This is a genomic window from Vitreoscilla sp. C1 (assembly GCF_002951955.2).
Taxonomy (GTDB): domain Bacteria; phylum Pseudomonadota; class Gammaproteobacteria; order Burkholderiales; family Neisseriaceae; genus Vitreoscilla; species Vitreoscilla stercoraria.
Map to the genome: position 1 here is coordinate 286,338 of NZ_CP019644.2, position 56,354 is coordinate 342,691.

The window sequence follows — 56,354 nt, forward strand, 5'->3', positions numbered from 1 at the left end:
AATTTGGTAAGTTTTGATCAAATCGGCAACAGGTGAAGAGGCACTCGGTGCATCATCATGGTAAAGACGCACGCCTTTGCCTTCAAAAAAGGCAATGCCAAAACCATCGGCATGGCTATCGGTTAAACCACCGCGCAAACGGAAGCCTTCAAACGAAAAAACGATGTCTGTGGGCGTGTTACAATTCATTCCGAGTAATTGACACATGCGGTTTCCTTAGGGTGGTGATGGGTTGGAGCAAGGGTATATGGCTGATTATAACAATGGCTGTGCGCCTATCCAAATCTTGGCACTTGAAGTTGGTCTTACAGGCCGCATCTTATGAGCAGTTAATGATGAATTGAGGAAGTAAACATGAGCAATCAACGAACCCGTTTTATTTTGGATCAACAGCCTGTACGTGGCTTACATGTACAATTAGAGAGTGTTTGGCAGCATATTGTGGGTCAAAAAAACTATCCACAACCGATTTCCAAAGCTTTGGGTGAATTGCTAGCTGCAGGTTCATTGTTGGCTGCCAACTTGAAATTTGATGGTACGTTTATTTTGCAAGTGCAAGGTACGGGTGCGTTGAAATTATTGGTGGTGGAAGCGACCAGTGATAAAACTTGTCGTGGTACGGCGCGTTGGGATGAAAATCAAGAAATTGCAGAAGACGCGAGTTTGACTGATTTATTGGGTGAACAAGGTCAGTTTGTATTGACCTTACAACCACGTCAAGGTGAAATGTGGCAAGGCATTGTGGGCTTGCAAGGCGATAGCATTGCAGCAATGTTGGGCAATTATTTGGCTCAATCTGAGCAGCTAGATAGCCAATTGATTTTGGCAGCCGATGGCAATCGTGCTGTTGGTTTGATGGTACAACGCTTACCAGGTGAAGAGTTAGAGCGTGAAGATTGGAAATACATCGAATCTTTATTGCATACGGTTGGGAATGAAGAATTGCTCACTACCGATGCGCATACTTTGTTATATCGCTTGTTCCATGAACAAGAAGTGCGTGTGTTTGAAGCCGATGAAGTGGAATTTGCTTGCACTTGTTCACATGAAAAAGTTGGTAATATGTTGTTGCTGTTAGGTGGTCAGGAAATTGGTCAAGTATTGCTAGAGCAAGGTAGCGTGGAAATTGCATGTGATTTTTGTCAGCAAAAATATGTGTTTGATGAAGAAGATGTGACGGATTTGTTTGGGGTGAATGTAGTGGAAGCAGTACGTCATGAGCCAAAGCAATAAGCAATGATATTCATACGTCTGCCATATGTGGCAGACGTTTTTTTTGAGAGGGCAAATTTTGAAAATATTGACGACAGGCGGTATGGGCTATATTGGCTCACACACAGTGATTGCTTTGTTGGAATCTGGTCATGAAGTGGTTATTCTAGACAATTTAAGCAATGCCAATATTGAAGTGTTGGCTCGTTTGAAAAAAATTACAGGCCGCGATGTCCCTTTTATTGAAGGCGATGTGCGCAACCGTGAATTGTTGGCACAGACTTTGGCACGTTATGGCTTTGATGCGGTCATTCACTTTGCAGGCTTAAAAGCTGTTGGTGAGAGCGTGGCTGAGCCGATGAAGTATTATGATAACAATGTCAATGGCTCATTGATTTTGATGCAAGAAATGGCCAAAGCGGGCGTATTCCAACTGGTTTTCAGTTCATCGGCAACGGTGTATGGTGACTCTAAAGTCGTGCCTTTGACCGAAAGCGCGGAAGCTGGAAAAACCACCAATCCATATGGCGCGAGTAAGTATATGGTTGAATGTATGATGCGTGACATTGCTCAAGCAGATGAGCGTTGGAGTATGGTGGTTTTACGCTATTTCAATCCTGTGGGTGCACATGAAAGCGGTTTGATTGGTGAAGCACCCAATGGCACTCCAAACAATTTATTGCCATATATTTGCCAAGTAGCGGTCGGTAAGCGTGAGTTTTTATCCGTATTTGGTGGCGATTATCCCACACCAGATGGTACGGGTGTGCGAGATTATATCCATGTGACCGATTTGGCAGATGGTCATGTGAAAGCGGTACAAACCCATCAACATGGTGGTGGTTTCCATATATATAACTTGGGTACCGGTATTGGTTATTCGGTATTGGAAATGGTCAAAGCTTTAGAACAGGCGGCACAAGTGAAAGTAGGATACCAAATTGTGCCTAGACGACCGGGTGATATTGCGGTGTGTTATGCTGATGCAACTTTGGCCAAACAAATTTTAGGCTGGCAAGCGCAGTGTGGTTTGGAAAAAATGATGCAAGATTCTTGGCGTTGGCAAAGCCAAAATCCCAATGGTTATGATGTGTAATGTGATATCCATATTTAAAAAGCCACTTGATGAGTGGCTTTTTATTTAAGCTGCCGCTTTGTAAAAACGCAGCGTCACGCACACACCGTCCTGTAAATTGAATAATTTGGCTTCACCTTGGTGGCGTTGCATCACTTCTTGTACCAAGGTCAAGCCGATGCCTGTACCACGATTGCCACTGCTGCGTGCCAACGAAAAATAGCGGTCAAATACTTTTTCCAAGGCAAATTCATCTACTTGAGGGCCTTGGTTGCTGATGTGCAATAACCAATCCTTGCCCACATTTTCGCCCCAGATTTTCACCACGCCTTCGGTGTGTGAAAAGTCCAAAGCATTGTCCAAAACATTGCCTATGGCTTGCTCTAGCCAAAAGACATCACCTTGTAGTTTGGGTGTTAAAACGCCCTCCATTTGCAAAACAATGTTTTTGCTTTGTGCCATATTTTGGCGCTGTTGTATGACGCTGTGTAAGAGTTGCGGCATATCTATGGTTTCTTGCTTGGTCAGCAATTGGCTTTTTTCCAAACGCATCAACAACAGCATCCGTTCAATCAATAAATGCAATTTGTCTGCTTGAGCGACTAAGTTGCCTGCGAAATATTGTTGGTCTTCCAAAGGCAACGGGTCTTGTAAAATTTCGGCACCTGCACGAATGCCAGCCAAAGGGCTTTTAAGCTCATGGGTCAAGGTACTGACATAATGTTCGACATAAGCTTGATCTTCCAATTGCGTGCGCATATTGGCAATGGCTTCTGTTAAATCGGTCAATTCTTTGGACAGATAAAATTTTGGTCTTTGACTGGTTGGCGCCAATGCCAATGCAAAGCGTCTGACTTGGTTGATATTGTGACTGAGCCACCAAGACAAAAAACCTGCCAAAATCCAACCAATGAACAAATACCACATGGCCAATTGCCACATTTCTTGTTCGGCAGTCATTAGAAATGGCTCAATGCTGGTATTGGGTTTGCCCAAGCTGACCACCCCAATCAATTCACCTTTGTAAATAATAGGTGCCGCGACATACATCACTGACAAACGGCTTTGGTCTTGCGCTGCATCTAGGCTAGAACGTGCACCATAACGACCACGCAGCGTTAAATACACATCGTTCCAACGTGAAAAATCTTCACCTTTGAATTTGCCCAATGAATCATATAAAACAATGCCTTTTTCATCGGTAATATACATGCGTTGCTGTACGGCAGCTTTGTCTATAGACCAAATTTTGCCGCTGATTTCCCGTTCCATGACGGTTTGCATACGTTCGTCAAAGGCTTTGCTTTTGACATGACCGCTGGCGACATCTCGTGCAATCAAGGCTGAAATTACATTGGCATTGTCAGCCAAAATGTCTTCCATGACTTTGCGGGTGTTGGGTTTGATTTGTTCTTGAAACTGTTGCACCAACAACAAGCCGCCACATACCAATAAAATGGTGAATAGCAGCCAAATGCGTAGAAAAATCGGCATCAATGTCTCAATTCGTAACCCAAACCACGATGGGTGACAATGGTTTGGTCGGCATCGACAGTTTTGAGTTTTTGACGCAAAGTCTTGATGTGGGTATCGACAGTGCGCAATAAGCTGTGATCGGGATGAGCCCAAGCGGCCTGCATCAATTGCTCACGACTTAAAACCCAATTGGGACGGCGCAAAAATGCCACTAATAAATTCAATTCATTGCGTGTTAAAGACAAGGCTTGACCATTGAAGCTCACTTGTTGGCGTGCAGCTTGGTAATGCCAAGGATGCAAAGACACATCATCAGGATGTACGGGTACGGCCAATATTTCGGTATGAACAGAATCAGTGGCATGAGTGGTCGGTGAGGTTTGTGTGCGTCGCAAAATGGCCTTGATGCGTGAAATCAATTCACGCGGGCTGAAAGGCTTGGCGCAATAATCATCTGCACCAATTTCTAAGCCGATGATGCGCTCGATTTCTTCGGTACGTGCCGTCAAAAACAGTAAGGGCGTATTGTTGGTTTTGCGTATTTTTCGGCACAGCTCAAAACCATCCATGTCGGGTAAGCCCACATCCAAAATCATGAAATCCACTTGATGTTCCGATAAATATTCCAAAGCCAAACCAGCTTTGGCACACCAAATGACTTCCCAATTTTCACGCTTCAAAGCATAGCTCAAAGGTTCGGCGATGGCGGCATCGTCTTCTACCAATAAAATCGCTGTCATGGTTGCAAACTTCATCCATTTTTGAAAAAAAGTGACTTCGCATAGACTTCTCTATGCAATGGATTGCTACTCTAGCATAGATTTAAATACAGATTCAAAACTTTGCTTTATTTCTGTATTGACAGAAATTTTGAAAAAAATTATGATGGCTCAAACGATAGGAGAGATGACATGGTTTTGACATCGGTGGCTGAGAGATTTGTGTTGCATTGGGGCGAGATGGGCACCAAGTGGGGGGTAAACCGCACCGTGGCACAAATTCATGCTTTGTTGTTTATTGCAGGCCGCCCAATGGCTGCAGATGAGATTTGCGAGACTTTGGGTGTTGCTCGTTCTAATGTCAGCAACAGCATCAAAGAATTGCAAGGTTGGCGTTTGGTGACAGTGGTGCATCAATTGGGTGACCGTCGTGATCATTTTGAAACCCAAGGTGATGTGTGGGAGTTGTTGCGCATTGTGGCTGCAGAACGACAACGCCGTGAGATTGAGCCAACCGAGCGTTTTTTGGCCGAATTGATGGCAACGCCTGAATTTGCCAAACAAGACAAAGCTGTGCAGCAACGCATACACCAAACCCATGATTTGGTGTCTACTTTGACTGCATGGACGAGCCAAATGTTGAAAGTATCGACGGCTACTTTGGTGAGATTGTTGAAATTGGGTAGCAGCATTCAGAAGTTTTTGAAGTAGGTTTGATTGAGGCTGTGTCGTGTAGATGCAGCCTTTTATGGGGTGATTTATTTCTCTTAAAACAGAAATAACAGGAATTTATAAATGAATATTTTGATTTTAGGTGCTCATGGCTTATTGGGAAAGGCTTTTGTAGATTGCCAAACATTCAATGTTAATTGCTTGTCACCATCATCCTCACAATTGAATCTCTTGCGTCCTGAAACGTGGCGACCATGGTTGTGTCAAGCCGATGTCATTGTCAATGCGGTTGGCTTGATGGCGCCAGATGCAGGGCAAATGTGGGCGTTGCAATACCATGCGTTGAAAGCATTTTTGGAACAAGCATGGATTTATGGTCGATTGCGTTATGTTTTGAATGTATCGGCTTGGGGCGCGGATGTGGCATCTGAAACGGCTTTTTTGCGCAGCAAAGGCTTTTGGGATGCTTATTTATTGCAGCAAAACCAAGCGGTAGGCATTGTGCGACCTTCGTTGGTGTTTGCCCAAAAAGGTGTGAGCAGCCGCGGTTTACTGACATTGGCCAAGCAGCGTTGGCGCGTGTTGCCGCAAGTGGCGTGGCGTCCTGTATTGCAACCTGTGGCTTTGCGCGATGTGGTACAAGCGATGCAAACCATGTTGCAACAACATTACCAAGGCTGCGTGAATGCGGTGGGCGGGCAAGTATTGAGTTTGGTCGATTATTTAGCGTATATGCGTTTGTATTATTGGCAGCGTCCTGAAGGGCGCAATTGGGCTGTGGTAGATGCGAGGATGATGAAAATATTGCAAGCAGGGCGGTATTTGCGGCTGCCGAATTTTTTGCAAGCAGATGCGATACGCATGTTGCAAGAAACCCATGTTGCTGAGGGTGAGGCATTTGCACAATTGCTGTTGCGCACGCCTCAATGTCCACAACAATTTTTACAGGACGCTTTACATGAACGGTTTTAAAGCGATGGCTTGGTCGTTGGTGGTGTTGTGGTGGTGCAGTGGTTTGTTGCCGTTGATGTTCGCTCGAGCGGAATCTTTGCAATTATTGGCCGATGTGGGTATTGCACTGGCATGGCAGTGGCCGTTGTTGGTGGCCGCTGCGGTGGTGGATGTGGTTTTAGGAGTCTGGATAGTATGGCGGCCCAGCCGTTTGATGTGGTTGTTGCAAGCGGTGTTGGTAGCATTTTACAGCGTGGTCATTGCCCTGTATTTGCCACAACAATGGTTGCATCCGTTTGGGCCATTGGTCAAAAACTTGCCCATTATGGCGATGTTATGGTGTTTGTGGCAGCATGAAACAAGGATGGTGTGACATGGGTGAATATTATTTGTGGGTGAAGGCTTTGCACATTTTGTCATCGGTGGTGATGGTGGGAACGGGTTTTGGTACGGCATTTTATCTGTTTTGGACCAATCGCAGCGACTCGATTGCCGCGCAAGCTGTGGTCAGCCATTGGGTTGCCAAAGCCGATTGGTGGCTGACCATGCCTGCGGTGATTTTTCAGCCTTTGTCAGGCTTATGGCTGATGCAGGCAGCGGGTTGGGCTTATGATGCTAAATGGTTGTTGTGGACGTTTGGCTTGTATGTTTTGGCGGGTTTGTGTTGGTTGCCTGTGGTGTGGCTGCAATTGCAAATGCGCGATATGGCCAAGCAAGCTTATGCTCAAAAGCAAGACCATTTGCCGCCACGCTATTGGCGTTATGCGCGTTATTGGGAATGGTTGGGTTATCCTGCGTTTACGGCAATGATGGCAGTGTATTTTTTGATGGTATTGAAACCGATGTAATCAACAAGTATGAAGCGTCCTGTAAAAGTTTACAGGACGCTTCATATCGTTACAGAGAAATGTTCAACACAAGCCGAAACGGTCGATGAGTTTGCCCAATTCAATCAAACGTCCGTGGAAAAAATGACCTGCTTGTGGCATGACGATTGTGCTGATGCCTTGCGCTTGTCCCCAAACAAAAGAGTCTTCCAACGCCACCACATCGTCGGCATTGCCATGAATGATGATGGTACGCTCAGGATGTGGCACAGGCGCGGCATGATTTGCATATTTCATCACCGCAGGCGCAAGCAAAATCAAATGGTCGATGTTCAAATGTTGTGCGCTATTGGCGGACACAAAGCCACCGAACGAAAAACCTGCGACGGTCAATTTGGGACAATCAGTGTGTTGCGCTTGGGCAAAATGCGCCACCGCCACCACATCCATGATTTCGCCCACCCCAAAGTCATGCACACCTTCGCTATTGCCCACGCCACGCAAATTGGGCAAATAACAATGCCAGCCTTGGCGACTCAAAGATTTGGCAACGGTTTGAATCACTTTGTTGGTATGGGTGCCGCCTTGGGTTGGGTTGGGGTGGTTGATGACAGCCACGCCGACAGCTTGACCTTGAGCGGGCATGTAAATGGTTTCTAAGCGGCCTGTAGGGCCATTGATCCAAACAATTTCAGGAAGTTTTAACATGGTTTTATTTCAATAACAAACGGGTCACAGGTTGTTGGTTTTGCAAATCAGATTCGACAATTTCTTTCAAATCGTCTTCATTGTGATAAGCATACCAACGCGCTTCAGGGTAAATCACCAGCAACGGACCTTCTTCACAGCGACCCAAGCAACTGCTTTGGGTCACGCGCACTTTGCCGATGCCGTGAATTTGCGCTTTCATGCTTTCGTTTTTAATGACTCCTGCGGCTTGTTTGCCGACATTGTTGTCACCACAAGACTTGCGGCAAGCATCGTTACGGCTATTGGTGCACACAAAAACGTGGCGTTCAAAATAAGACATCTTCCATCCTTTTACAGGACGCTTGCTTTAAGCAGGCGTGAATTGCAAGACTTTGCCATTGTGTTGATGGCGAGATTTCAATGAAGTGAGCATTTGCAAAAACTCCAAACCGTATTGGCTTTCCAGTGCCTCTGCCCGTTTTTTCAATTTGTCCAAATTCATTTCAGGCGCTTGCTTGAAAGCGAACACCGCAATATTGCCATGGGTTTGTGCTGGAACGAGCAAGACTCGGTCTTCAAACACGATGCGCAGTTTTTCGACAAACAAATCAAAACGCTTGTCACCTTGCCACCAGTTTGTGACAAAAATACCGTCGTTGCTTAACGCTGTACGACAATCTTCAAAAAACGGTACATCGACAAATGCATCAATGATTTGTTCACCATCAAAACCATCGACCAAAATCACATCGGTGCCGCCACGCATGGTTTTGATGTAATCAGCGCCATCGGCTTCGATGATTTCGAAGGTGTCGCTTTCTTCAGGAATGTCGAACATGGATTGCGCAATGGCAATCACTTGAGGATGAATGTCGACCACAGTTTGCATGGTTTGCGGGCAATATTCGGCAATCCAACGGGCAAACGAGCCGCCACCCAAGCCGATTTGGGTGATGTGACGGGGCGCATCACGAAACAACAACCACGCCATCATGGCACGGCTATATGACAATACCAATTGGCTTGGGTTGTCCAAATTCATCGAGCTTTGAATGGTCGGACTACCCAAATGCAAAGAGCGAATGTTGTTTTCTTCAGAAATGCCCACTTCAGGCAATTCAAATTGTTGCGCCCGTAAGCGCTGATACGGGTGACGGGTCATGTGTGTGTTTTTTCGATGCAATAAAGCTTGAATTTTAACATAAAGCACAGTTTAAATTGTGGCTGTGCATGGCGTTTTGATGATGGATGCCGTGTGAACACTGCGTTGGTTTTTAGTTTTGTGGTACGGCCACGCGTGGCGGAAATTGATAATGGCTTTGTTGCCAATGGTAAAGCTGTTGGTAATCTTGATTTAAGGCCGCATATTGGCATTGTACCAATTGCAAGCGCAAAGCCAGATTGGGAGAGGCTGGATTGGCGCAAGCTTTGAAACGCAATTGGCGCAAAGCTTGAAAATGGGTGCGAGCGGCTGCATAAGCGGCATCGGTTTTCTGTTGCTCTAAAATAGTGGTTTCAGCGGTGGCATAGACCCGATTCAAACGGGCACGATCTTGCTGCAATCGTGCCAATTCTTGAGATGATTCGCTGATGGTATGGGTTTGGCAAGCGCTCAAACCCAATACACTCAAACAGATTAAAGCGCTTAATCGCATCCTTGTGGTTCCGAAATTTTGCTGCGGCTGTCTAAAATGCTGATGACTTTGCTCGGTGCTTTGAATTCTTCTTTGTCAAAAGCAGTGTCCCCACCATGAGGCAATTCTTGACCACGCTGTAAGCCTTTAAAATCAAACAATTCAGGGTCGGCCAAATGTGACGGTACCACGTTTTGCAAGGCGCTGAACATTGATTCTATGCGTCCTGGAAAACGTTTGTCCCAATCTTCCAACATTTCTTTGACCACTTGGCGTTGTAAATTCGGTTGTGAGCCACACAAATTACACGGAATGATTGGAAACTCGCGAATTTGTGCGAAACGCACCAAATCTTTTTCTTTCACATACGCCAAAGGACGGATAACGATGTGTTCGCCATTGTCCGATACCAATTTAGGTGGCATGGCTTTGAGTTTGCCGCCAAAGAACATGTTCAAGAACATGGTTTCTAAGATGTCATCACGGTGATGACCCAAAGCGATTTTGGTGCAGCCCAATTCTTTGGCGACACGGTACAAAATGCCACGGCGCAAACGGCTGCACAAAGCGCAAGTGGTTTTGCCTTCAGGCACCACGCGCTTGACGACGCTGTAAGTGTCTTCTTCGATGATGTGGTATTCAATGCCCAAGCCTTCTAAGTATTCAGGCAAGATGTGGGTTGGAAAGCCTGGTTGTTTTTGGTCTAAATTGACCGCCACCAATTCAAAATCAATCGGCGCTGATTTTTTCAAGCCCATCAAAATATCGAGCATGGCATAAGAGTCTTTGCCACCTGACAAACACACCATGATTTTATCGCCTTGTTCAATCATGCCAAAGTCGTTAATGGCATCACCAACAGCGTGGCGCAAACGCTTCATCAGTTTATTGGCTTCTAGTTCGGCTTTGGTTTTTTCAGACATAATTCAGACAAGACTTAATAAGTAGATAAAGGGCAAGGATTATACGCTAAAAATAAAGTTGGCATGGAATTAAAGTTTTTAAGTGTTTGTAATTGTTTGGGCAAATGTCTTGATGATGCAAACATCATCTTGTTTTCAAGATTTAGGCATATTTAGGGAAACGAACCAATACACGCAATTGACAGTCGGATAGTCACAATGGCATTGGAAACATGCCAAGTTAATGATTGAAATTGGTTTGAAAAAGGTATGAATATGGCGACTGAACATATGCAACACAATCCCATGTGGACTTTGGCAGTGCCTGCTGTGGGGGCTGCGGTTTTATTGTTGTCTTGGTTGGTATCGGGTTTCCCATTGATGACGTTGTTGTTGAGTTTGGGCTTGGTCGGTGGCGTGGTGGCAGCAGTACACCATGCTGAAGTGATTGCCCACAAAGTTGGTGAGCCATTTGGCACTTTGGTTTTGGCTTTGTCGGTGACGATTATCGAAGTGGCTTTGATTGTGTCGATGATGTTGTCAGGTGGTGACAATGCGATGGGTTTGGCACGCGACACTATTTTTGCGGCGGTGATGATTATTGTGAATGGCATTATTGGTGCCAGTTTGCTCATAGGCGGCCTGAAACACCATACACAAGATTACAGTTTGGAAGGCGTGACCGCTTCGTTGGGAACGATGACGGTGATTGTGGTGATGGCGTTGATTTTGCCCAATTATGCAACTTCTGAAGCTGGAACCGTTTATTCGACCAAACAATTGATTTTTGTGGCGCTGATGACTTTGGTTTTGTTTGCTGCGTTTACTTTTTTTCAAACCATGCGCCACCGCGATTATTTTTTAGTGGTTAGCAAAGAGGGCGATGTTATGTATGTGGATGACATCGAGCCGCCGAGCATGAAAGAAGTATGGACGAGTTTTGGTATGTTGTTGTTGTCTTTGGTGGTGGTGGTTTTGAGTGCGAAAAGCATTTCGCCAACGCTGGAAGCATTTTTGGGCAAAATGGGGGCGCCGTTGGCCACTTTAGGCATTGTGATTGCGGCGATTGTATTAATGCCTGAGTTTGGTGCAGCGATGCGCGCGGCGCGCGCCAATCGTTTGCAAGCGAGTTTGAATTTGGCAATCGGTTCCGCCATTGCCAGCATCGGCTTGACCATTCCTGTGGTGGCGTTGTTGTCGGTGTTTATGGGTTGGCCGCTAGAATTGGGCTTGGATACCAAATCGATTACATTATTGACCTTGTCTTTGTTTGTGGTCACCATTTCCTTGCGTACAGGACGTACCACAATTTTGCCGGGCATTGTGCATTTGTGTATTTTTGTGGCGTATTTGTTTTTCAGTTTTGTACCTTAAACAGGTTAACAAAAAGCGTCCTGTAAATGTTTACAGGACGCTTTGGTTTGGTTTTAAGCCATTTTAATACAGTGTTTTGCCATCAATGTTGGCATATTCTTGGAACAATTCCAAACAAGCTTCACGCTCGTGTTCTTGCAATAATTTGGCCTTGCCTTCAGGCGTGGCGATGCGATAAAACACTTCGTCACGAAAACCGATTTGATCGGTATCTTGAATATTGCAGCCATAATACACTTGTCCAATATTCGCCCACAAAATCGCACCCAAACACATCGGGCAAGGCTCGGCAGTGGTATACAGCTCCGCACCGCTCAAATCGTGCGTCCCCAAATTTTTGCATGCATCCCGAATGGCCATCACTTCGCCATGACAAGTCGGATCGTTTTGCTTTAATACTTCATTGTGACCGCTGCCAATGATTTCACCATTTTTGACAATCACACAGCCAAACGGACCACCGTGACCTGCGTGAATGCCTTGTTGCGCCTCGCTAATGGCTTGTTGCATGTAATCTTTGTTCACTTTGAACCCATCTTTCTCAATTCATTACCAACAGATGATGCCAAACTTGGCAAGTTAGAACAAGTAAACCTTATCGGGGTTTTATTTCAGGACGCTTGTAAACTCGGTTACAATCAATTTCTTTATGTCAACGGTTTAGGCTTCATGGCTCAGTTGGAAACTTGGATAGGACTACGCTATTTGCGCGCGAAAAAGCGCAATGGTTTCGTGTCGTTCATTTCACTCATTTCGGTAGCAGGCATCGCTTTAGGTGTGATGGCTTTGATTGTGGTGTTGTCGGTGATGAATGGCTTTCAAAAAGAAATTCGTGGGCAATTGTTATCGGTTGCACCACATATGGAAATTGGTTATTTCGATGAAGGTGGCGGCAGACCTTGGCAAGATTTGCAAACCATGGTCAAAAACAATCCTGCTGTCGTCGCTTCAGCTCCTTATGTTGCCGACCAAGCGTTGCTTGCCAATTCAGGCGAAATGCGTGGCGTGCAATTGCGAGGGGTTGATCCTGCGCAAGAAAGCGCGGTGGTAGATTACGCCAAGAATGTGGAAGGCGGTCAATTGGCGGATTTGCGTGAGGGCGAATTCAACATTATTTTGGGCAAAGATTTGGCGATGTTGCTGGGCGTGATGGTGGGTGAAAAAGTGACTGTGATTACGCCTGAAGGCAATGTCACGCCTGCAGGTGTCACGCCACGCTTGAAACAATTCAATGTGGTTGGTGTGGTACAAACCAAAATGTTTGAAGTGGATTCGACTTTGGCGATGGTCAATTTACAGGACGCTCAAGTGTTGTATCGCATGGGTGATGCGGTCAGTGGTGTGCGTTTGAAGCTGGCAGATCCTGCTACTGCGCCTGAGCAACTGGACACCATCATTCCTGTTGCGGAACAAAATATGGTGTGGGCGCGCGATTGGACGTATCAAAACCGCAGTTATTTTGAAGCGGTAGAGTTGGAAAAGAAAATGATGACCATCATTTTGAGCTGTATTGTGATTGTGGCCGCGTTCAATTTGGTGTCGTCTTTGGTGATGGCGGTCAATGAAAAACAAGCCGACATTGCTATTTTACGCACTTTGGGTATGTCGCCTGCATCCATTATGAAAATTTTCATGGTGCAAGGGGCGATTGCAGGCTTTTTTGGAACGCTCTTTGGCGTGGTCGGTGGCGTGGTTATTGGTTTGAATATTGGCAAAATGGTGCATTTTTACGAACAACTGACAGGCACCCGTTTGATCAATGCGCAAACTTATTTTATTGATTACTTGCCTAGCGATGTGCGTATGAGCGATGTGTTGATTATTGTGGCGATTTCTTTGTTGATGTCTTTCTTGGCGACTTTATACCCAAGCTGGTCGGCAGCACGCACCCAACCTGCGGAGGCTTTGCGCTATGAATGATGAAACCGTATTGTTGTGTCAAAACGTGGCGCGCACCTATCAAGATGGCAAACTCAAAGTTGATGTGATTCACGAATTGAATTTGCAAGTGCAAGCGGGCGAGAGTGTCAGCATTGTCGGCGCTTCAGGCAGTGGCAAATCGACTTTGTTGCATTTGTTGGGCGGCTTGGATGAGCCTTCTAGCGGCAGTGTGACTTTGATGGGCAAGCAATTGAGCGGCCTGAATCAAAAAGAATTGGGTTTGTTGCGCAATCAGTATTTGGGTTTTGTGTATCAGTTTCACCATTTGCTCAATGAGTTTTCCGCATTGGAAAACGTGATGATGCCACTGCTCATTGGCAAAGTTTCCAAAGCCGAAGCCACTGAGCGTGCGACACAAATGTTGGAAAAAGTCGGTTTGAAAGAACGTTTGTTGCATCGCCCTGCTGAGTTGTCAGGTGGCGAAAGGCAACGTGCGGCGATTGCGCGGGCTTTGGTGACCCGTCCCAAATGTTTGCTTGCCGATGAACCGACAGGCAATTTAGACCGTAAAAATGCGCAAGTGATTTTGGATTTGATGCTGGATTTGCAAAGCGAATTGGGAACGGCTTTGGTGGTGGTGACGCATGATGAAGAATTGGCCAATCGTTTTGACCGTGTTTTGATGATGCGTGAAGGGCAGTTAATGCCGTTTGCCATGCAAAAATAGTCTGTGAAGAGCAATCGTAAGGGGGCAATATGGAGCAAGTAGCACAGTTTCAAGCGCAGTCGACTTATCAAAATTTGCGCAAATACGCGCCAGAAGCGGCAGACATTGTACAGCCGTGGTTGGAGCGTTTGTTTGTGGCATTTCACGATGGCGATTCTTGCATTGTTTTGCCCAAACACGAGCGTTCTCGTTTACAGGACGCTGCTCCCATCGTGGGTGAAGCGCACAAAATGGATGGTGTTTACCAAGCATCTACGCCCTTGGTGGCATTTGCTCAAGGTCAATTGGCTTTGGGGCGGGTGTGGCAATTGGAGGCGGAGATTGCGCAACATTTGCAACGCTTGAGTCGCACTATCATTCCAACACAGTCTTTGGCGGATTTGCTAAACCGTTTGTTTGATGAGCCTAGTAGTTGGCAACAAAAACAAGCTGCGGCTTTGGCATGTTTGAACCAATTGGCGATTATTACAGGCGGCCCGGGCACAGGCAAAACCACCACGGTTGCCAAGCTTTTGTGTTTGTTGTCCGATGGCAAGGTGGAACAGCCACGCATTGCTTTGGCAGCGCCCACAGGTAAAGCGGCGGCACGCATGACCGAGTCTTTGCGTGGTAGTTTGCAACGATTGCAAGACCATGCACTGATTTCTGCGGCTACTGCGCAAAATTTGCTCAATTTAGAAGGCAAAACCTTGCACCGTTTGCTAGGAATGATGCCGCCTAAAATGTTGCCGCGCTACCATGCCAAACACACTTTGCCTTATGACATTATTGTGATTGATGAAACATCGATGTTAGACAGTTCGATGTTGCGCCATTTATTGGCTGCTGTTGATAATGACACCCGCCTGATTTTACTAGGTGATGCCGATCAATTGCCACCTGTGGGCATGGGGGATTTGTTGTCATTATTGCCAGCTAAGACGCAAGTGTTGCCTGAGCAAAAAGCCTTATTGGATGCATGGGGTTTACAGGTCGATTGGGACAGTGCTGACGAGGTGCCTATGTTGGCAGCACAAACTGCCCGTTTGAATATCAGCCACCGTTTCAAAGCCGATAGCGGCATCGGGCAATTGGCAGGAGCTGTGTTGCGGCAAGAGGGTGAGCGTTTGCAAGATTTGTTTGAACAATTTGCCGATATTGAGATGCGTCCTGTACCTGAATACACTCGTATGTTGGCATGGCATTTGTGGCTGGCACAGCAAGAATATTGGCATGCCGTCGACGATGGCAATGCTGCTGCGGTATTTGCGGTTTGGCTCAAGCGCATGGTTTTGACGGTGCGTCGTCATGATGCTGAACAAATCAATTTGGCCTTGCGTGAGATTTTGAAACAGCAAAATCGTTGGGATGAATCGCATGGTTTTTGGTATCACGGTCAAGCGATTATGATTGTCCGTAACCACGCTGAAATGGGCTTGTTCAATGGCGATGTGGGCGTGGTATTGCGCGATGCAAAAGGCCGTTTGCAAGCGTATTTCCCAACTTTCGATGGCATGCGTGAAGTGGCATTAAGCCGTTTGCCGCAACACGAAGATGCTTTTGCAATGACGGTACACAAAAGCCAAGGCTCGGAATTTTCTGAAATATGGTTGTTGCCGCCATTGGGTGCTGCCGAACATGCCGAAGACTACGATTGTGCTTTGCTGTATACGGCCATTACCCGTGCGAAAAACAAATTGGTGTATTGGGGTGAAGTTGCCAGCTTACAGGCCGCTAGTGAGCGTGTGGTACACCGTCAAACCGTTTTGGCTTATTTATTAAGCCGTTCTTCACAACAGAAATCCGTTTTATGAATAAAGAAACAGACAATGTCGCACCTGTGCGCAATTACATCACACCGCAAGGTTGGCAGGCTTTGAAAGATGAGCTTTACCATTTGGTTCACAGAGAGCGTCCTGAAGTGACCAATGTGGTCAATTGGGCGGCCAGTAATGGTGATCGCAGTGAAAATGCCGACTATCAATATGGCAAACGCCGTCTGCGTGAGATAGACCGCCGCATTCGTTTTTTGACCAAACGCTTGGAAATTGCCGAAGTCGTTGATCCCGAAACCCGTGAAGCCACTGATCAAATTTTCTTTGGTGCGACGGTAACAATTTGGCGAGAAAGTGGTGAAGAACAAGTGGTGAAAATTGTCGGTATCGATGAAATTGATACGTCTAAAGGCAAAATTTCTTGGATTTCGCCTTTGGCCAAAGCATTGATTAAGGCGCGTGAAGGCGATGAAGTGCGCTTGCACATGCCTGATGGTTTGGAGTTGGTCGAAGTTGTTGCGGTTGTGTATCACAAAATAGAGTAAATATTTGATTTTATTGGTAAATGGCAAGAAGCAGAATATTGGAATTGCATATGCAATTCCAATTCTTTATTGCAAATTCAAATGCTTATTTGAAATAAGATTTTGTTTGTTGTGTTTGTTATTGTCCGTTTGCATTAACTTGTTATTGTTAATAAGTTTTATTTATTGGGAATCCGTATAGATATATCTCTAAAATATCATTAACTTAGTATGTTTATGAATAAGTTCCATTTATTAGTGTTAATTTTTTTAAAAATGGTATTGTATTTGCTTATATGCCCAACATAATTTTTATTTAATTAGCATTAATAAATTAGTGTTCGGATGGACACACAGCACAATTATCTTTTTTCAACTTGAATATGATGTTTTTCAGTTTTGGTTTGGTATGCATACTACATTTTATGCCAACTGATATAAGCATTTTAAATTACAGGTCGCTTGTCAATTATGAATAAAATCTACAAGGTTATTTGGAATGAGTCTTTAGAGACTTATGTTGCAGTTGCAGAAATCGAAAATAGTCACAGTTCTTCTTCACGTCGCACTCGTGTTCGAGCGCTTTTGAATACGATTGTGTTTACGCCAGTGATGAGCGTGATGGCCGTGGCGGTGGTTGGGACATTGACGACACCACAACAAGCACACGCTGCTTATGCTGCGGATGGCGGTGTTAATAATGGTGGTACTGTTGCGATTGGAGCAGGTGCGGTAGCCGACGGTACACGATCAATTGCGTTGGGTGGGGATGCCAAAACCAAAGGCACACATACGGTTAAAGTGAAGGGTGTAGATAAGGTCTACACCACTCCAGATGGTAACAATCAAGCGATTGCGATTGGTTATGAGTCTTATGCATATGGTTCACAAGCTGTGGGTTTGGGTGCCAATGTGCGTGCGGTGGGTAACTCATCGATTGCCATTGGCGGGGATGACTTGAACGCAGCAGCAGGTACTAGTAATAACAGTGACACAGCCAAGGCTTATAAAGATATTACTGGTGATAATTTGGTGCGTGCTTATGACGGTAAAACTGGAGCGACCAATCAGTATTTTGGTACTTCAGCAGGTCATGCCGCAGTGGCTATTGGTGTACAGGCCGGTTCAATGGGCGATTTGTCGACTGCGTTTGGTACACGTAGACAAGCGGATGGCTTGGCTGCAACCGCATTGGGCGTTGGTGCAACAGCGAATAAAGATGGCTCTATCGCATTGGGCGCAGGTAGTCAGACCTCAACAGATGCTGTCAAAGTGACACAAGCCGAAATTGGCGGCATTTTGTTTGATAACTTTACCGGAACCAACGCATTTGCCGGCACTATTTATGATACTGGACGTCAAGTTTCTATAGGTAGTGCAGGTAAAGAACGTCAAATCAAACATGTGGCCCCAGGACAACTGACACAAACCAGTACCGATGCTATTAATGGCAGTCAATTGTATGCAGTGGCTATGAAATTGAGCAATGTGAAAGATACGGCGGAAAAAGGCTGGTATGTGAATTCAGTCTTTGCTGGAGGAGCGCTCACAACCACGGGTCCGCAAAAAATGTCACCTGGAGATACTTTGACTTTTTCAGTGGGCGAAAATCTAGAATTGGATCAGATTAGAGGCACAATTGCTCTTCGTGTTGCAAAAAATGTGCAGTTTGACAGTGTAACTACTGGTGACAGCGTATTGAACAGTACGGGTTTGAATATTGCATCAAGTAAAGGCAATACAGTCAGCATTACCAATGATGGTATTAACCTAGGTAATCAAGTCATCAATGGTGTGTCTGAAGGCTTGGTTTCTGGTCAATCTAAGCAGGCGGTGAACGGCAGCCAGTTGTATGCAGCGAACCAAAACATTGCCAACAGTTTGGGTGGCAATGCGGGTGTGGATGCGACCACAGGTGCGTTGACAGCACCAAACTACCAAGTGACCAATGCTGTAGGCGATGCAGTGGTTTACACCGATGCAGCAGGCAACACTTTGGCGACGGCTGCGGGCAATGTGGGCGATGCATTGACGCAAATGAACACTTATGTGAATACAGGCTTTGACGTACAGCAAGCAGGTACGACCAAAGGCACTGTGACTCCGGGTGACAAAATCAACTTCGTCAATGGCACGTTGACCACAGCCAAAGTGACAACGGAAGCCAATGGCGTGACCGATATCACTTTTGATGTGAATGCCCAAAGCGTGGTGGATGCAGCGCAATTGCCAGTGGTGTATACCAATGCCAATGGCGATCGTGTGTACAAACAAAGTAACGGCGACTGGAACACCAAAGCAGATGGCACTGGTACGGTGGTGAATGCTGGTGATGTCATGGCATCTATGAGCAATGCCGATGGTCAAACGACTACGCCGATGGTATTGGGCAATGTGGCAGCCGGTGAGGTTTCAGGCAGCTCTACCGATGCAGTGAACGGCAGCCAGTTGTATGCCGCGAACCAAAACATTGCCAATAGCTTGGGTGGCAATGCTGGTGTGGATGCGACCACAGGTGCGTTGACAGCGCCAAACTACCAAGTGACCAATGCCGCAGGCGATGCAGTGGTTTACACCGATGCAGCAGGCAACACTTTGGCGACGGCTGCGGGCAATGTGGGCGATGCATTGACGCAAATGAACACTTATGTGAATACAGGCTTTGACGTGCAGCAAGCAGGTACGACCAAAGGCACTGTGACTCCGGGTGACAAAATCAACTTCGTCAATGGCACGTTGACCACAGCCAAAGTGACAACGGAAGCCAATGGCGTGACCGATATCACTTTTGATGTGAATGCCCAAAGCGTGGTGGATGCAGCGCAATTGCCAGTGGTGTACACCAATGCCAATGGCGACCGTGTGTACAAACAAAGCAATGGCGACTGGAACACTCAAGCAGACGGTTCAGGTAATGTAGTCAATGCTGGTAACGTGATGGCTTCTATGAGCAATGCCGATGGTCAAACGACTACACCGATGGTATTGGGCAATGTGGCTGCAGGTGAAGTTTCAGGCAGCTCTACCGATGCGGTGAACGGCAGCCAGTTGTATGCCGCGAACCAAAACATTGCCAATAGCTTGGGTGGCAATGCTGGTGTGGATGCGACCACAGGTGCGTTGACCGCACCAAACTACCAAGTGACCAATGCCGCAGGCGATGCAGTGGTTTACACCGATGCAGCAGGCAACACTTTGGCGACGGCTGCGGGCAATGTGGGCGATGCATTGACGCAAATGAACACTTATGTGAATACAGGCTTTGACGTACAGCAAGCGGGTACGACTAAAGGCACTGTGACTCCGGGTGACAAAATCAACTTCGTCAATGGCACGTTGACCACAGCCAAAGTGACAACGGAAGCCAATGGCGTGACCGATATCACTTTTGATGTGAATGCCCAAAGCGTGGTGGATGCAGCGCAATTGCCAGTGGTGTATACCAATGCCAATGGCGATCGTGTGTACAAACAAAGCAATGGCGACTGGAACACTCAAGCAGACGGTTCAGGTAATGTAGTCAATGCTGGTAACGTGATGGCTTCTATGAGCAATGCCGATGGTCAAACGACTACGCCGATGGTATTGGGCAATGTGGCAGCTGGTGTGATTTCAGGCAGCTCTACCGATGCGGTGAACGGCAGCCAGTTGTATGCAGCGAACCAAAACATTGCCAATAGTTTGGGTGGCAATGCCGGTGTGGATGCGACCACAGGTGCGTTGACAGCACCAAACTACCAAGTGACCAATGCCGCAGGCGATGCAGTGGTTTATACCGATGCAGCAGGCAATACTTTGGCAACGGCAGCGGGCAATGTGGGCGATGCGTTGACGCAAATGAACACTTATGTGAATACAGGCTTTGACGTACAGCAAGCGGGTACGACTAAAGGCACTGTGACTCCGGGTGACAAAATCAACTTCGTCAATGGCACGTTGACCACAGCCAAAGTGACAACGGAAGCCAATGGCGTGACCGATATCACTTTTGATGTGAATGCCCAAAGCGTGGTGGATGCAGCGCAATTGCCAGTGGTGTATACCAATGCCAATGGCGATCGTGTGTACAAACAAAGTAACGGCGACTGGAACACCAAAGCAGATGGCACTGGTACGGTGGTGAATGCTGGTGATGTCATGGCATCTATGAGCAATGCCGATGGTCAAACGACTACGCCGATGGTATTGGGCAATGTGGCAGCTGGTGTGATTTCAGGCAGCTCTACCGATGCGGTGAACGGCAGCCAGTTGTATGCAGTTGGTAATAGCACTGCCAGCTCTTTAGGCGGCGGTAGCACGTTTAATACCACCACCGGCAAAGTAGAAGCGAGCTTGGCGGTTAATGGCAATACTTATAACAATGTTCAGGACGCTTTGAATGATTTGAATGGCCAAGTGACTTCAGGTTGGAATTTGTCTACTAACGGTGGCGCTGCTCACAATGTGGGACCGAATGGTCAAGTTGATTTGAGTAATACCGATCAAAACATGGTCATCAGTAATAATAATGGCAATGTGACATTTGATTTGAGTAAAAATATTCAAGTTGATAGTGTGACTTCAGGTGACACATTAAGTGATACTTATAGCCAATTCACTCAGGCAGGTTTTGAAGTGAAAACGGCGCAAGGTAATACATTATTGAATCAGGATGGTTTGAGCTTCAATGATGCTGCAGGTTTGCCAACAGGCCCAGTGATTAGCAGTAATGGTATCAATGCAGGTAATTTGTTAATTACCAATGTTGCGGCAGGTTCGATTGCTGCCGATTCGCGTGATGCGGTCAATGGTAGCCAAATTCATGATTTGGTAGGTGCAGGTGCTTACCAAGATGTCAATGGTAAGGCTACGCCGAACATTCAAAACATTGGTGGTACAGGTGCAACCAACATTCATGATGCTTTCCAAGCTTTGAATACGCAAACCCAAGCGGCTAAAACCGAAGTGGTGCAAGGTGACAATATTACTGTAACTCAAACCGTTGGCGCTGCTGGTCAAGATGTTTATACCGTTGCCACGAAGAAAGACTTGGTATTGGATTCGGTGAAAATCGATGACGGCCAAGGTCAGGCTTTGACTTTGAATAAAACAGGTACCACGGTTAGCAATGGTTCACAATCTGCCCATTACGGTGCGGATGGTTTGGTGGCTAAAGATGCAGCAACAGGCAATCAAACGGTGGTGAATCAAGATGGTTTGTCATTCAAAGACGGTAATGGTAACCAAACAGGACCTGTCATCAATCAAAATGGTATTGATGCAGGTGGCAAACAAGTGACCAATGTTGCAGCTGGTGTCAATGATAATGATGCAGTCAATGTGTATCAATTGAATCAATACTTCTTGCAACAGAATCAACAAACGCAAAATGTGCAAAACACAATAGGCGATTTGGAGCATTTGTTTGATACGTTTAACGTACAAGGTCAAGCTCAGACGGATCAATTGAATATTATTGATACCATCAATGCCATGAATACCACTGGTATTCAATATCACCATACCAACAGCAGCAATGCGCCAGGTCGTTTAGGTAGCACGAACGACTCAAGTGCAGGTGGTAATAACTCCAGTGCGATTGGTGTGGATGCGATTATTGAAGCGGGTGCTGACAGCACTGTGGCTTTTGGTCACGGTACCACTGCCAATAGCGCAGCGACCAGTTCGGTGGTCATTGGTCATGATTCAGTAGTGGGCGGCGCAAGCAGTATTGCGATTGGTCACGGTTCGCAAGCATTGGGCAATCAGTCTATCAGTATTGGTACGGGTAACGTGGTTAACGGTAACAACTCTGGTGCGATCGGTGACCTGTCTTACATCAACGCTGACAATGCTTATGGTATTGGTAATAACAATACGATTGATGCCAACCAGTCATTTGTTTTGGGTAATGAAGTCAAAATTGGCAAAGATGCGGAAGACATGAGCCAAGCCAATGGCGCGACATTCCAAGGTTCTGTGGCTTTAGGTCATAACACGACAGTATCTGCTGCCGTTGGTACAACAGGCATTAAGATTTTGGCGACGGATACCGAAGAAAGGGCTTTTGCAGGTACGGCTCCTGTGGGTACGGTGAGTGTGGGTGCTGCGAAAGCGGAACGTACCATTACCAATGTCGCTGCAGGCCGCATTAATGCAGACAGTACCGATGCGATTAATGGTAGTCAGTTATATCAAACCAATGAAGCTTTAGGTCAATTGGCTAATGGTGGTGCTGGTGTGATTCAATATTCTAATGAAGCCACGCCAACTGTCGCTAACGGTGGTATTGCCAGCAACAACTTGACATTGGTAGGTGGTTCGCCATCGACTGTCGATGTCAATGGCGATGGTGTGATTGATGCTAACGATGGTACAGCACCTGTTACCTTGTCCAACGTGGCAGCAGGTCGCGCGCCGACTGATGCAGTTAACGTGGGTCAATTGCAGCAAATGGGCAATAATTTGAACAACCGTATCAATGCGGTTGAAAAAGAAGCCCAAGCTGGTACCGCCACAGCAATTGCAGTCGCTAACTTGCCACAAGTTTACTTGCCAGGTAAGAGCGGTGTGTCAATGGCAACTGGTGTTTATGAAGGTCAAGTTGGTTATGCCGTAGGTTATTCTTCTATTTCTGACGGTGGCAAATGGGTATTCAAGGCTTCGGCAACAGGCAGTCCTAACGGTTCTGTCGGTGCGGGCGCAGGCATGTTGTATATGCTTGACTAAGTCTTTTGAATGTAGCTGATTGAAAGCGTCCTGTAATTTTACAGGACGCTTTTTTTAATCCATAGCAAGGTTTGATACTTCAATTGTGTGATGTTTCTTATTTGTTAAATATATTTCCTATTAGGAATGTTGGGGGTGTTGCACAGTTAAATCTTCTCAGGTATCTTGATATGGCATGAAGATATCTTGATGTGGATGTATTTCAAGCCATCTTTGTTTTTTCTGCAGTATTCCAACATGTTGTTTTAGACCGCAACTTCATCAAAGGAGCAGTACATGACACAATTAAAAGATTACCGTCAGTTTTATATCAATGGTCAGTGGGTGAATCCTGCTGTGGCTCGTGACTTGGAAGTCATTGATCCTTCAACCGAACAGGCTGTGGCGGTGATTTCTTTGGGCGATCAAGTAGATACGGATGCCGCTGTTGCCGCTGCGAAAGCCGCATTTCCAGCATGGGCTGCCACTGCGCCAGAAACCCGTTTGGCTTATGTGGAAAAAATCTTAGAAATTTACAATCGCCGTGCGCAAGACATGGCAGACGCTATCAGTTTAGAAATGGGTGCGCCACAAGACATGTCTTTGGCAGACCAATTCGATTGCGGTGTCTATCACATTGAAAACTTCATTGAAGCGTTCAAAAACTTTGAATTCGTGCGCCCATTGAAAGATGGCAACGATGACAGCATGGTGGCTTGGGAGCCTGTGGGTGTGGTGGCTGCCATTACGCCTTGGAACTGGCCGATGAACCAAGTGACATTGAAAGTGATTCCAGCGATTTTGGCAGGCGATACTGTGGTTTTGAAACCGTCTGAAATTGCGCCATTGTCATCGATTGTGTGGACAGAAATCATGCACGAAGCAGGCTTGCCTGCGGGTGTTTACAATATGGTCAACGGTGATGGTTTGGGTGTGGGCACGCAATTGTCTGTGCATCCAGATGTGGCGATGGTGTCATTCACAGGTTCTACACGCGCCGGCATTGCCATTACCAAAGCTTCTGCCGATACTGTGAAAAAAGTGGTGTTGGAATTGGGCGGCAAAGGTGCCAACTTGGTGTTTGCCGATGCCGATGCCGATGCAGTGGCTCGCGGTGTGCGCCATTGTTTCTACAATTCAGGTCAATCTTGTAATGCACCAACACGCATGTTGGTAGAGCGCTCGTTCTATGACAAAGCAGTTGAAATTGCCAAACAAGTGGCAGAAGAAACCACAGTTGATGTCGCATTCAAAGAAGGTGCGCACATCGGTCCTGTGATTTCCAAATTGCAATGGGACAAAATTCAAGATTTGATTCAAGCGGGCATTGATGAAGGTGCAACTTTGGTGGCGGGTGGTACGGGTTTGCCTGAGCATTTGAGTGAAGGTTATTTTGTTCGTCCGACGGTTTTTGCCAATGTCACCAATGAAATGGGCATCGCTCGCAATGAAATTTTTGGTCCTGTCTTGGCCATCATTCCATTTGATACGGAAGAAGAAGCTGTTGCCATTGCCAATGACACCATTTACGGTTTGACCAATTATGTGCAAACGTCTGATTTGGAACGCCGTCGCCGTTTGAGCCGCTTGTTGCAAGCGGGCATGGTGGAAATGAATGGTAAGAGTCGTGCGCGTGGTGCGGCATTTGGCGGTGTGAAAGCTTCAGGTCGCGCGCGTGAAGGCGGTGTGTATGGTTTGGAAGAATTCATGGACAGCAAATTCATTTCAGGCTGGTCTGAAAACTCATAAACTTTGATTTTGAATGTTGGAAAATTTACAGGACGCTTCAAGCGTCCTGTAACTGTTTTGAATGAAATGAATGTGTTTTTAAACGGTTTCAACCTCATCCAATGAAATGTTGGAGTTCAAATGACCTGCTTGCAAGAACAACAATTGTGCTGCGGTTAAAATATCCAACAAGCTGCGACCAATGCGACGAGCATAAGCAATGTCATTCATCAAAGAGCTGGTTTGCCATTCTGACAATTGACCCGAGCGCAAAGCATGTAATACATCTTGGCTAAATGCTTGTTCAAATGTTTGCATTTGTGCTTCTAATTCTTCATTGGAAGTCAGCAAAGACACCGCACCATTTTGTGCCAACGGCCTGATTTGCACCATCAATTGGAATAAATACTCACGCAAACGTGCGTAATATTCTTGCACTTCTTCATCGCTGCACAAGTATTGATGCAGGTTTTTTTGCAAGTGTTTGCCGTCTTTGACCACTTCCGCCATTTGTAAGGCAATGGCTTGGCAGCTTTGCAAAATGCTTTCTTGCTCATCACGCAACGGTACCTCAATGCGGTTCACATAGCCTAATAATTCGCTGTACACGCCTTTAATATGGCGTTGGTATAAGGCATCGGCATCTAATTTTAATGGCAGTTGCGATGCATCCAAGCGCAAATCATCTTGTTCAGGATGGGCATGATTCAATAATTCTGATGACACATAAATGGCATGTCCCATCACTTCCAAAGTCAAACTGCCCAAATGGCGCACTTCATTGACCACTGCAAACACGGCGGTATCGGCAGTGCGCAAATTGGATTTGGTCAAATATTTGGCTGAAGTTTTAGATGGTTCTGCTTCGGTATTGGCCACCATAGCAGCAGCAGAAGTTTCGGGTTTGCTCGGTAGCCAAGCTTGCAATTGGTTGGCCAATTTTTGTTGTAAATTCCAAAATACCATGACGCCTAAGACGTTGAACAAGGTGTGAAATAAAGCCAGTTGTATTAATTGATTTTCACCCAAGCCCACCCAGCTGGTGCTTTGCAATACCAACCAACTCAATGGCACGAACAAAATCAAACTCAATATTGCTGTCACCACGTTGAAAATGACATGTGCCAAAGCCAAGCGTTGACCATTGCGTTCGCTGCCTAAAAAACCTACAAAAGCCGTACTGATACTGCTGCCGATATTTGAGCCGATAGCCAAAGCAAAAGCTTGTTCTACCGCAATTTGGCCGCCTGCCAATGCTGCCAAAGTCAAAATTAAGGCAGCATGGGTAGATTGCAAGACCACGGTTAAAACCAACCCAATGCCCGCAAAAATAAACACTTCGGCAAGACCTGATACTTGTAATTCCGTGAAATCTACCGAGCCGCCCATTGCGCTAAAGCCTTCTTTGATGGCATCGATGCCGACAAAAATAAAGCCTATGCCCATTAAAGCACGCCCAAAAGCTTTGCCTTGTGGACCGAAAAAGCTGGCTAAAACACCAAAAAATAATAAAGGCAACGCAAACACGCTCAAGCTGATGTTTTGACCTGCCAAAGCCAGTAACCAAATACCACTGGTCGCACCCAAATTGGTACCGAGTAAGACGGCAATGGCAGCAGTTAAGCCAATCAAACCTGCGCTTAAAAAAGCGATGGTCAATAAAGAAACTAAAGTACTCGATTGCAATAAAAACGTCGCACCCATACCAAAAAACATGCCTTTGATGGGCGTGTCGGTAGACTTATTCAATAAGCGTTCGAGATAACCGCCAGCTGCACGTTGCAAACCTTCCTCGATACATTGCATCCCAAACAAAAAAATGCCTAGGCCATAACACAATTGCAGCCAAGCCGTGCTGTAAAAGAAGGAATAAGAAAAGGCGATGATGAGTAAAACAAGCAAGGCATATTTGAAATATTGTTGGTATTGCTCTGATGGTTTTTTCATAAGATACTCTTTGTAGGAGAAAGATTTATACTTTTGTCATTAATTGGTCAAAATGGCATATCATAATAGAAAAATTTCACTTATCAAACCGATACGCTAGAAAGTATGCAATATTGATAAAAGGCTTAACCGTGGTCAAAAAGAAGCTTAAAAAAAGCCCTGTATCGATAATAGGGCTTGGATTTGTGATGTAGAGAGAGTGAATGATTTAAGGTGCAGCGCCAAATAGCCAATTTTCTTTTAAAGCTTTGATTTGGTCTCGCAATTCGGTAGCTTCTTCAAATTTCAAATTGCGCGAAGCGGTCACCATCGCTTTTTCCAAACGGGTAATTTCTTTGATCACCGCTTCTTCACTGTTAAAGTGTTGTTCTTTTGCAGCCGATTTTTTGCCACCATCATCATGGTAAACACCATCAATCAAATCGCCGACTTTTTTGACAATTTGTGTCGGTGTAATGCCGTGTTCGGCATTGAACGCGATTTGTTTGGCACGGCGGCGTTCGGTTTCGTCTATCGCCACTTGCATCGAATCGGTGATTTTATCGGCATACAAAATCGCTTTGCCGTTAACATTGCGCGCGGCACGACCTATGGTTTGAATCAAACTTCTGCGGCTGCGCAAAAAGCCTTCTTTGTCCGCATCCAAAATTGCGACCAAAGACACTTCCGGAATGTCCAAGCCTTCCCGCAATAAATTGATGCCAACCAATACATCAAACACGCCCAAACGCAAATCACGAATGATTTCAACGCGCTCAACGGTGTCCAAATCGCTGTGCAAATAACGTGCTTTGATGCCCAAATCGGTGTAGTAATCGGTCAATTGTTCGGCCATGCGTTTGGTCAAAGTCGTGACCAAAACCCGCTCGCCAATGGCGGCGCGTTGCGTGATTTCGCTCATCAAGTCGTCTACTTGCGTGCCAACGGGACGAATTTCTAAAATCGGGTCGAGTAAGCCTGTCGGACGCACCACTTGTTCGACCACTTGGGACGCATTCGCTTCTTCATATTGGGCGGGCGTGGCAGAGACAAAAATGGTTTGCGGCATCAAAGTTTCAAATTCTTCAAACTTTAAGGGACGGTTGTCACGCGCCGAAGGCAGGCGAAAACCATAATCGACCAAGTTTTGTTTGCGCGCCGCGTCGCCTTTGTACATCGCGCCCACTTGCGGGACGGTCACATGCGATTCGTCCATGAATAGCAATGCGTCTTTGGGCAAATAATCGAATAAAGTTGGCGGTGCTGCGCCTTCAGGCCGCCTTGAAAAGTGGCGCGAGTAGTTTTCAATGCCTTTGCAAAAGCCCATTTCATACAGCATTTCCAAATCAAAACGCGTGCGCTGCTCGATGCGTTGCGCTTCAACCAAACGGATTTCATCGTTGTAAAACTGAATGCGTTTGGCCAATTCTTTTTTGATGGTTTCACAGGCTTTCAGGACGGTTGCGTGCGGCGTGACGTAATGGCTAGACGGATACACCGTATAACGCGCCAATTTTTGCTCGATGCGTCCTGTCAACGGATCAAACAATTGCAAAGACTCAATTTCATCGTCAAACAAACTGATGCGCAATGCGCTGTCGGAGTTTTCTGCTGGAAATACATCAATCACATCACCGCGCACGCGAAACGAACTGCGCTCAAAATCCATGTCGCCACGCTCGTATTGCATTGTTACCAAGCGCGCAATGATGTCGCGTTGCTCAAGTTTGCCACCTTCTTTCAGATGCAAAATCATTTGGTGGTATTCCGATGGATCACCAATGCCGTAAATCGCGGAAACTGTCGCCACAATCACCACATCGCGCCGCTCCATCAAGCTTTTGGTGGCGGAGAGGCGCATTTGTTCGATGTGTTCGTTGATGCTGGAATCTTTTTCAATGAACAAATCGCGGCTCGGGACATACGCTTCAGGTTGGTAATAATCGTAATAAGACACGAAATATTCCACTGCATTGTCAGGAAAAAAGCCGCGCATCTCGGCATACAGTTGCGCTGCCAAAGTTTTGTTGTGCGCCATGATGATGGCAGGACGACCCATTTGCGCAATCACATTGGCCATGGTGTAAGTTTTGCCTGAACCTGTGACCCCGAGCAAAGTTTGCATGGATAAGCCGTCCTGTAAACCTTCAATCAAGCCTTGTATGGCTGTGGGTTGGTCGCCTGCAGGGGGAAATGGTTGATGCAAGCTAAAAGGGCTGTCGGGATATTGGATGATGTTCATGGCACAAGTTTTTCTCAATTCAAGCAGGCAAATATGTTGCCTTGTTTGGGTGAACCGACCCGAGTATTTCGGAGACAGTTTATCTTGAGTCATGCCACTTTGGCTGACTCTTCCAATTGGCGATAATACGCCATTTCAAATTCGGCTGGTGGAACATAACCTATCGAGCTTAACAAACGTCGATGATTGAACCAATCCACCCAGTTTAGTGTTGCTAATTCAACATCAATCATCCGCCTCCATAGTTTTTGATGATGGATGACCTCAGTTTTGTACAAACCATTCACCGTTTCAGCCAAAGCATTGTCATACGAATCACCCGTTGTTCCGACCGAAGCCTTCACTTGAGCGGCCTGTAAACGTTCGGTGTAGCGAATGGACAGATATTGGCTGCCTCGGTCACTGTGGTGAATGAGGTGTTTGGGTTTGTTTCTGGCATGCAAAGCCTGTTCCAATGCATCCATCACCAAGTCGGTATCCATCCGTTTTGCCACCTTCCAACCGACAATGCGTCGAGCAAACACATCAATGATGAAGGCCGTATACACAAAGCCTTGATGGGTAGATACATAAGTGAAATCTGCTACCCACAATTGATTTGGCCGACTGGCAGTAAATTGCCGATTTACCAAATCATCGGCCCGTTGCAACTCTGGATCACACACTGTAGTGCGTTTGCCTTTACCCCGCCAAACCCCTTGTATGCTGTGTTTACGCATCAGTCTAGCAACCGTACAGCGGGCAACTTGAACACCTTCACGTTGCAATTGGTGCCAGACTTTGCGGTAACCATAAACCTGCAAGCTGTCTTCCCAAACAGTGTTGATTTGAACCAATAAACATTCATCCGACACGCATCGTTTGGCTCGTAAATCAGGCTGTTTCAATCTTTGTGCATGTCGATAATAAGTGGATGGCGCAATCGGCAATACTCGGCAAATCGACTCGACCCCATACATCACTTTGTACTGATGGATAAAATCCAACAAATCGCCTATTTGCGGTTGAGCTCCGCCTGGGCGAAAAAAGCGGCAGCTTTGCTCAAGATTTCATTGGCGCGTTGCAGCTCTTTATTGTCTCTTTCGAGCTGTTTAATGCGTTGAGCTTGATCAGCCGCTGCCCCATTATCGGCCAGATCAGCTTCAAACTTCTTAATCCAAGTGCGCAGTGTTTCTGGTGTACAGCCAAACTTGCTGGCAATGGACACTGTGGCGGCCCACTGAGTTGGATATTCACTGCGCTGTTCTTGATAAAGGCGAACCGCTCGTTGACGGATTTCAGGTGAGTAAGTATTTTTCATTCGGATATTCTCTCAGAAAGTTAGGTCTCCGAGCAACCTGGGGCGGTTCAACACCTGTTTGAAAGACCTCAAGAGGTGTTTTAAAGCCCAAGATTTTTCTCGGCCTAGTATTAAGTTGCAAAGCAATTTTATCTAATTGTTCTTGTGAATAAAGACCAAGATTTTTACCTTTGGGTAAATATTGTCTTAAAAGCCCATTTGTATTTTCATTTGTGCCTTTTTGCCAAGGACTGCTAGCATCACAGAAATAAACAGACATATTGCATTGAGCAGTTAAAAGATGGTGTTTAGACATTTCATGACCTCTATCCCAAGTCAGTGTTTGCCTGATGGATGAAGGTAATCCAGCTAATTGGTCAATGACAGCCTTTATAACAGATATGGATTTTTTATCAGCCGTTTTACCTAGCAATGTATAACGAGATTTGCGTTCTACCAAAGTCACTATTGCTGAAGCTAATGTGCCAATAATCATATCTCCTTCCCAATGACCAACATACTGTCTGTCTTTAATCTCTTTAGGGCGGTCCCAAATTGACTTTAAATTTGGAATCTGCTGCTTACCAGAGTTGTGATGATTGCGGGCGTGGCGAAACATTCTTTTTCTGCGAAGATGTCTTTTTAGCTTTGGAGGCAGAATGTTTTTTTTTCAGCAGATACAGTGATTTGTATATGGTTTCATAAGAAACATGCATCGATGGATTATGAGGAAACTGTATGAATTTCAGCCAGCCTGCTATTTGTTCGGGAGACCAACAACATGACAGTTTATCAATAACCATCTGTTTTAATAATGAATTGCTTTATAAAATAAAAGATTTTGGCCTTTTTGCTTTCTTTAAAGCCAATTGCTCTGCTAAATAAGCCCTGTATTTATGAGCACCTCCATTACGTGAAACCTCACGCGAAATGGTCGATGGCGATCGATTTAATTGGCGACTTATGGCTCTTAAACTCAGTCCTGCTACCAATGCTCGAGAAATGCATTCGCGCTCTTGCAAGGTTAAATCGGTCGCTTTTCGGCGTCGAATATCAGGTTCAATACCACCATGGTATTCTAGAAATGAGTAAACGGTCGCAGGTGGTTTCATAATGTCTTTGGCAATGAAGGCCATAGGCTTTCCCTGCTTCCATAGAAACCAGATTCGTTTCTTACGTTCATCAGTCATTGCTCCATGTATGGAAACCATAACAATCCTTTTAACATAAAAAGTAGGATTGGTGTTGCGCTGACCGGTTGAATCCGCATGGCATCACATTTGGTAAACCATAAAATTTTATTGTGAATCAATATTATCAACATAATTAATATAATCTATATGTTATCTGTTAATGCTGTTTAAATATATTAAATACAGTAAAATGCTTAGAACATATTAATTAGAGTTTTCAGTGCCATCACTGGAGCAAGGTGAAATAGTGAATGAATGTAATATGGTGTAATGCAATAACAGTGGCTGTGTTAATGGTGATTGTGACGGTGGCTACTGTGAGCTTGGCGACTGACGATGCGCAAACCAATTGGTTTCAGGCCATGACCAATCAATTAATGCCTATGGATGAAGTGTTGCTAGAGATGCCAGAAGAACGCCAAAAGAGAATGATGGCTTTGTATTCAGGCATCATGCATTGAGCGATGGCAGTGTCATTTTAAAAATACCAGCGTCCTGTAAATGTTACAGGACGCTTTGTATTGATGATTGCTGGTCATCATTGGCTGAGTGGATTGTTTGATGTCGATGGGATTTTATTTGCGGCATTTATGGTTATAATCAATCCTTGAGTTTTGTTTTATTTTTCCAAAAATGCCAGCCGTTTTTTTAGAGAGGGATCAGAATGTCTCAAACCGATACACGCACACCATTGAATTTAGACCACGATATCATTGAGCACAATGCCATTGATCATTTGCCGACTGTGGTGGCGCAAGAGGCGCAAGGGCAATCTGATGAAACTACCGATGTCGTGACTGCAAAAACAGTGGCACAGCAAGAAGTGAGTAAGCGTGAACAAGCCCGTTTGCAGCGTGCGGCTTTGCTTGCTGAGCAAGAAAAATTGCAAAAATTATTGGATGAAATTGAAGATGACAGCGATGGCGATATTGCACAATTGAAAGCCCAAGTCCAAGATTTGCGTGACGAATTTGATCGTTGGGTTAAGCCAGATGACCATCATGTGGTGTTTGCCCACATTGGTATTTTTTGTTTGGTGGCATCGTTGGTGTGTTGGTTTGTGGCACCGTGGTTGTCGGGTCAAAGTACTTATTTAGATGGCGCTATTAGCAGTGCTGCGGTGTTGTTGGCGTATGTGGCGGCAGGTTTGTTATTGTTTGTGCAAACGCAAAAACATTGATATATGACTCAAAAAAGCGTCCTGTAAACTGTTACAGGACGCTTTTACATTTTAATGTACCGATGCAGATGTGATTTTTTGCGCTTTTTTGTAGCCCAGTACTAAAATCAATAAGCTCAGCAGACTAAAGGCGACGCCCATCCATGTGACCGACAATAAGCCCAAGCCTGAGCCAATCAAATAGCCACCCAACAAAGGACCAATGGCATTGCCAATATTGAGAGTGCCGTGATTCAAGCAAGAGGCGAATGTGGGTGCGGCAGGTGAGCATTGAATGATGAGCAGTTGCAAAGCAGGCAAAAACACCGTGCAAGCGCCTAAGAGCAAAAAGCCGATATAAAAACCGATGGCAGACAATGCCAACCAATTAAAACACAAGATCACTAAAGCGCAATAAGCAAAGGATGCAAACAAAGTGCGATACATGTTTTTATCTGCCAAAATGCCACCTATGACAAAGCCTAAAGACGTTCCAATACCGCTTACTATGACGACCAAAGGCAATTGTTGTTGGGGTAATTGGGTGATTTCTAGGAAAATTGGCTCTGCATAATCGATGATGGCCATACGACCACAAAAAAGCGTGACGCCCAAAGCTGCCGCCCACCACAACAAGGGATTTTTTAAAATTTCGGCGGTGCTGACATTGGAATGCAAATCAGGCGGAGCAGGTGCCTCGTTGAGTAAGTCGTGTAGCAATACAATCACCAACAAATCCAACAATCCAATGCCGCGTGCAATCAAGCGCCAGTCTTGAAAATGTTCCAAATAAATACTGCTAGGGACGACTAATAATAAAGCCAAACCAATGCCGCTCATTAAAATACCAATGCCAAAACCATGGCGGTGTTTGGGCAGAGTTTGAATCAAAACCATGCTGGCAATGCCAAAAAACATACCATGAGGCATGCCTGCAAATATTCTAACCCAGCGCAATTGTTCCCATGTGGTGACAAATGAGGTGGCAATATTGCCTGCGAAACACCAAAACAACAGTAAGGTGAGCAGACGTTGGTGAGAGAGGTATTTCACCAAAGGCAGTAGCACAGGAATGCCTATCATGACACCAAACGCATAATAACTGGTGACTGTGGACGTGAGAGGTGTTGATGCTTGTAAGTCGTGAGTGATGGTGTGTGAAAGCCAAATAGTAAAAAACTCAGCCATGCCCGCTGAGAAGCTGCCTAAGGTTAATACGATTAAAATGGTCAATTGGCTTTTGGAAAGGGTTTCTTGCGACATACGATGCTCCAAAGTTACCAACCGATGAGCAAAAGCATATTGACTAAGCAAATATGCGAAGAATGCGACAGAGTCATCTATCGCATTCTATCTTTTAAATCGCGGCAGTCAAGATTTAAGCGTCTACTGGCAAATCTTTCAACTCACGACGTAAAATTTTGCCTACATTGGTTTTTGGCAATTCGGTTTTAAAGACGATATCTTTAGGAACTTTATAACCAGTTAAGTTCGCTCGACAATGCTCAATCAACGCTTCGGCAGTTAAATTAGGGTCTTTTTTCACGACAAACAAACGAATGGCTTCACCGCTTTTTTCGCTTGGTACTCCCACGCAAGCGACTTCTAACACACCTGGGTGCATTGCGACCACGTCTTCAATTTCATTTGGATAAACGTTGAAGCCAGAAATGACAATCATGTCTTTTTTGCGATCGACGATTTTCACAAAGCCTTGTTCGTTGACAATCACGATGTCACCTGTCGCCAAAAAGCCATCACTGCCCAAAACTTTTTCGGTTTCTTCAGGTTTGTTCCAATAGCCTTGCATGACTTGGGGACCACGCACAAACAATTCACCCGTTTCACCAAAGCCCAAAGCTTTGCCATCGCCATCGCGCACTTCAATTTCGGTATCCGAAATAGGCAAACCAATATTGCCTGAGTAATTGGTACTGGACAAAGGATTGACGCACACACCCGGACTGGTTTCGGTCAAACCATATGCTTCAATAATCGGTTGTTTGGTGATGGCTTTCCATTTGTCTGCAACGGCTTGTTGTACCGCCATACCGCCGCCCAAGGCGATTTTCAAACGTGAGAAATCCACTTTGGCAAATTCAGGATTGTGTACCAAGGCATTGAACAAAGTATTTACTGCAGTGATGACGCTGACTTTGTAAGTGTCGATTTCTTTGACCAAATTGGGAATGTCACGTGGATTGGTAATCAAGATGTTGTGCGCACCGATTTTGGTGAAAATCATCAAGTTAACCGTTAAACAGAAAATATGATATAGCGGTAAAGCGGTTAAAATGGTTTCACCTTCATGGCTGATTTTGGCTTTAATCCAAGCACCCGCTTGCATCATATTGGCAACAATATTGCCATGGCTTAATACCGCGCCTTTAGACACGCCCGTCGTGCCGCCTGTGTATTGTAAAAAAGCAGTATCGTTTAAGCTTAATTCCACCACTTGAAAACTGTGCGCCTTACCTTGTTCTAAAGCATTGGAAAACGTAATGGCATTGGGAATATGGAACGCAGGCACCATTTTTTTAACTTTGCGTATGACAAAGTTGGTAATCATGCCTTTCAGGCCGCCTAACATTTCGCCTATGTTGGCTAAAATGACATTTTTCACAGGTGTTTGTTTGAGAACTGATGCCAAAGTATTGGCAAAGTTTTCTAAAACGATGATGGTGGTGGCACCGCTGTCTTTGAGCTGATGTTCCAATTCGCGTGGCGTATACAATGGATTGACATTCACCACCACATAACCGGCCTGTAAAATAGCAAATACTGCAATCGGATATTGCAATACATTGGGCATCATGATGGCCACACGTTCACCGCGTGGCAATTTCAAAACGTTTTGCAAATATGAGGCAAATTGATCTACCAATTGCTTGGTTTGACCATAAGTCAAAGTTTTACCCATATTGGTAAAACCTGGGCGAGCGCTGTATTTGGCAGCGCTCTCATTGAATACTGCAGTGATAGAAGAACAAGCAGTGACATTGGCAAATTCAGGCACGCCTTCATCGTATTGCGATAACCAGACTTTTTCCATATTAAGGTTTCTCCTTTGCTGTATTGTTTTGATGGTTTTTACTTATGGTTTTTTCAGTGCATCATTTTTTATGCACGGCTAGTGATGATGCCGCCACCCAAACATACTTCACCATCGTATAACACAGCCGATTGTCCAGGGGTAACTGCCCATTGCGGTTCATCAAATATCAATTCGATGCGCTCATCATCGAGGTAACCCAATTGGCATTTTGCATCTTGCATGCGATAACGGGTTTTACATGCATATTCGCCTTCGCTTGGGCGAGTTGGTAAAGTAAAACTCAAGTCATGCATGACCAAACTGCGGCTTTTTAGTAATGGATGATCATGCCCTTGCACCACAATCAATTCATTTTTAGCCAAATCTTTGTCTGCCACAAACCAAGGCTCACCTGGGCCGCCTATGCCCAAACCTTTGCGTTGACCCAAGGTATAAAACATCAAGCCCAAGTGCTCACCGATGACTTTACCTTCAGGCGTGCGCATTGCACCATTATTGGTCGGCAAGTATTTTTGTAAAAATTCACGAAACGGACGTTCGCCAATAAAACAAATGCCCGTACTGTCTTTCTTGGCCGCGGTAGGCAACGCCACTTCAGCAGCGATACGACGTACTTCAGGTTTTTCCAAATCGCCCAATGGGAAGATGGACTTACTTAATTGGTATTGATTCAAACGGTATAAAAAATAACTTTGGTCTTTGTTACCATCCAAACCTTTGAGCAAGTAATGCACGCCATCAACCACTGATTTGCGGGCATAGTGACCTGTCGCCATCACATCTGCACCATGGGCTAACACATAATCCAAAAAGCTTTTGAATTTGATTTCAGCATTACACAATACGTCGGGATTGGGTGTGCGTCCTGCTTGGTATTCTTGTAAAAAATACGCAAACACACGGTCTTTGTAGTCTGCGGCGAAATTGACGATGTCAATGTCGATGTCCAAAATGTCCGCCACTGCCATCGCGTCCAATGAATCTTGCTTGATGGAACAAAATTCATCGTTGTTGTCGTCCTCCCAGTTTTGCATAAAAACGCCTTTAACGGCATGACCTTGCTGTTTGAGCAAAGCTGCCGTTACGGACGAATCAACGCCTCCTGAAAGGCCGACGATGACGTTAGAATGGGGTGGAAGTTGTTGTGTATGCCAAATCATGTGAGAACTATGCCATAAGTATTAGATTTTTAGTTTAGAAAATTAAACTAACTAATCTATTAAGAAGTGATTTTTATGCGCGGCCTGTAGAACCAAAGCCACCTTCGCCACGCGCGCTGGCAGCGAATTCTTCAACGAGGTTAAATTGTGCTTGTACCACAGGGACAATGATCAATTGTGCAATACGCGCCAAAGGTTCAATGACAAAATCTTCGTTAGAGCGGTTCCACAGCGATACTTTTAATTCGCCTTGGTAATCTGAGTCTATCAAACCGACCAAATTACCCAATACGATGCCATTTTTATGACCCAAACCCGAGCGTGGCAAAATCATGGCGGCTAAATTTGGATTTTCCAAATACATCGCCAAGCCTGTAGGAATCAAAACAGTTTGACCCGCGGCAACGGTTAATGGCGCATCAATGGCAGCACGCAAATCCAAACCTGCTGAACCTTCGGTAGCGTAAGCGGGCAAGTATTCGGTCATTTTAGGGTTAATGATTTTTAATTGTACGTCGGTTGGGCTCATAATAAAGTGTTGCCAAAATAGATAAGAAGACTCTATTTTACGCCAAACTGACACAAACTTCATAACTTGCCGTTGAACGATGCCAAGAGATTGGGTTTAAATATGTAAAATTAACTGAATAAAGTCTATTTTGATAACAATAAATATTTGCTCATGTCATTTTGATGGCTTTTGAGGGAGTGAATGCAGCACTAAAAGGAGAGAAATGGTTAATTTATACCAATTGTTAGGTATTCATATGCAAGCGGATGCGGCACAAATTCAATCAGCATTACAAGCGGCAAGAGTGGCAGGGCAAATCAATCCTCAAGTGTTGAGTAAGGCGGAAGCGTGGTTATTGGATGCGCCAACCAAAATGCGTTATGACGCACAATTGCTGCAATTTCTGCAAACGCAAGCGGCACCAGAACCCATTGAACTTACGCAAGCTGAAAATCATTTGTCACAGCCATCTTCAATCCCAACTCCTGAACCGATTGCTTTGCCTGAAAAATCAGCCCATCAAACTGTTTTTGCCAGTGATGCTTTGCCACAAGAAGCTTTATTGCAGGCTTTGTGGGGGGGTAAGCAAGCGGATTATTACCAAAAGTATTTTGATATTTTAGAGCAAAGTGGCAAAGCGCCTTGGCATTGGGGAGCTTTTTTCGGTGGTGGTTATTGGTTGTGCGCACGTGGCATGTGGCGCAAGGGCTTGCTGGTTTTGATTGTGCCGATAGTCTTGTTTTTTGGTGGTTTAAGCGTGTTAAACATTGTGGCACCTAAATCGTGGTTGCTAGGCGTGTATTTGTTGACTTTTGCGGGAGCTTGGGCTTTGGGACGGTTTTTGTATTTGCCTAGCAATGCCCATGCTTGGTATTACGCTTTTGCCAAGCAGCGCATCGCTCAAATGCGTTTTAAATATCCCAACAAGCCGCAACGGGTGTTAAAAATGTTGTCTGAAACCAACAATATGCTGGCTGCTTGGATATTGTTTGCCGTATTTGGTTTTTTTACGATGATGGCGGTCATCGGCTTGTTGGCAGCAATTTTGTTGCCGTTGTATGCAAAATCATTGTGAAAGATTGAGTATTGATGAAAGCGTCCTGTAAATCTTTACAGGACGCTTGTTTTTTGTAGCGATGTTTTAAGCTTGGGCTGTTGTGTCGATTTGATTCAATACTTCTTGTGCCGCCCGAAACGCTTCTTGCGCAGCAGGCGCGCCGCAATAAGGTAAGCTGTGTAACAAGGTTTCTTGAATTTCGGCAATGCTGCAACCATTATTCAATGCACCGCGAATATGACCTTTGAGTTCAGTGGGACATTTTAAAGCCGTCAGCATGGCGATGGTAATCAATGAACGGGTTTTGCGGTCAAGCGTGTCTTCACGTTGCCAAGTCGAGCCCCAAGCATGCTCATTGATCCAATCTTGTAAAGGCTGCGTCAATTCGGTAGTCTGGCTTTGTGCTTTAGCGACAAATTCAGCACCCATCACTTGCGTACGCACTTTCAAACCATTTTGATAATCTTGCTCTGACATGTTGCCAACCTTGCTTTTGAAATGGATGTTGCTCATTTTAGCGCAATCCATTTTTTAATGCAGATATCATTTAAAATTGAGATTTTAAAAAGATTGCTTGCGCCAGTTTTGGTTTTGAAAATCATATACAAATTGGGTTTTGGGCATAAAAGTGTTCGAATAAGACACTTGTGCTTGCTTGCCATCCAGTTGGTAAGACACGTTTGGCAATGGCGTTGTCGCTTGCCAAGCGTCCTGTAATTGCTTGGGAAAAACTTGATGTTGCTGTTGATACGTTTGTATGGATTGTACCGCTTCATTGGCAACCAAGCGTGCTTGTTGGTGATGGCGACCTTGTATCATGGCAATGCTGGCGATGCTGACAAAACACAGCAACATTTTGATGGCCAAAGTCGGTAGCAGTTGGGGATTGTGGCGGCTTTTCCAAGCGCAAGTACCTATGTAAATCAAGAGCAAAGGCGTGAAAACATAGATGAAAAAACCCATTTGTGGCTGTATCAAAACCAACACGCTTACAGCGCAAAATACCATCAAAGGCAATAAAGAACGCAGCATAAATCAAGACAATACAGGAATAAAATCAATAGAATCAAGCGTCCTGTAATGGTTTACAGGACGCTTGCATGGCTTTATGGCAGCAAATGAGCAATGCGTTGCACAATGGCTTCGGCAACTTGGTCTTTGCCCATATTGGGTAATTTGGTTTCCGCTTCATCGTCCAATAAAGTGACTTGATTGGTCGCCTTGCCCATGGATTCGCTGACCAAATTGGCAACCAACAAAGGCACGCCTTTGCGTTGGCGTTTGGCGCGGGCATGGTTGAGCAAATCGTGGCTTTCTGCGGCAAAACCTACACAAAATGGCGCATCATCAAGTTGGCTGACGCTGGCCAAAATATCAGGGTTTTCAGTCAATTCAATCACAGGCGCCACGCCTGCTTGTTTTTTGATTTTTTCGTTGCTGGCATTTTTGACTTTGTAATCTGCCACCGCCGCCACCGAAATGAACACGTCTTGCTCACGCACGCTTTGGTGCACCGCTTGGTACATCGCATCGGCGCTGACGGCTTGAATGGTATGGGTTAAGCCATTGGGCAAATCGGTTTGAATTTGACCGTAAATCAAAGTCACATTCGCACCTGCGCGGCGACAAGCACGTGCCAACGCCACGCCCATTTGACCGGTCGAAATATTGGTAATGCCGCGCACAGGGTCAATTGCTTCAAATGTCGCGCCCGTGGTAATCATGACGTTCGTGCCAAACAAGGCTTTGCTGAGCCATGCATCGGGCAATAAATCGGCAATTTGCACCGCTTCTAACATGCGTCCGACACCGATTTCACCACAAGCTTGCTCACCTGAGGCTGGTTCTAAAATCGTGACGCCATCGTCTTTTAATTGTTGGATGTTGCGCAAATTGGCAGGATTGAACCACATTTGCACATTCATTGCAGGCGCAATGACCAAAGGACACGTGCGAGCTGCGACCAAATTGCTGATGAGATTGTCAGCAATGCCGTGTGCGACTTTGGCGATGGTGTTGGCTGTGGCAGGGGCGATGAGCATCACATCGGCTTCGCGAGTGAGATTGATATGCGCCATGCCGTTGCCATCGGAAGTGCCGTGGGTGTCGACCAAAACAGGGTTGCCGCTCAAAGCTTGGAACGTATTGGGATGGATGAATTCGGTGGCGCTGCGACTCATTGCTACCGTCACTTCATGACCTGCTTTTTTCAATAAGCGTACCAATTCACAGCATTTGTACGCCGCAATGCCGCCTGTAACGGCCAAAAGAATGTGTTTTTGTGTGCTCATCATGTGCATTATCAGTGTTTGTGGTTGCAACCGTCATGATGGCAGTGTTCGCCATGTTCATGCTCATGTGAATGGGCATCTGAATCCAAGACCACATCGTCCCAAGCTTCATCATCACCTTCAAAATCTTCCACCACATCAAAGTCACCATTGGTCAACATGTCTACCAATTCGCTCAATGTGGCCACGCCTTCCACTTGAAAGCTCACTTCGTCGTCAGTAGCATCTTCATGAATAATGGTGGCCACTTGCTCATGCCACGCCACCCAATAACCGTTTTCAGTGCGTATGAATTGCGCGTGTTCTGAAATAATATCGTCTGTGCCTTGGGTCAAGCGGGCAATGACTTCTTGTTTGGTCGCAATGCGGTTAAGTGACATAGTGGGCCTTTCTGATGCGAAAAAAATCTCAATGCGGCATGTTACACGGTTTGTTTGGGCAAGAAAACCAAGCTTGAGCCATGATAGTATTTGCCAATCAATCAACATTAGGTGAAATCATGGGTGTATCTGAAACTGTCGGCATCAGTGCTTGTTTGTGTGGACAAAGTGTACGTTACGATGGCAAACACTGTTTGATGGACAATGCGCCTTCCACCGACCAACGCTTCATGATTTGTCCTGAAGTGATGGGCGGATTGTCCACGCCCAGAGCGGCAGCGGAAATTGTCGGTGGAGATGGATGGGATGTGTGGCAAGGGCATGCCAAAGTGATAACGAGAGATGGCAGCGATGTCACACAAGCGTTTAAACAAGGGGCATTATTGGCTTTACAAAGTTTACAGGACGCTCAAATCAAAACGGTATGGCTTAAAAGCAAAAGCCCATCTTGTGGCAGTGGGCAAATTTATGATGGCAGTTTCCAAGGCGTTCTGAAACAAGGTGATGGCGTGACCACTGCCTTATTGCGCCAACATGGTATTGCAGTGGTCAGTGTGTGAGGCTTTATTGGAGACCAAAGTGTTTTAAAGCTTTTTGCATCCATTCACGGTAAAAATAATACAAAAAGTCGTTGGTTTGGGTGATTTGATATTCTTTGGTAAACCAAGGTTTGGGTTGGTAGGTGTAATGCAAAATATGCACATCGGTAAAACCAAAAAATCCCAAACGGATATAATCCGTCAATTTTTTGGCAAACACATTGCACGTTTGCGGTAGGTGTAATTCTGGTGTCTGCTGCCAATGCGACCACAATTGACGCAAAATTTCTTGGTCAAAGCCTTCCATGGTTTGCATCAAATGCAAGCAGGCTTGGTAATCTTGTATATTGGGTTGGAAGACAAATAAGCCTGAATTGAAATTTTTAAAATAATCATATTGCGCTTGGTTGTAGTCTGGTGTGTGAATCGGATTTTGAATCAAACCCAAATCCATAGCAGCGCTACCGTGTGGACAATCAAATAAAAATTCAATGTTTTTCAATACCAACATATCGGCATCAACATAAACCAATTTGTCATATTCAGTCAGGGTAAATACACTGAGTTTGTCGGCAGTGTTTATCATTTGTTGTGGCCAACCATACGACAACATATTCAGATTGTTTTTATCGCTATATTGTAATTTAGGCGCTTGGTAACATTTCAATTGTGCTTGTTGTAATACCAATAGCGTATTTTCAGACAGCTGATCGTTAATCATGACAATCAATTCATGCGTATTGCCATGTTGTTTTAAACTGTAAGCCAAGGTCAAAACGCCTGCCAAATACTGATCATCAGACAGCAAGGTCACATAAGCACGTTTTGGGGATAACGCATTGGGTTGAATGTCGGTGGTGAGCATGGATAGGGGTGGCTTTCAAAATTTTTGATGAATATAAATGATTGGTATCCATTTTGGTGATTTTGATGGATAAAAAATATTTCAAATGGATATTGAGTAACAAGCGTCCTGTAAAACTGCCCAAGCCATCAAGCACGTGGATGGTGTTGGTCTATGAGGTGTTTTAAGCGTACATTGGCAACATGGGTATAAATTTGCGTGGTGTTGATGTCTGCATGCCCCAATAACATTTGCACCACACGCAAATCTGCGCCGTGATTGACCAAATGCGTGGCAAAAGCATGGCGCAATTTGTGTGGGCTTAAATTTTCGATGCCAATTTGGGTGGCGTATTTGTCCACAATTTGCCAAGCCAATTGGCGGGTCATGCCCACACGCTTTTGGCTGACAAACACAAAATCACACGGCTTTTGCTTTAACAACATTGGACGCGAGTGCAATAAATATGCTTCTAGCCATTCGCATGCCTCTTCGCCCAAAGGAATCAGACGCTGTTTGTCGCCTTTGCCAACAGTCGATACTACGCCTTGCTGTAAATCCAGATGGCTTAATTCTAAATTAATTGCTTCGGATACCCGCATGCCAGTGGCGTACATCATTTCGAGCAATGCTTTGTCACGCAAGCCATGCACATCATCCACATCAGGTGCTTCTAGCAAAGCATCCACTTGCGCTTCGGTGATGATGGGCGGCAAGCTGCGACCGATTTTGGGACGCTGCAAATAAAACAAAGGCTCTTGATGTTTGAGTTCTTGCTCGTTGAAGTAATTGTACAAACGTTTACAGGCCGACAAAGCTCGTGCTTGTGAAGTCGGTTTTTCTTCGTTTTTGAACAAAGCTTCACCCAATTGCACGCCATCGCAATTGAACCAATCGACTTTGTGTACTAAAAGACGGTCGTGGATTTTTTGCAAATCGCGGCGATACGCGTCCAAAGTGTTTTGGCTCAAACGGTCTTGCAACCACAATTGCTCTAGCAATAAATCGATGTAATCAGCTGGCGTGAGTGCGTTCATGTTCTAACAACCAATGTTTGATGGATAAAGTGTCGTCGCCTGTACCGCCTGAATAACCGCCAATGTGGTGTTGTCCGACAATGCGGTGACACGGGATAATCAACGGAACAGGATTGCGCTTGCAAGCTTGACCAACCGCTTGGGCTGCCGAGCCAATTTCTTTGGCAACATCGCCATAGGTGCGAGTTTGTCCGTAAGGGGTGTTTAACATTGCTTGCCACACTTTGCGGTCGTGTTCGCTGCCTTGAATCAAAATGTCGCCTTCAAAGCTTTGTAAGCGTCCTGTAAAGTAGGCATCGAATTGCGTTTGCCAAATCAGTGGCAAGGATGCATTGGCTTCTTGGTACAAATGAGGATAAGGTAAATCGACTTTGATTAAGACATCATCATTGAAACGCAATTGCAAACAGCCTAAAACAGGATGGATGTAATGGGTGAGGGTTGGTGTCATGACCGCTCCTTGCAAGAATGTTGAGCCCATTATACTTGAATCCGCCCTGTAACACCGTTAGGCTAATGCCTCCGATGGCAGACTAAAAAATGAAATGGGTTCAGATGGAAGATTTGTTGATGAGTGAGAGTGTGCAAAAAGTACACCATATTTTGGAAACCAAGCAAGTGGTACATCAGTTGCGTTTGCTGTCTGATAGCACTCGCACCGCACAAATGGCTGCCGATGTTTTGGGTTGTACGCCCAGCGAGATTGCCAGCTCTTTGATTTTTGAAGAAGCCACAACAGGACAATTGATTTTGATTGTGGCGTCAGGTGGCCATCGAGTGGATATAGACTTTGTGTCCCAACAATTGGGCAAAAATTTGCAAATGGCCAAAGGCAAACGCATCAAGCAAGAAGTCGGTTTTGCCATTGGTGGTGTGCCACCGTTGGCGCACAATCAGCCGTTGGAAACGTGGCTGGATGTGCGTTTGTTGCAATACCCTATTGTTTGGGCGGCAGCAGGTTCACCGTTTGCGGTATTTGGTGCCAATCCTCAAGAATTACAACGAGTCACAGGGGCGCAGTGGTTGGCGGTAGAGGAGGCGGACCTTGAACAATTGGCGTAAATGTTTTGCAGTGCTGGCGTTGGTCGTGAGTTTGAGTGCTTGCCAAAGTGTGTTGCCCAATCGGCAATTGGATTTTCAAGTGGATGGTGGTGCAGTGAAGTCGTTTCAAATGACCGAGCGTGGTGCATTGCCTGCCAGTGATGGCACATACCATGTCGAAAATTTGGGTTTGATGTTATACCAAGCAGATAATGGACAGCTTGAGTATGCTTGGAATTTTGTTGTCAATGTGGAGAAAAAAGCACCTAGTCATATTCAAGTGTCACAAGTATTGAATGATGGTACGGCACAGGCTTTGATTACAGATGAGTTTTTGAGTGACAAGCGTGGTGATGCGTGGCGCAACTTGGATGATGGCAGTCGCAGTCAGGTATTGGCACAGCGTTGGCATGCAGTGTCTAAGGGCAAAAATATGGCACAAGTGGCTTGGCTCAATCAGCCCGAGACAGAAACCATGTTTGTGTTCAAAATTGAAATTCAAGCACAAGACGGCTCACGCTCTGTATTGTACCAACCGATGGTATTGGCCCCAGACAGCAAGCAACAATATTTGAAACTGATGGCGCAAATTCCCTCTTAATTTGGTTGATGAAAAAAGCGTCCTGTAAACCATTACAGGACGCTTGGAAGCGATTGTTTTTTAAGCGTCAACTTTGTTAGGCTCGTTGTGAACGGCTTCTAATAAGTCTGCAAAGCTGTGTCCAACTTTGCTAGACAGTTCTGGTAAAGTGCGTTTGGTAATGACAATTGCTTCGGCAAAATAGCCTTTTTCATGTAAACGCACCGCTTCACCTGCGCATTGGTGAAATTCAGCATGTTTTTTACGTAGCAATTCGTATTCTGGATAATTATGGTATTCCGTGCCCGGACCGTAAATCCACTGACCCACTTTGCAACGGTTGTCTGCACTCACTTGTTCGCAACCATAATTGGTTAAATTATGTTCACGCAGAGCTTGGAACCAATTTTCACGCCACGCAATATGGGCTTTGATGGCTTCATCAATAGGCAGACCGCCTAATACCAATTCTTCTTTTGGCATGGGTAGGGGTGCTTCTTCGCCTTTTAACAACAGATCAATCCAAGTATCTAAATTCATGTTTTCTTCCCAATCAAGTTGATGATGCAGCTTAAAATGCAGCAATAGCAAATATTTACCTTTATGTGCGGCATACATTTATATGTATTTGAATACGACGAGTTACTGCTTTAACTTGTACCGTGATTTAGAGAAGCTTGCTTTAATTCAAGTCAAAGAAATGATATCGCTATTTTTAAAGCGGCCTTTGTATGGCTTTGGAATGATGGATAGTGAATAATTGATATTTTGAATCATTCAAGTTGATAAGAGTGTTGTTTTTTTGAGAATTAAAAAATTCCAAATAAATATTTAGAGGAGGTTTTTTGTTTGGATTGGCCTCAAATGTAGCGACATGCCAAACGTCATGTGGCTGTTGATGTTTGCTACGATGAGTATAAAATTGTAAGTTATTTGCCGAGGATGAAAATTTTCAGGACGCTTGTGTTAAATCGTGTTGGCATAAAGCTTATAAAGAATGGTTACTATTATATTTTTGTTGTTTTTAGAGCGGTAATCATCCTATAGCTGGAGGATTTATCACATTGGCAGCCAAAGATTATTTATTAAAATGTGGCATGTTACAGTCAGTAAATTCAAAGCGTAGCCGCATCACTTTGATACGATTTTGTAAGGGCGTATTTGAAACCTTACCATGTGGATAGAGCATGATTTCAAGACAAAAAATAAGAGCACAGTTACTGTGCTCTTATTTTTGCTGTAACATGGTTTTGAAGTAAAACTTTGCAACAGGCTCTATTCTAAATCACCACACGCTAGGGTAGTGAATTTCAGGCTAATTATGCAGCTTGAATGTTTGAAGCTTGTTTGCCTTTAGGGCCTTCAGTTACATCAAAGCTTACGCGTTGACCTTCTTTTAAGGTTTTGAAGCCGTTCATGTTGATAGCTGAGAAGTGAGCGAACAAATCTTCGCCACCTTCATCAGGAGTGATGAAACCAAAACCTTTAGCGTCGTTAAACCATTTAACAGTACCTGTTGCCATTGAAACTTCCTAACTCTATAAAACAATTATTTTGAAAATGTGAGCCAAACACATCAACCTTGGAGGTGAGTGATGTTTGCCACTGATGACGTTTTACCGTTATTTACCCTAATGAGTCAAGCACAGTTTGCGAAAAATTTAAAAACTGCGCACAATGAAACATAAAACTAACACAAATTTTTTACTTTGAAGTGAACAATCATTATCTTATGACAACGGAAATAAAAGTGATGGTATCCCATCCTGTAAATGAAACATCAGTTGAGTCTACAACCCTATTGGCACAGCAATTGGTTCCGCCAAAACAATATGCTGTTTATTTGTTAAATGATGACTTTACGCCCATGGATTTTGTGATGTATGTGTTGCAAAATATTTTCTTTATGGACGAATCTCAGGCCTTTGCTTTGATGATGATGGTGCATGAACAAGGCAAAGGATTGTGTGGTATTTATAGTTGGGATATTGCGACAACCAAACAAAGTCAGGTGATGGATTTGGCTTTTGACAATGAGCATCCGTTGCAATGCACAGTAGAGGAGGCAGTTGTATGATTTCCACAGAATTAGAACAAACTTTACAAGAAGCTTACACAAATGCTCGAGTTAAACGTCATGAGTTTATCGGTGTGGAGCACTTATTATTGGCTTTGCTAGACAATGATTCGGCTCACAAAGCATTAGTGGGTTGTCATGTAAACATTGAACTTTTACAAGAACGATTGACCGAATGTATTGTCAATGAAACCCCGAATGTTCCAGCGCATATGATGGAGCAGATCGAGACAAAACCAACTATGGGGTTCCAGCGTGTGTTGCATGCGGCCATTTCTCACTCTCAAAGTGCAGGGAAAAAAGAGGTAACAGGCGCAGATGTGTTGGTTGCGGTTTTTTCAGAACGTGAATCTCATGCGGTTTATTTTTTAAACCAGCAGTCAATCACGCGTTTGGATGTGATGCGTTATTTGGCTCATGGCATCGAGCCTGAAAGAGCACCGCCTCCGCCCCTACAAGGGAATGAGTATGGAAAGGAAGCTTCCATGGACAATGCTTTGCAGCAATACACTACTAATTTGAACAGTGAAGTTTTGGCTGGTCGTGTGGATCCATTGATTGGGCGAGCGCATGAAATGTTGCGCATCACGCAAATCTTGGGTCGCCGACGTAAAAATAATCCTTTATTGGTCGGCGAGGCTGGCGTCGGTAAAACCGCGTTGGCAGAAGGCTTGGCTTACCAAATCGTACATAAGCAAGTGCCAGAGCATTTAGAAAATGCAATTGTATTTTCTTTAGACATGGGCGCTTTGCTGGCAGGCACCAAATATCGTGGTGATTTTGAAGCCCGTATTAAAGCGGTGCTGAAAGAATTAACCGAACTTTCTAACGCCATTTTATTTGTCGATGAAATTCATACCATCATTGGTGCAGGCAGTGTGTCTGGTGGCACGATGGATGCGTCTAATTTGCTCAAACCTGCTTTGGCAAAAGGTCAGTTGCGCTGTATTGGTGCGACGACTTACCAAGAATACCGCACCATTTTTGACAAAGACCATGCTTTGAGTCGCCGTTTTCAAAAAGTGGATGTGGTGGAGCCAACAGCAGAAGAGACAGTGGCGATTTTACGCGGCCTGAAAACTTCGTTTGAAAGCTATCACAATGTGCGTTATACCAATGAAGCTTTGGAAGCGGCTGTGAGTTTATCGGTGCGTTATTTGAATGAGCGTTTCTTGCCTGATAAGGCGATTGATGTGATTGATGAAGCGGGTGCGGCGCAAAAAGTGAAGCCTAAAGGCAAGCAGCGCAAAACCATTGGACGTGAACAAATTGAAGAAATCATCGCTAAAATGGCGCGGATTCCTGAAAAAACGGTTTCTTCTAGCGATAAAAATACCTTGCAATATTTGGGTCGCAATTTGAAAAACATGGTATTTGGTCAAGACAAAGCCATTGAAGCTTTGGTCAATGCCATTAAAATGTCTCGCTCAGGTTTGGGTCATCCTGATAAACCAATTGGCAGCTTCTTGTTTTCAGGTCCAACAGGTGTGGGTAAAACAGAAGTGTCTAAGCAATTGGCCTACAATTTAGGCATCCCGTTCTTGCGTTTTGATATGTCTGAATACATGGAGCGTCATGCCGTTTCTCGTTTGATTGGTGCGCCTCCAGGTTATGTGGGTTATGAAGAAGGTGGTTTGTTAACCGAAGCCATCAGCAAACAACCTTATTCAGTGTTGTTATTGGACGAAATTGAAAAAGCCCATCCTGATATTTTCAATGTGTTGTTGCAGGTAATGGATCATGGCACTTTGACCGATAACAACGGTCGCAAAGCCGATTTTCGCAATGTCATCATTATCATGACAACCAATGCAGGCGCGACGGCGTTGATCAAACAAAACATTGGTTTTGCCAATGCCAAATCGGTAGGGGATGAAATGGCTGAAATCAACAAATTGTTCAGCCCAGAATTCCGCAATCGTTTGGATGCGACTGTGTCTTTTGCTGCTTTGAACGAGCAAATCATCACACAAGTGGTCGAGAAATTCTTGTTGCAATTAGAGCAACAATTGTTGCAAAAGCAGGTGGATGTTGAGTTTACCGATGGATTGAAAGCTTATTTGGGTAAAAAAGGTTTTGATCCGCAAATGGGTGCGCGCCCTATGGGCCGTTTGATTCAATCGACCATTCGTAAGGCTTTGGCTGATGAGTTGTTGTTTGGGAAGTTGGCTGAAGGTGGTCGCGTGATTGTGGATTGGGATGAAAAAATCGATGGTATTCAATTGATTTTCCCAACTGCTAAAAGCGATCGAGAGTTAGCGCAAGCTGTTCATTAATGAGTATGACAAGCAAAAAAAACCGCCATTTGGCGGTTTTTTATTGGGCAAACATTATTTAGAAATGGGTTCTAAGCGCCATTGCAATGCATTGTTTTGTACTTGGATGAGCAAATCCACATTAGGATGCTTGCCTGGATTTTGGACAGCATCTTCTACATGTTCTGCAAACCATGTCAAACCTTGTTCAGCGGCCTGTACGTTCAATACACCGTTAAATTGAGCGGCCAAAGCATTGTATAACTTTAAGCTGCCCAATTTGCCTGTTACAGCAGGAATGTGGTGTACCAATTGACCATCGGCAGAAATCACGTTCAGGCCGCTTAAATCGTCTACGTTGGCAAATGTTGCTAAGTAATCATTGAAATTCATGTTTGTCCTTATTCAAGGGTTTAATGGTGAACCGTACCGAAAATTTTGTCGCCTGCATCGCCCAAGCCCGGAATGATGTAGCCGTTTTCATTCAAATGGCTGTCTAAAGCTGCGGTGTAAATGGTCACATCAGGATGGGCATCGTTGACCACTTTCACGCCTTCAGGCGCAGCCACAATCACCAAAGCTTTGATGTCTTTACAGCCTTTGCTTTTCAACAAATCAATGGTCGCTACCATAGAGCCGCCTGTAGCGAGCATTGGGTCGATGATTAACGCAGTGCGCTCAGACACATTCGGTACGAATTTGTCGAAATATGACACAGGTTGCAAGGTTTCTTCATCGCGTTGTAAGCCGACCACGCTGATTTTGGCAGTTGGCAACATGTCCATTACGCCATCAAGCATGCCGATGCCAGCACGCAAAATCGGTACGATGGTGACAGTTTTACCTTTGATTTGTTTGCCTTGAATGATATTGCCTTCCCAGCCCATCATGTCGTAGTCTTCAATGGGAAAGTCGCGCGTGGCTTCATAAGCCATTAAACGAGCCAGTTCATTGGTCAAGGTACGGAATTTGTAAGTGGAACAATCTTGTTGGCGCATTAAGCTTAATTTGTGTTGTACCAAAGGATGGTCGATGATGCATAAATTGGACATGGTGATGCCTTTTAGGGTTAATGAATGGTTGAATGAGGTTTATATTGCTGGATGGTATCAATGGGCATGTGAGCGATATTGGCGTGATTTTGAGTTTACAGGACGCTTAAATCATTTAAACGTCATGAATATACCCTTATTAATTTACAAATTGGCTGCCAGATTGGATGATTTTCCAAATCTGTGCAGCCAACTCATATACCAGCAATCATGGGTAAGGGAATGGATGTACATTCCGCTTGCTGCAGATTACTCTGCTAAAAGGCTTTGCAATTCGCCTGCTTCGAACATTTCCAACATGATGTCAGAGCCGCCCAAAAACTCACCGTTCACATACAATTGCGGAATGGTAGGCCAGTTAGCAAATTCTTTGATACCTTGACGAATACCTTCATCCATCAATACGTTCACAGTGTGAAAGTCGGTGCAGCCAGCTGCTGCCAAAATTTGCACTGCACGAGAAGAAAAGCCGCATTGTGGAAAGCGTTTGTCGCCTTTCATGAATAAAACAACTTTGTGACTGCTAACGATGTCTTGAATGGTTTTTTGCACGCTCATGTGTGTTTCCTAAGATGAAGATTTTTGCAATACCGCTGCGAAAAAGCCGTCGGTATGGTGGGTTGCAGGGCTCATTTGTAAATATTCGCCTGTATTGAGCGGTATTTTATAACCGTTCAGCAATTCGCTGCAATTAACCAAGCTGAATTCTGGATGGCTGGCCAAGAATTTTTCCACTTGTTGTTGGTTTTCTTCTGCCAAAATACTGCAAGTGGCATAAACCAAATAACCGCCGCGTTTGACCAATTTGGCAGCAGATACCAAAATGCGTTGCTGGATTTCGACCAATTCGTCAATGCTTTGTGGGCTTTGACGGTATTTCAAATCTGGGTTGCGGCGCAAAGTGCCCAAACCTGAACAAGGTGCATCTACCAACACGCGATCGGCTTTGTTCCACAATTTTTTCAAACGCAAATCACGCTCGTGATCCAAGCGTTGAGGTGTGATGTTGCCCACGCCCGCACGTGCAATACGTGGTTTGATATTGGCCAAGCGTTTTTCAGAAACATCCATGGCATACAAGCGGCCTGTATTGTTCATCATGGCTGCCAATGCCAAGGTTTTACCGCCTGCGCCTGCGCAAAAGTCCACTATCACTTCACCGCGTTTGGCGCCAGAAAGCAAAGCCAACAATTGGCTGCCTTCGTCTTGTACTTCAATCACGCCATCTAAGAACAATGGGTTTTTGTTCAAAACAGCTTTGTCTTGGAAGCGAATGCCCCATGGCGAAAATGGTGTGGCTTGGGCTTTAAAACCTTCAGTTTCCAATTGTGCCAAGACTTTTTCACGTTTGCCTTTTAAGGTGTTCACGCGTGTGTCTAATGGCGCAGCTTGGCTTAAAGCTTGTCCCAATGTCACGATTTCTTCATCGCTGTATTGACCTTGCATGCGTTCAATTACCCACTCAGGCAATTCGCTGGCAGTGTGTAATTGATCGGCAAAACCTGCACGAGCGGCTTTCAGGTCGCTTAATTTTTGGCGTTCGTCTTCGCTTAAAATGCTGCTCAATGAGCCTATGCTTACACCGCGAGCGATGACCAAAGCGCCCAATGCCAACAAGCGTACAGGTGCTTTTTTGCCAAAAAAGGCATGTAATTTTTGCCAATGGCGCAAAGCCGCATAAACGGTTTCCGCAATCTCATGACGGTCTTGGCGACCCAGTTTGCGATGATCTTTGAAGAATTTCGACAAAATCACATCAGCAGGCGATTGGAAAAAACGAATCTCGGTCAAAAGGCGTTCGGTATGGACTAATTGTTGATTGTTCATTTAGTATTTCTTGCCGTCTAAAGTGGCGGCGGTTAAGTTGAGTTGGTAGGTTGTGCCATCATCGGTATAACGAATCAAAGCTGGAATATTGCCCATGCTAGGTGCTAAGCCGTACTCCATGACATCGCCACCACGAGTGGCTTTGTACATGTTGACAGGCAGGCTTTGACCTTTGAATTTCACATTTTGTGAGCCATTAGGACGAATATTGGTGTTTTCGTTATACACTTTTTTACCATTGGTAAATTGTGACACACCTGTGAGTTTGCCGTCGTTCAAAGCCAATTGCCACGCCAGACTAAATAAGTCCATAGGCGTACCACGCATAGGCGCAGTTTGGCTTTGACCAGCTTTGCCATAAGTAATGGTTTTGCTGCCGTGGTTGAACAAGGCTTGTGCATACAGTTTGCCGCGACGGGTGTCGCTATAACGTTGTGGCACCATTTGGTTGCCATTCATACTGCCGTTAGAGGCAAATTGCATACTGTAAAGCGGGATTTTGAAGATGGTTTGGATGCTATAAGCATTGGCATTGCGGCTGAAATTCATGTTGGCCGTCACGCCACCATTACCTGAATACGTTAAGGCTGCTTTATTGGGAAATTGGGTTTCATTGGCCATTGCAATGCTGCTCAGTAGCGCTGCGCTGACACCTAACATCATGGTCCATTTTTGCATCATTATCACACCTTCATTTGAAAAATCAAATTATTTCATTTGGTTGGCTTAGTAAGCCAAAAGTTTGTTTTGTGCGTCAGTTGGTTGCGCATTGATGACTTTACCATCTTGCACACTTAAGCGTCCTGTAACAAAATCAGCCACTGCTTGTGGATATAATTGATGTTCCACAGTCAAAATGCGTGCCGCCAAATCATCCGCACTGTCATCAGGCAAAATTGGCACTGCCCCTTGCGAAATAATCGGACCGTGATCCAATTCAGGTGTGACAAAATGCACCGTGCAACCTGCCAATTTACAACCCGCATCAATGGCAGCTTGGTGGGTGTGCAAACCTTTGAATGATGGTAACAAAGATGGGTGTATGTTCAACATGCGATTTTGATAATGTAAGCAAAAGTTTGCTGTCAAAATGCGCATAAAACCTGCCAAAACCACCAAATCAGGTTGGTAAGCATCAATGACTTGTTGTAGCTGAGCATCGAAGGCTTCGCGGTTGTCAAAGTCGCGGTGATTCAAGACTGCCGTGGCAATACCACGCTCTTGTGCCCAAGCCAAACCACCAGCATCAGGACGATTGCTAATCACGGCTACAATCTTAGCGCCTATAATATTGGCATTTACGATAGACTGCATATTACTGCCGCGGCCAGAAATCAAAATCACCACATTTTTATTCATATTTGGTATGGTCCTGCCGTTTTTAAGCGGCCTGTAAATCATCAAGCTGCATATTATAACTGACAGTGACTTGAAAGGAAAAAACATGATTTTGGATGTTCAACAATTGAAAGTGAATGCAAGGAAAAAATGGCGTTGGGAAAACCATCCAACACAATGGAAAGAAGGCTTGCCGCCAACGAAAAAAGAGCGGCAAGCTTTGGCGCAAACATTGTCTTCACAATTGAATGATTGGCAAGAAAAACTGCATGCAGAAGGGCAGCGCAAAGTATTGGTGATTTTACAAGGTATGGATACTTCGGGCAAAGATGGCACCATACGGTCAGTTTTTCAAAACGTGGATCCTTTGGGCGTGCGTGTTGAAGCATTCAAGTCTCCCACTAGCACTGAATTGGCACGGGATTATTTGTGGCGGGTGCATCAAGTGGTGCCTAAGAATGGGGAAATGGTGATTTTCAATCGCAGCCATTACGAAGATGTGTTGGTGACACGAGTCAAAGGTTGGATTGATGAGAAAGAAGAAGTGCGACGCATTCGTCATATCAATGAATTTGAGCGCATGTTGAGTGAAACAGGCACAGAAATTATCAAAATTTTTCTTAATATTTCCAAAGAAACCCAGCGCGAACGCTTACAACAACGTTTAGATATTCCTGAGAAAAATTGGAAATTTGCGTTGAGCGATGTTGAAGACCGCCATTTGTGGTCTGCTTTTCAAAATCAATATGCGCAAGTTGTCTCCAAAACAGCAACGCCTTATGCACCTTGGTATGTGATTCCTGCTGATTCTAAAAGCGGTCGTGATGTGATGGTGTTACAAATTTTATTAGCACATTTGCAAGCGATGAACCCTCAATTTCCACAAGTAGACAGAGCCTTATGGCCACAAACCATCGATTAATGGGTGATGATACATGGAAACAATCGTTCAAACCGATTGTTGGTACAGAGCCGAAAGTGATGATTCTGGGTTCTCTGCCAGGGGATGCTTCTTTGCAAAAACAGCAGTATTACGCCCATCCACGCAATCAATTTTGGCGATTGCTGGGTGATTGTTGCGGGGTAGATTTGCAAAGTTTTGAATATGCAGACAAAATAGATTATCTACAACGAATGCCTTTGATTTTATGGGATGTGATTGACAAGGCCAAGCGTCAAGGCAGCTTAGACAGTGCCATACATCAAGCACATACTCATGATTTGCCCGCCTTGCTATTGCAATATCCCAGTATTGAGCAAGTTTGGTTTAATGGACAGCAGGCGGCGAAATTGGGTCAGCGGCAATTGCTGAATGCGGCGATGGTACAAGTGGTTTTGCCTTCTAGCAGCCCTGCTTATACTGTGCCGTATGCGCACAAACTTTCGCATTGGCAACAGGCTTGGCAACAGTTGTTTGTACCTGATTGACGATAAAAATGGTGTGATGCAATCAAAAGGAGCGGCGGTATGGATAAAGCAGAAATGGCCAGCTTGTTCGAGGCTTTCAAGCTGAATGAATTGTGGACGCATTTGATACCCAAGCTTAGCGAGGGCATCAAGATGAAGTTAGAGCCGTATGTGCATGTGAATGTGGGTGGCAGTAAAATTGGTGGCATGCCAGATTTGCCCGATAGCATCGCTTGGCCACATGCGTATGAGCAGCCTTTGGCATTTGTGGCGCAAATCAATTTGTCAGAAGTGACGGAATGGGATTTGGACGAAAAGCTGCCGACTTCAGGTTGGTTGTATTTTTTCTATGATGCACTCAATGAGCATTGGGGCAATGTGCCGGAGGATTATTGGCATTTTGCTGTACGCTATTTTGATGGCGATATCAGTCAATTAAAACCTGCGGTGCCGCCTGAAAAATTGGCGTCAGAAAATCAATTTTTAAGTGCCAATACGGTGTTTTATCCACAAACCACGTTTCCCGATGAAAGCAGCGTGGCATGGCCTAAAGTTGGCTTGACGCGCAAGCAATGGATGTCATTGGGTGATTTAGAAGAGCATGTGTATGAGCTCAATTCAGGCCGCTACAACCAGTTATTAGGCCACTCGACCAATTTACAGTCGGGGATGGAGCAATTGTGTGTGCAAATGTCACAGCATTTTTTTGAAACCGAACATGGCTCGGCAGATGATTGGGTTTTGCTATTGCAGCTAGACAGCAATGACAAAGAATGTGGCATGATGTGGGGTGATTGTGGCGTCCTGTATTTTTGGATACGTGAACAAGATTTAGCGCAGCGACGTTTTGAAAAATGTTGGTGCGTGATGCAATGTTTTTAAAGAATCAAAAGGGATAAAAATGACAGATGTGGTGGCGTTGGTGCGCCAATATGCTGTGGATGCCAAAGCCGCTTCGCGCGTGTTGGCAGCCGCTTCAACAGCACAAAAAAACCAAGCTTTGTTGGCAATGGCAGATTTGCTAGAGCAGGCGCAAGCCGATATTTTGACTGCCAATGCCAAAGACATTGAGGCCGCTGAGCAAAATGGCTTGGATGCGGCAATGGTTGATCGCCTGCGTTTGACGGAAAAATCTGTGGCGCAAATGGCAGAGGGTGTGCGCCAAGTGGCAGCTTTGGCAGACCCTGTGGGCGAAATGGACGAATTCAAAACGTTGCCCAATGGTTTGCAATTGGGAAAAATGCGCGCGCCTTTGGGCGTGGTGGGCATGA

At 45.1% G+C, this 56,354-nt stretch carries 58 protein-coding genes and 1 other annotated feature (2 of these 59 cut by a window edge); of the genes, 25 read left to right on the forward strand and 33 right to left on the reverse strand.

Going from position 1 to position 56,354, the window contains the following annotated elements; all coding sequences use genetic code 11:
• On the reverse strand, positions 1–207 hold the 5' end (the start) of the coding sequence (locus ADP71_RS01430; protein ID WP_104931319.1) for a class II glutamine amidotransferase. The gene continues 660 nt to the left of window position 1, outside the view; only the first 207 of its 867 coding nucleotides appear in the window; it begins with the start codon at positions 205–207; the stop codon falls past the left edge of the window.
• Between the two features lie 147 nt (positions 208–354).
• Between ADP71_RS01430 and hslO the strand changes: the two genes are divergently transcribed.
• Together hslO and galE are read left to right on the forward strand one after the other, a co-directional pair.
• Complete coding sequence (gene hslO, locus ADP71_RS01435) at positions 355–1,233, forward strand: Hsp33 family molecular chaperone HslO (protein ID WP_171460834.1); 879 nt, start codon at positions 355–357, stop codon at positions 1,231–1,233.
• A 58-nt stretch (positions 1,234–1,291) separates the two neighbouring features.
• Positions 1,292–2,308 carry a UDP-glucose 4-epimerase GalE gene (gene galE / locus ADP71_RS01440; RefSeq protein ID WP_040755760.1) on the forward strand — a complete coding sequence of 339 codons (1,017 nt, stop codon included), beginning with the start codon at positions 1,292–1,294 and terminating at the stop codon, positions 2,306–2,308.
• 45 nt (positions 2,309–2,353) lie between these two features.
• On the opposite strand, the gene creC is transcribed toward galE, so the two are convergent.
• On the reverse strand, positions 2,354–3,781 hold the full coding sequence (gene creC, locus ADP71_RS01445; protein WP_104931320.1) for a two-component system sensor histidine kinase CreC: 1,428 nt from the start codon (positions 3,779–3,781) through the stop codon (positions 2,354–2,356).
• Positions 3,781–4,503, reverse strand: a complete 723-nt coding sequence (locus ADP71_RS01450; RefSeq protein WP_019958330.1) for a response regulator — start codon at positions 4,501–4,503, stop codon at positions 3,781–3,783. Before ADP71_RS01450 ends, creC begins: the two co-directional genes overlap by 1 nt.
• 171 nt (positions 4,504–4,674) lie before the next feature.
• Here ADP71_RS01450 and ADP71_RS01455 point away from each other — a divergent pair, with 171 nt between their 5' ends.
• The 4 genes from ADP71_RS01455 (at position 4,675) to ADP71_RS01470 (ending at position 6,953) form a co-directional block, all read left to right on the forward strand.
• The gene (locus tag ADP71_RS01455; RefSeq protein ID WP_104931321.1) at positions 4,675–5,193 is read left to right on the forward strand and encodes a GbsR/MarR family transcriptional regulator; all 519 of its coding nucleotides are present in this window, start codon (positions 4,675–4,677) and stop codon (positions 5,191–5,193) included.
• Between the two features lie 84 nt (positions 5,194–5,277).
• Entirely contained in the window at positions 5,278–6,126 is an 849-nt protein-coding gene (locus ADP71_RS01460; RefSeq protein WP_019958332.1) for a hypothetical protein, read from the forward strand.
• Entirely contained in the window at positions 6,113–6,478 is a 366-nt protein-coding gene (locus ADP71_RS01465; protein WP_019958333.1) for a DoxX-like family protein, read from the forward strand. The genes ADP71_RS01460 and ADP71_RS01465 overlap by 14 nt, the downstream gene beginning before the upstream one ends.
• Before the next feature lies 1 nt (position 6,479).
• On the forward strand, positions 6,480–6,953 hold the full coding sequence (locus ADP71_RS01470) for a DUF2269 family protein (protein WP_104931322.1): 474 nt from the start codon (positions 6,480–6,482) through the stop codon (positions 6,951–6,953).
• Between the two features lie 63 nt (positions 6,954–7,016).
• Here ADP71_RS01470 and ADP71_RS01475 read toward each other — a convergent pair whose 3' ends face one another.
• From ADP71_RS01475 to ttcA, 5 genes are all read right to left on the reverse strand, one after another.
• Positions 7,017–7,640 carry an alpha/beta hydrolase gene (locus ADP71_RS01475; protein WP_019958335.1) on the reverse strand — a complete coding sequence of 208 codons (624 nt, stop codon included), beginning with the start codon at positions 7,638–7,640 and terminating at the stop codon, positions 7,017–7,019.
• A 4-nt stretch (positions 7,641–7,644) separates the two neighbouring features.
• Positions 7,645–7,962: a (2Fe-2S) ferredoxin domain-containing protein gene (locus tag ADP71_RS01480; RefSeq protein WP_104931323.1), complete on the reverse strand. Its 318-nt coding sequence runs from the start codon at positions 7,960–7,962 to the stop codon at positions 7,645–7,647.
• 27 nt (positions 7,963–7,989) lie between these two features.
• Positions 7,990–8,784 (reverse strand): polyamine aminopropyltransferase, encoded by a 795-nt coding sequence (locus ADP71_RS01485; RefSeq protein WP_019958337.1) that lies wholly within the window; start codon positions 8,782–8,784, stop codon positions 7,990–7,992.
• Positions 8,785–8,896: 112 nt separating this feature from the next.
• On the reverse strand, positions 8,897–9,277 hold the full coding sequence (locus tag ADP71_RS01490; protein ID WP_104931324.1) for a hypothetical protein: 381 nt from the start codon (positions 9,275–9,277) through the stop codon (positions 8,897–8,899).
• Positions 9,268–10,179 (reverse strand): tRNA 2-thiocytidine(32) synthetase TtcA, encoded by a 912-nt coding sequence (gene ttcA, locus ADP71_RS01495; RefSeq protein ID WP_019958339.1) that lies wholly within the window; start codon positions 10,177–10,179, stop codon positions 9,268–9,270. Before ttcA ends, ADP71_RS01490 begins: the two co-directional genes overlap by 10 nt.
• Before the next feature lie 255 nt (positions 10,180–10,434).
• Here ttcA and ADP71_RS01500 point away from each other — a divergent pair, with 255 nt between their 5' ends.
• Entirely contained in the window at positions 10,435–11,532 is a 1,098-nt protein-coding gene (locus ADP71_RS01500; RefSeq protein ID WP_237343030.1) for a calcium:proton antiporter, read from the forward strand.
• A 63-nt stretch (positions 11,533–11,595) separates the two neighbouring features.
• Here the strand turns inward: ADP71_RS01500 and ADP71_RS01505 are convergent, their stop codons facing one another.
• The gene (locus ADP71_RS01505; RefSeq protein WP_237343031.1) at positions 11,596–12,057 is read right to left on the reverse strand and encodes a nucleoside deaminase; all 462 of its coding nucleotides are present in this window, start codon (positions 12,055–12,057) and stop codon (positions 11,596–11,598) included.
• A 144-nt stretch (positions 12,058–12,201) separates the two neighbouring features.
• Here ADP71_RS01505 and ADP71_RS01510 point away from each other — a divergent pair, with 144 nt between their 5' ends.
• The 6 genes from ADP71_RS01510 to ADP71_RS01535 all read left to right on the forward strand — a co-directional run bounded on the left by ADP71_RS01510 (position 12,202) and on the right by ADP71_RS01535 (position 24,854).
• Entirely contained in the window at positions 12,202–13,452 is a 1,251-nt protein-coding gene (locus ADP71_RS01510; RefSeq protein WP_026353553.1) for a lipoprotein-releasing ABC transporter permease subunit, read from the forward strand.
• Positions 13,445–14,140, forward strand: a complete 696-nt coding sequence (gene lolD, locus ADP71_RS01515) for a lipoprotein-releasing ABC transporter ATP-binding protein LolD (protein WP_019958343.1) — start codon at positions 13,445–13,447, stop codon at positions 14,138–14,140. Before ADP71_RS01510 ends, lolD begins: the two co-directional genes overlap by 8 nt.
• A 29-nt stretch (positions 14,141–14,169) precedes the next feature.
• Positions 14,170–15,933 (forward strand): exodeoxyribonuclease V subunit alpha, encoded by a 1,764-nt coding sequence (gene recD, locus ADP71_RS01520; protein ID WP_019958344.1) that lies wholly within the window; start codon positions 14,170–14,172, stop codon positions 15,931–15,933.
• The gene (gene greB / locus ADP71_RS01525) at positions 15,930–16,439 is read left to right on the forward strand and encodes a transcription elongation factor GreB (protein WP_019958345.1); all 510 of its coding nucleotides are present in this window, start codon (positions 15,930–15,932) and stop codon (positions 16,437–16,439) included. The genes recD and greB overlap by 4 nt, the downstream gene beginning before the upstream one ends.
• A 450-nt stretch (positions 16,440–16,889) precedes the next feature.
• Positions 16,890–23,126, forward strand: a complete 6,237-nt coding sequence (locus ADP71_RS01530; protein ID WP_171460836.1) for an ESPR-type extended signal peptide-containing protein — start codon at positions 16,890–16,892, stop codon at positions 23,124–23,126.
• A gap of 276 nt (positions 23,127–23,402) precedes the next feature.
• A complete protein-coding gene (locus tag ADP71_RS01535) occupies positions 23,403–24,854 on the forward strand; it encodes an aldehyde dehydrogenase family protein (RefSeq protein WP_171460837.1) in 1,452 nt (483 codons plus the stop codon).
• 78 nt (positions 24,855–24,932) lie between these two features.
• Here the strand turns inward: ADP71_RS01535 and ADP71_RS01540 are convergent, their stop codons facing one another.
• The 5 genes from ADP71_RS01540 to ADP71_RS13180 all read right to left on the reverse strand — a co-directional run bounded on the left by ADP71_RS01540 (position 24,933) and on the right by ADP71_RS13180 (position 31,470).
• Complete coding sequence (locus tag ADP71_RS01540) at positions 24,933–26,780, reverse strand: Na/Pi cotransporter family protein (protein WP_171460838.1); 1,848 nt, start codon at positions 26,778–26,780, stop codon at positions 24,933–24,935.
• Positions 26,781–26,988: 208 nt separating this feature from the next.
• Positions 26,989–29,001, reverse strand: a complete 2,013-nt coding sequence (uvrB, locus tag ADP71_RS01545; RefSeq protein WP_019959506.1) for an excinuclease ABC subunit UvrB — start codon at positions 28,999–29,001, stop codon at positions 26,989–26,991.
• 89 nt (positions 29,002–29,090) lie between these two features.
• Positions 29,091–30,301 (reverse strand): IS3 family transposase gene (locus tag ADP71_RS01550; RefSeq protein WP_443089120.1). Its coding sequence is split into 2 segments (ribosomal slippage): positions 29,091–30,022 and positions 30,022–30,301, totalling 1,212 coding nucleotides; the frame shifts between segments, so codons are not numbered across the junction.
• Positions 29,916–30,032 (reverse strand) — a sequence feature (AL1L pseudoknot). It overlaps the preceding gene by 117 nt.
• Positions 30,279–30,941 (reverse strand): IS30 family transposase, encoded by a 663-nt coding sequence (locus ADP71_RS13175; RefSeq protein ID WP_443089124.1) that lies wholly within the window; start codon positions 30,939–30,941, stop codon positions 30,279–30,281. Before ADP71_RS13175 ends, ADP71_RS01550 begins: the two co-directional genes overlap by 23 nt.
• Positions 30,942–31,104: 163 nt before the next feature.
• Positions 31,105–31,470 carry a transposase gene (locus ADP71_RS13180; RefSeq protein WP_443089121.1) on the reverse strand — a complete coding sequence of 122 codons (366 nt, stop codon included), beginning with the start codon at positions 31,468–31,470 and terminating at the stop codon, positions 31,105–31,107.
• A 254-nt stretch (positions 31,471–31,724) separates the two neighbouring features.
• On the opposite strand from ADP71_RS13180, the gene ADP71_RS01560 reads away from it, so the two are divergent.
• Together ADP71_RS01560 and ADP71_RS01565 are read left to right on the forward strand one after the other, a co-directional pair.
• Positions 31,725–31,934 (forward strand): hypothetical protein, encoded by a 210-nt coding sequence (locus ADP71_RS01560; protein WP_155970624.1) that lies wholly within the window; start codon positions 31,725–31,727, stop codon positions 31,932–31,934.
• A 203-nt stretch (positions 31,935–32,137) separates the two neighbouring features.
• Positions 32,138–32,653, forward strand: a complete 516-nt coding sequence (locus ADP71_RS01565; RefSeq protein WP_019959318.1) for a hypothetical protein — start codon at positions 32,138–32,140, stop codon at positions 32,651–32,653.
• 51 nt (positions 32,654–32,704) lie between these two features.
• Here ADP71_RS01565 and ADP71_RS01570 read toward each other — a convergent pair whose 3' ends face one another.
• The 4 genes from ADP71_RS01570 to dut form a co-directional block, all read right to left on the reverse strand.
• Positions 32,705–33,895: an MFS transporter gene (locus tag ADP71_RS01570; RefSeq protein ID WP_019959317.1), complete on the reverse strand. Its 1,191-nt coding sequence runs from the start codon at positions 33,893–33,895 to the stop codon at positions 32,705–32,707.
• Between the two features lie 115 nt (positions 33,896–34,010).
• Positions 34,011–35,684, reverse strand: coding sequence for an AMP-binding protein (locus tag ADP71_RS01575; protein WP_104931331.1), 1,674 nt, complete (start codon positions 35,682–35,684; stop codon positions 34,011–34,013).
• Between the two features lie 68 nt (positions 35,685–35,752).
• The gene (gene mnmA / locus ADP71_RS01580; protein ID WP_040755943.1) at positions 35,753–36,847 is read right to left on the reverse strand and encodes a tRNA 2-thiouridine(34) synthase MnmA; all 1,095 of its coding nucleotides are present in this window, start codon (positions 36,845–36,847) and stop codon (positions 35,753–35,755) included.
• Positions 36,848–36,920: 73 nt separating this feature from the next.
• Positions 36,921–37,376, reverse strand: a complete 456-nt coding sequence (gene dut, locus ADP71_RS01585) for a dUTP diphosphatase (RefSeq protein WP_019959314.1) — start codon at positions 37,374–37,376, stop codon at positions 36,921–36,923.
• Positions 37,377–37,581: 205 nt separating this feature from the next.
• Here dut and ADP71_RS01590 point away from each other — a divergent pair, with 205 nt between their 5' ends.
• The gene (locus tag ADP71_RS01590) at positions 37,582–38,433 is read left to right on the forward strand and encodes a DUF2628 domain-containing protein (protein WP_171460840.1); all 852 of its coding nucleotides are present in this window, start codon (positions 37,582–37,584) and stop codon (positions 38,431–38,433) included.
• Between the two features lie 66 nt (positions 38,434–38,499).
• On the opposite strand, the gene ADP71_RS01595 is transcribed toward ADP71_RS01590, so the two are convergent.
• From ADP71_RS01595 to ADP71_RS01610, 4 genes are all read right to left on the reverse strand, one after another.
• Positions 38,500–38,892 (reverse strand): carboxymuconolactone decarboxylase family protein, encoded by a 393-nt coding sequence (locus ADP71_RS01595; protein ID WP_104932352.1) that lies wholly within the window; start codon positions 38,890–38,892, stop codon positions 38,500–38,502.
• Positions 38,893–38,976: 84 nt separating this feature from the next.
• Positions 38,977–39,447 carry a hypothetical protein gene (locus ADP71_RS01600; protein ID WP_104931334.1) on the reverse strand — a complete coding sequence of 157 codons (471 nt, stop codon included), beginning with the start codon at positions 39,445–39,447 and terminating at the stop codon, positions 38,977–38,979.
• A 74-nt stretch (positions 39,448–39,521) separates the two neighbouring features.
• Positions 39,522–40,715 (reverse strand): bifunctional phosphopantothenoylcysteine decarboxylase/phosphopantothenate--cysteine ligase CoaBC, encoded by a 1,194-nt coding sequence (gene coaBC / locus ADP71_RS01605; RefSeq protein WP_104931335.1) that lies wholly within the window; start codon positions 40,713–40,715, stop codon positions 39,522–39,524.
• Between the two features lie 2 nt (positions 40,716–40,717).
• On the reverse strand, positions 40,718–41,086 hold the full coding sequence (locus ADP71_RS01610; RefSeq protein WP_104931336.1) for a general secretion pathway protein GspG: 369 nt from the start codon (positions 41,084–41,086) through the stop codon (positions 40,718–40,720).
• A 119-nt stretch (positions 41,087–41,205) separates the two neighbouring features.
• On the opposite strand from ADP71_RS01610, the gene ADP71_RS01615 reads away from it, so the two are divergent.
• Positions 41,206–41,646: a DUF523 domain-containing protein gene (locus tag ADP71_RS01615; protein WP_040755949.1), complete on the forward strand. Its 441-nt coding sequence runs from the start codon at positions 41,206–41,208 to the stop codon at positions 41,644–41,646.
• A gap of 4 nt (positions 41,647–41,650) precedes the next feature.
• Here ADP71_RS01615 and ADP71_RS01620 read toward each other — a convergent pair whose 3' ends face one another.
• The 3 genes from ADP71_RS01620 to ADP71_RS01630 all read right to left on the reverse strand — a co-directional run bounded on the left by ADP71_RS01620 (position 41,651) and on the right by ADP71_RS01630 (position 43,957).
• A complete protein-coding gene (locus ADP71_RS01620; RefSeq protein WP_104931337.1) occupies positions 41,651–42,490 on the reverse strand; it encodes a glycosyltransferase in 840 nt (279 codons plus the stop codon).
• Positions 42,491–42,618: 128 nt separating this feature from the next.
• Positions 42,619–43,506, reverse strand: a complete 888-nt coding sequence (xerD, locus tag ADP71_RS01625) for a site-specific tyrosine recombinase XerD (RefSeq protein ID WP_019959305.1) — start codon at positions 43,504–43,506, stop codon at positions 42,619–42,621.
• Entirely contained in the window at positions 43,484–43,957 is a 474-nt protein-coding gene (locus ADP71_RS01630) for a methylated-DNA--[protein]-cysteine S-methyltransferase (RefSeq protein ID WP_158667050.1), read from the reverse strand. Before ADP71_RS01630 ends, xerD begins: the two co-directional genes overlap by 23 nt.
• An 89-nt stretch (positions 43,958–44,046) precedes the next feature.
• Between ADP71_RS01630 and ADP71_RS01635 the strand changes: the two genes are divergently transcribed.
• A complete protein-coding gene (locus ADP71_RS01635; RefSeq protein ID WP_026353684.1) occupies positions 44,047–44,568 on the forward strand; it encodes a YbaK/EbsC family protein in 522 nt (173 codons plus the stop codon).
• Complete coding sequence (locus ADP71_RS01640) at positions 44,552–45,148, forward strand: hypothetical protein (RefSeq protein WP_019959302.1); 597 nt, start codon at positions 44,552–44,554, stop codon at positions 45,146–45,148. The genes ADP71_RS01635 and ADP71_RS01640 overlap by 17 nt, the downstream gene beginning before the upstream one ends.
• Positions 45,149–45,208: 60 nt before the next feature.
• Here ADP71_RS01640 and ADP71_RS01645 read toward each other — a convergent pair whose 3' ends face one another.
• Together ADP71_RS01645 and ADP71_RS01650 are read right to left on the reverse strand one after the other, a co-directional pair.
• On the reverse strand, positions 45,209–45,667 hold the full coding sequence (locus tag ADP71_RS01645) for a CZB domain-containing protein (protein WP_026353683.1): 459 nt from the start codon (positions 45,665–45,667) through the stop codon (positions 45,209–45,211).
• Positions 45,668–46,446: 779 nt separating this feature from the next.
• Positions 46,447–46,650, reverse strand: coding sequence for a cold-shock protein (locus ADP71_RS01650; RefSeq protein ID WP_019959300.1), 204 nt, complete (start codon positions 46,648–46,650; stop codon positions 46,447–46,449).
• Positions 46,651–46,880: 230 nt separating this feature from the next.
• On the opposite strand from ADP71_RS01650, the gene clpS reads away from it, so the two are divergent.
• Both clpS and clpA read left to right on the forward strand, forming a co-directional pair.
• On the forward strand, positions 46,881–47,204 hold the full coding sequence (clpS, locus tag ADP71_RS01655) for an ATP-dependent Clp protease adapter ClpS (RefSeq protein WP_104931340.1): 324 nt from the start codon (positions 46,881–46,883) through the stop codon (positions 47,202–47,204).
• Positions 47,201–49,480, forward strand: coding sequence for an ATP-dependent Clp protease ATP-binding subunit ClpA (gene clpA / locus ADP71_RS01660; protein ID WP_104931341.1), 2,280 nt, complete (start codon positions 47,201–47,203; stop codon positions 49,478–49,480). The genes clpS and clpA overlap by 4 nt, the downstream gene beginning before the upstream one ends.
• Before the next feature lie 54 nt (positions 49,481–49,534).
• Here clpA and ADP71_RS01665 read toward each other — a convergent pair whose 3' ends face one another.
• The 6 genes from ADP71_RS01665 to purN all read right to left on the reverse strand — a co-directional run bounded on the left by ADP71_RS01665 (position 49,535) and on the right by purN (position 53,697).
• Positions 49,535–49,852: a DUF2322 family protein gene (locus ADP71_RS01665; RefSeq protein WP_019959295.1), complete on the reverse strand. Its 318-nt coding sequence runs from the start codon at positions 49,850–49,852 to the stop codon at positions 49,535–49,537.
• 20 nt (positions 49,853–49,872) lie between these two features.
• Positions 49,873–50,511, reverse strand: coding sequence for a uracil phosphoribosyltransferase (gene upp, locus ADP71_RS01670; RefSeq protein ID WP_019959294.1), 639 nt, complete (start codon positions 50,509–50,511; stop codon positions 49,873–49,875).
• Positions 50,512–50,760: 249 nt separating this feature from the next.
• On the reverse strand, positions 50,761–51,069 hold the full coding sequence (grxD, locus tag ADP71_RS01675; RefSeq protein WP_019959293.1) for a Grx4 family monothiol glutaredoxin: 309 nt from the start codon (positions 51,067–51,069) through the stop codon (positions 50,761–50,763).
• Between the two features lie 9 nt (positions 51,070–51,078).
• Positions 51,079–52,338, reverse strand: coding sequence for an RsmB/NOP family class I SAM-dependent RNA methyltransferase (locus ADP71_RS01680; protein WP_104931342.1), 1,260 nt, complete (start codon positions 52,336–52,338; stop codon positions 51,079–51,081).
• The gene (locus tag ADP71_RS01685; protein ID WP_019959291.1) at positions 52,339–53,019 is read right to left on the reverse strand and encodes a hypothetical protein; all 681 of its coding nucleotides are present in this window, start codon (positions 53,017–53,019) and stop codon (positions 52,339–52,341) included.
• 45 nt (positions 53,020–53,064) lie between these two features.
• Positions 53,065–53,697 carry a phosphoribosylglycinamide formyltransferase gene (gene purN / locus ADP71_RS01690; RefSeq protein ID WP_019959290.1) on the reverse strand — a complete coding sequence of 211 codons (633 nt, stop codon included), beginning with the start codon at positions 53,695–53,697 and terminating at the stop codon, positions 53,065–53,067.
• A gap of 85 nt (positions 53,698–53,782) precedes the next feature.
• On the opposite strand from purN, the gene ADP71_RS01695 reads away from it, so the two are divergent.
• The 4 genes in view from ADP71_RS01695 to ADP71_RS01710 are tightly spaced (at most 39 nt apart) and all read left to right on the forward strand, a layout consistent with a single transcriptional unit that may run on beyond the window.
• On the forward strand, positions 53,783–54,598 hold the full coding sequence (locus tag ADP71_RS01695) for a PPK2 family polyphosphate kinase (RefSeq protein WP_019959289.1): 816 nt from the start codon (positions 53,783–53,785) through the stop codon (positions 54,596–54,598).
• Positions 54,577–55,104 (forward strand): DNA-deoxyinosine glycosylase, encoded by a 528-nt coding sequence (locus ADP71_RS01700; protein WP_237343033.1) that lies wholly within the window; start codon positions 54,577–54,579, stop codon positions 55,102–55,104. Before ADP71_RS01695 ends, ADP71_RS01700 begins: the two co-directional genes overlap by 22 nt.
• Positions 55,105–55,143: 39 nt before the next feature.
• Positions 55,144–55,965, forward strand: coding sequence for a YwqG family protein (locus ADP71_RS01705; protein ID WP_104931344.1), 822 nt, complete (start codon positions 55,144–55,146; stop codon positions 55,963–55,965).
• Between the two features lie 19 nt (positions 55,966–55,984).
• Positions 55,985–56,354 carry the beginning of a glutamate-5-semialdehyde dehydrogenase gene (locus tag ADP71_RS01710; protein ID WP_104931345.1) on the forward strand. The gene runs 890 nt beyond the window's last position, so the window shows 370 of its 1,260 coding nt (coding positions 1–370); its start codon is at positions 55,985–55,987; its stop codon lies beyond the right edge, outside the window.

What these genes read in the sequence shown, in the direction of transcription:
- ADP71_RS01645 (WP_026353683.1), bottom strand. Translation starts at nt 45,667, where the DNA reads ATGAATTTAGATACTTGGATTGATCTGTTGTTAAAAGGCGAAGAAGCA.
- recD (WP_019958344.1), top strand. Translation starts at nt 14,170, where the DNA reads ATGGAGCAAGTAGCACAGTTTCAAGCGCAGTCGACTTATCAAAATTTG.
- ADP71_RS13180 (WP_443089121.1), bottom strand. Translation starts at nt 31,470, where the DNA reads ATGACTGATGAACGTAAGAAACGAATCTGGTTTCTATGGAAGCAGGGA.
- ADP71_RS01695 (WP_019959289.1), top strand. Translation starts at nt 53,783, where the DNA reads ATGATTTTGGATGTTCAACAATTGAAAGTGAATGCAAGGAAAAAATGG.
- mnmA (WP_040755943.1), bottom strand. Translation starts at nt 36,847, where the DNA reads ATGATTTGGCATACACAACAACTTCCACCCCATTCTAACGTCATCGTC.
- ADP71_RS01600 (WP_104931334.1), bottom strand. Translation starts at nt 39,447, where the DNA reads ATGCTGCGTTCTTTATTGCCTTTGATGGTATTTTGCGCTGTAAGCGTG.
- ADP71_RS01480 (WP_104931323.1), bottom strand. Translation starts at nt 7,962, where the DNA reads ATGTCTTATTTTGAACGCCACGTTTTTGTGTGCACCAATAGCCGTAAC.
- uvrB (WP_019959506.1), bottom strand. Translation starts at nt 29,001, where the DNA reads ATGAACATCATCCAATATCCCGACAGCCCTTTTAGCTTGCATCAACCA.
- ADP71_RS01705 (WP_104931344.1), top strand. Translation starts at nt 55,144, where the DNA reads ATGGATAAAGCAGAAATGGCCAGCTTGTTCGAGGCTTTCAAGCTGAAT.
- clpS (WP_104931340.1), top strand. Translation starts at nt 46,881, where the DNA reads ATGGTATCCCATCCTGTAAATGAAACATCAGTTGAGTCTACAACCCTA.
- hslO (WP_171460834.1), top strand. Translation starts at nt 355, where the DNA reads ATGAGCAATCAACGAACCCGTTTTATTTTGGATCAACAGCCTGTACGT.
- xerD (WP_019959305.1), bottom strand. Translation starts at nt 43,506, where the DNA reads ATGAACGCACTCACGCCAGCTGATTACATCGATTTATTGCTAGAGCAA.
- ADP71_RS01615 (WP_040755949.1), top strand. Translation starts at nt 41,206, where the DNA reads ATGGGTGTATCTGAAACTGTCGGCATCAGTGCTTGTTTGTGTGGACAA.
- ADP71_RS01565 (WP_019959318.1), top strand. Translation starts at nt 32,138, where the DNA reads ATGTCTCAAACCGATACACGCACACCATTGAATTTAGACCACGATATC.
- ADP71_RS01685 (WP_019959291.1), bottom strand. Translation starts at nt 53,019, where the DNA reads ATGATGCAAAAATGGACCATGATGTTAGGTGTCAGCGCAGCGCTACTG.
- ADP71_RS01510 (WP_026353553.1), top strand. Translation starts at nt 12,202, where the DNA reads ATGGCTCAGTTGGAAACTTGGATAGGACTACGCTATTTGCGCGCGAAA.
- coaBC (WP_104931335.1), bottom strand. Translation starts at nt 40,715, where the DNA reads ATGCACATGATGAGCACACAAAAACACATTCTTTTGGCCGTTACAGGC.
- ADP71_RS01455 (WP_104931321.1), top strand. Translation starts at nt 4,675, where the DNA reads ATGGTTTTGACATCGGTGGCTGAGAGATTTGTGTTGCATTGGGGCGAG.
- ADP71_RS01650 (WP_019959300.1), bottom strand. Translation starts at nt 46,650, where the DNA reads ATGGCAACAGGTACTGTTAAATGGTTTAACGACGCTAAAGGTTTTGGT.
- ADP71_RS01460 (WP_019958332.1), top strand. Translation starts at nt 5,278, where the DNA reads ATGAATATTTTGATTTTAGGTGCTCATGGCTTATTGGGAAAGGCTTTT.
- ADP71_RS01465 (WP_019958333.1), top strand. Translation starts at nt 6,113, where the DNA reads ATGAACGGTTTTAAAGCGATGGCTTGGTCGTTGGTGGTGTTGTGGTGG.
- ADP71_RS01595 (WP_104932352.1), bottom strand. Translation starts at nt 38,892, where the DNA reads ATGTCAGAGCAAGATTATCAAAATGGTTTGAAAGTGCGTACGCAAGTG.
- ttcA (WP_019958339.1), bottom strand. Translation starts at nt 10,179, where the DNA reads ATGTCTGAAAAAACCAAAGCCGAACTAGAAGCCAATAAACTGATGAAG.
- ADP71_RS01560 (WP_155970624.1), top strand. Translation starts at nt 31,725, where the DNA reads ATGAATGTAATATGGTGTAATGCAATAACAGTGGCTGTGTTAATGGTG.
- ADP71_RS01570 (WP_019959317.1), bottom strand. Translation starts at nt 33,895, where the DNA reads ATGTCGCAAGAAACCCTTTCCAAAAGCCAATTGACCATTTTAATCGTA.
- ADP71_RS01700 (WP_237343033.1), top strand. Translation starts at nt 54,577, where the DNA reads ATGGCCACAAACCATCGATTAATGGGTGATGATACATGGAAACAATCG.
- ADP71_RS01635 (WP_026353684.1), top strand. Translation starts at nt 44,047, where the DNA reads ATGAAATGGGTTCAGATGGAAGATTTGTTGATGAGTGAGAGTGTGCAA.
- lolD (WP_019958343.1), top strand. Translation starts at nt 13,445, where the DNA reads ATGAATGATGAAACCGTATTGTTGTGTCAAAACGTGGCGCGCACCTAT.
- ADP71_RS01680 (WP_104931342.1), bottom strand. Translation starts at nt 52,338, where the DNA reads ATGAACAATCAACAATTAGTCCATACCGAACGCCTTTTGACCGAGATT.
- clpA (WP_104931341.1), top strand. Translation starts at nt 47,201, where the DNA reads ATGATTTCCACAGAATTAGAACAAACTTTACAAGAAGCTTACACAAAT.
- ADP71_RS01575 (WP_104931331.1), bottom strand. Translation starts at nt 35,684, where the DNA reads ATGGAAAAAGTCTGGTTATCGCAATACGATGAAGGCGTGCCTGAATTT.
- grxD (WP_019959293.1), bottom strand. Translation starts at nt 51,069, where the DNA reads ATGAGCGTGCAAAAAACCATTCAAGACATCGTTAGCAGTCACAAAGTT.
- ADP71_RS01500 (WP_237343030.1), top strand. Translation starts at nt 10,435, where the DNA reads ATGGCGACTGAACATATGCAACACAATCCCATGTGGACTTTGGCAGTG.
- upp (WP_019959294.1), bottom strand. Translation starts at nt 50,511, where the DNA reads ATGTCCAATTTATGCATCATCGACCATCCTTTGGTACAACACAAATTA.
- ADP71_RS01450 (WP_019958330.1), bottom strand. Translation starts at nt 4,503, where the DNA reads ATGACAGCGATTTTATTGGTAGAAGACGATGCCGCCATCGCCGAACCT.
- dut (WP_019959314.1), bottom strand. Translation starts at nt 37,376, where the DNA reads ATGAGCCCAACCGACGTACAATTAAAAATCATTAACCCTAAAATGACC.
- ADP71_RS01490 (WP_104931324.1), bottom strand. Translation starts at nt 9,277, where the DNA reads ATGCGATTAAGCGCTTTAATCTGTTTGAGTGTATTGGGTTTGAGCGCT.
- creC (WP_104931320.1), bottom strand. Translation starts at nt 3,781, where the DNA reads ATGCCGATTTTTCTACGCATTTGGCTGCTATTCACCATTTTATTGGTA.
- ADP71_RS01535 (WP_171460837.1), top strand. Translation starts at nt 23,403, where the DNA reads ATGACACAATTAAAAGATTACCGTCAGTTTTATATCAATGGTCAGTGG.
- ADP71_RS01610 (WP_104931336.1), bottom strand. Translation starts at nt 41,086, where the DNA reads ATGTCACTTAACCGCATTGCGACCAAACAAGAAGTCATTGCCCGCTTG.
- greB (WP_019958345.1), top strand. Translation starts at nt 15,930, where the DNA reads ATGAATAAAGAAACAGACAATGTCGCACCTGTGCGCAATTACATCACA.
- ADP71_RS01630 (WP_158667050.1), bottom strand. Translation starts at nt 43,957, where the DNA reads ATGACACCAACCCTCACCCATTACATCCATCCTGTTTTAGGCTGTTTG.
- ADP71_RS01470 (WP_104931322.1), top strand. Translation starts at nt 6,480, where the DNA reads ATGGGTGAATATTATTTGTGGGTGAAGGCTTTGCACATTTTGTCATCG.
- ADP71_RS01475 (WP_019958335.1), bottom strand. Translation starts at nt 7,640, where the DNA reads ATGTTAAAACTTCCTGAAATTGTTTGGATCAATGGCCCTACAGGCCGC.
- ADP71_RS01540 (WP_171460838.1), bottom strand. Translation starts at nt 26,780, where the DNA reads ATGAAAAAACCATCAGAGCAATACCAACAATATTTCAAATATGCCTTG.
- ADP71_RS01485 (WP_019958337.1), bottom strand. Translation starts at nt 8,784, where the DNA reads ATGACCCGTCACCCGTATCAGCGCTTACGGGCGCAACAATTTGAATTG.
- purN (WP_019959290.1), bottom strand. Translation starts at nt 53,697, where the DNA reads ATGAATAAAAATGTGGTGATTTTGATTTCTGGCCGCGGCAGTAATATG.
- ADP71_RS01590 (WP_171460840.1), top strand. Translation starts at nt 37,582, where the DNA reads ATGGTTAATTTATACCAATTGTTAGGTATTCATATGCAAGCGGATGCG.
- ADP71_RS01620 (WP_104931337.1), bottom strand. Translation starts at nt 42,490, where the DNA reads ATGCTCACCACCGACATTCAACCCAATGCGTTATCCCCAAAACGTGCT.
- ADP71_RS01665 (WP_019959295.1), bottom strand. Translation starts at nt 49,852, where the DNA reads ATGAATTTCAATGATTACTTAGCAACATTTGCCAACGTAGACGATTTA.
- ADP71_RS01530 (WP_171460836.1), top strand. Translation starts at nt 16,890, where the DNA reads ATGAATAAAATCTACAAGGTTATTTGGAATGAGTCTTTAGAGACTTAT.